This window comes from Kitasatospora sp. LaBMicrA B282, assembly GCF_050325825.1.
Classification (GTDB): Bacteria; Actinomycetota; Actinomycetes; order Streptomycetales; family Streptomycetaceae; genus Kitasatospora.
Map to the genome: position 1 here is coordinate 1 of NZ_JBNQTI010000041.1, position 54891 is coordinate 54891.

A 54891-nucleotide genomic window follows, 5' to 3' on the forward strand; every position below is an offset into this window, starting at 1 on the left:
GGGGGAGGGGGGTGTGGTCCCCTGCAGTCCGTGTGGCCCGCCGGGGCGGCCGGCAGCGCCCGGGACTCGCTCGCCGGCGCGGCCGCGGTGGCCGACCGGCTGCCGGCGGAGCTGGGGCGTGCGGTGCTGGTCGGCGCGCGGGAGGCGTTCACCGGCGGCCTGCACGGGGCGGCGATCGGCGCCTCGGTCCTGATGCTGCTCGGGGCGGTGCTCGCCCCGGTGCTGCTGCGCGGGGCCGGAACCCCCGGGGACCCGGGTGACGGCGGCGGCCCGGCCTGATCGGGGAGATCCTGCGGGGGTGCCGAAGTCGGCACCCCCGCAGGGCTGTTCAGCGGTGCGAGGGGAACTCCACGACCTGCTGGTAGGTCGGCCGGTTCTGCCAGCTGATCGAGTCGTCGGTGACGCCGCCCAGCGGCCGCTGGATGATGGTGTCCGCGCACCACTGGTCACCGGCCGAGCAGGAGCCGTCGCCCGGGTAGACCTGGGTGGCCGGCTCGGCGGCCGCCTGCTGCAGGGTGTTCAGCAGCACCGTGCGGCAGGCCGACAGGGTGCCGCCGCCGCAGTAGGGCTGGGCCAGGGGCCCGGCCACCGGCTCGCCGAGCACCGCCCGCAGGTCCTTGTCCAGGTAGCTCCACCAGCCGTACTGGAACGACGAACCCTTGTGCGGGATGGACTCGTTGGCGCTCACCGATCCGCTGGTGGCGCCGGTCTGGCCGCCGGAGGGCGACTCGTTGATCTGCAGCGCCCCGGTCAGCGCGGCGTAGAGCTGGTCGCCGAGCCCGGGGTGCATGACGCCGTCGGCGAGCAGCGGCCACCAGGCGTCCATCAGCTGGATCGCGGCCGCGTTCGCGTAACCGTGGCTGCCGGCCGTGGTCTCCACCCGCTTCGAGCCGGCCGCCTGCCAGGCCTGCAACTCGCTTACGAAGGAAGCGAGTTGCGGATCGGTGACCGGCTGACTGTCGATCACCTGGAGCAGCTCGGGCAGCACGTCCTCGCCGCGCAGGTCGGTGACCGCCGCGTCCTCCATCGCCCCGGTGAGCATCGCCCGGGTGACCCCGCCCTGGGCGACCAGCGCCTTGACCCGGGAGTCCAGCAGGTTGACCCGGTGCACCGAGCCGTCGCCGAAGCCGGCCGAACCGTAGTCCAGCGCCTGCTTGTTGTTCCAGGAGACGTAGTAGTCCTGGTCCACGCCCTGCGGGTGCTGGCTCGGCGGGGTGTACTGCGCCGTGTTGCCGCTCGGGTCGAAGCCCTGCCACTCGTAGGCGGGCTGGGCCAGCACCGGCAGTCCGGGGTCCACGCCCGGGGCGCGCACCGGGTTGTCCCCCGAGTTGTAGTAGGCGATGTGCTGGGAGTCGGCGTAGAACCAGTTGAAGGTGTAGTTGATGTTCTGCGCGGCCTGCTGGAAGCTCGCCGGGTCGTGCACCGAGCCCGGGTCGTTGAGCATCTGGAAGCCGATGATCGAGTCCACCTCGTGGTCGTAGCTGGAACGCAGCGAGGTGAACGCCACCGGGGTCCCGCCGACCGTGCCGCGGGCGGTCACCAGCCCGTAGTCGGAGCGGTACATCACCAGCGAGTAGGAGCCGGCCGGGGTGGAGTCGGCGGTGGTCGGCGACCAGGCGTCGTTCTGCACCAGCTTGTCGAAGGGGGTGCAGACCCCGTGGTACAGGTAGGACTCGGCGGCCAGGGTGACCGGCGAGCCGTCGGTGGTGCACAGCGGCACCGCGTAGGTGTCGGTGATGTCCTGCCCGGCCGAGGTGGCGCTCCAGGCGTAGTCCTGGCCGCGGCCGAGCTCCACGTAGAAGCTCAGGCCGGCGAAGGCGGCGCCGCGGGCGCTGATCCCCGGCCCCTGCAACTCCTCCAGCATCAGCAGCTGCGGGGCGAAGTAGCCGGTCTGCGGGCCGAACACCGCGACCGGGTGCCCGCTGGCGGTGTACTTGCCGGAGACCAGCAGCGCGTTGGACATGCCGTGCTTGGCGGTCAGCAGGTTGCCCGGCAGCACCCCGGCGGCCTTGGTGGTGGCGGAGGTGGCCGAGCCGGTGGCGTCGTAGACCAGCTGCTCGGGCACCACCGAACCCGGGTCGGGCATCGCCACGCCCTGCGGATCGCTCGGCGGCAGCGCGTACGGGAAGGACTGCCCGTCGTGCAGCGTGGTGACCGCCTCCGGGTCGTTGGCCTCGCGCAGCGACTGCCAGACCTGGTCGCCCAGCGCCTGTCCGTAGCGCGCCTCGGCGGCCTGCTTGACCTCGGCCGAGGCCAGCTGCCCGCCGCCGCCCGAGCCGAACAGCGCACCGATCACCGAGGCCAGGGCCACCAGGTCGGTCAGCTTGAAGGGCTCGATCGAGCCGGCGTTGGTGATCGCGTCGACGTGCCCGGTGAGGTCGTACTCGCCGGGGAAGGTGCGGTTGTCGTAGGCCTGGGTCAGGTAGGCGTTGATGCCGTCCACGTAGGCCTGCGCGTCGGCCAGGGCCTGCCGGCCGCGCGGGCCCTCGTTCGCCACCGTGTCGATCTGCGCCTGCAGTTCGTCCTCGGTGTACGGCGCGGCCTGCCAGAAGCTCTGCTCCAGCTGCCGGTTGGCCGCCGCCCCGCCCGCGAAGCCCGACAGCTCGCCGCGCCCGACGTGCCGGAACAGGTCCATCACCCAGAGGCGGTCCTGGGCGGCCGCGTAACCGGCGCCGTACTCGGTGCCGTAGCGGGTGGTGCCGGTGATGTGGGGGACACCGGTGGCCTTGTCCCGCACGATGGTCACGTCCGAGCGGGGGCTGATGCTGCTCTCCACCTGGTCGGCCGGCACGCCGAACGAGGCGTCGTCGAAGAACGAGTTCAGCTGGGCGTCGGTCAGCCCCGGGTAGCTGTCGGCGAGCGAGGCGTACGGGCCGAGCTGGTCCTCGGTGTGCGCCGGGCGGGTGCCGAAGACCTTGTTGGCCAGGATGTCGGCGAGGGTCGCGTTGCCGTTCTCGCCGGGCGGCAGGATGTCGTTGCACTGGCCCGCGCAGTAGTCGGGGGCGGCGGCGGGCAGCGCGTGGACGGCGGCGGAGGCGGGGGTGGTGGCGGCGCCGGGGGAGGCGGCCAGCAGGGCGCCGGCCAGCAGGGCGGCGAGCGCGGCGGCGGGGGCGGTGAAGCGGCGGGATCTGGACTGGCGGTGGGGGGATCGTAAGGTGCTGCGCGGCATGAGTCGGCTCCTCACGCAGGTGGGTGGGGAGTTGACGGTAAGTGGGTTACTGGTCGGTTGACTAGCCGCTGTGCGCGGAAATGTGGGGATTCTTTGTCATGGTGCGATCGAACCTGAGCCCTGGGGGTGCGGGCTCGGGAATGGGCCGGGTTCACCGCTCGGATCGGGGCCGGTCTCACCGCTCGGATCGGGGCTGGTCGCACCGCTCGGATCGGGGGCCGGTCTCACTGCGTGGAGTGGGCCCGTTACACCGCCCGGGCCTGACCAGCGCGAAAGAGCTGGCCGCAATTCGCCTGTACGACAGATCCCTTTGGCCCAGCGCACGTTCTGCCCGGCAACAACGATGGCATGCGAGTCGCGATCGTCACCGAGTCCTTCCCGCCCGAAGTCAACGGCGTCGCCCACAGCGTGCTCCGCACCGCCGAGCACCTGCTCCGGCGCGGCCACCAGCCGCTGGTGATCACCCCGGCGCCGGCCCGCGGTGCGCACAGCCCGGCGCACTCCTTCGGCCCGACCCCCCTCGAGGGTCCGGCCCCGCTCGATGGTTCGGCCCCGTTCGATGGTTCGGGCCGGGTCGATGGTTCGGGCCGGCTCGACCTGCCCGTCGTCCGGATCCCCTCCGTCCCGCTCCCCGGCTACCCCCAGGTCCGCCTCGCGCTGCCCAGCGCCCGGCTCGGTGCGGCGCTCGCCGCCCACCGCCCCGACCTGGTCCACCTGGCCAGCCCGTTCGTCCTCGGTGCCCGCGCGATGACCGAGGCGCGCCGGCTCGGCCTGCCCGCGATCGCCGTCTACCAGACCGACCTGGCCGGCTACGCCCAGGCCTACCGGGTCGGCGGCGGCCTCGGCGCGGCCACCGCCTGGCACCGGATCCGTTCGGTGCACCGGGCCGCCGCCCGCACCCTGGCCCCCTCCACCCCCGCCGCCCAGGACCTCACCGCGCACGGCGTGCCCCGGGTCCACCTGTGGCCGCGCGGCGTCGACTCGCTGCGCTTCCACCCGCGCCACCGCGACCAGGCGCTGCACCGCGCGCTGGCCCCGGGTGGCGAGGTGCTGGTCGGCTACGTCGGCCGGCTGGCCCCCGAGAAGCGGGTCGACCTGCTGGCCGGGGTCTGTGCGCTGCCCGGCGTGCGGCTGGTGGTGATCGGGGACGGGCCGAGCGCCGGCGCGCTCAAGGCGGCGCTGCCCGGCGCGGTCTTCCTCGGCCGCCGCACCGGCGAGGAACTCGCGCGCTGCTACGCCACCCTGGACCTGTTCGTGCACACAGGCCCGCTGGAGACCTTCTGCCAGACCATCCAGGAGGCGATGGCCAGCGGCGTCCCGGTGGTCGGCCCGGCCGCCGGCGGCCCGCTCGACCTGGTCGGCCACCGCCGCACCGGCCTGCTGGTCGCCCCGCGCGACACCCGCGCGGTCACCGAGGCGGTCGCCGAGCTGGCCGCCGACCCCGAGCGGCGGGCCGCCTACGGGCGGGCCGGCCGCGCCGACGTCACCGCGCGCACCTGGGAGGCGGTCGGGGACCTGCTGCTGCGGCACTACGCGGAGGTGCTGGCCGAGCACCGGGGCGAGGTGCTGGAGGTGGCGACGGGGGTGGCGCCGGTGTCCGTGCCGGTGCCGGTGCCGCTGCCGCTGCCGCGGTCGGGGCAGGCGGGGCGGGTGCCCGAGCAGCCGGGGGCTGCGGCGGCTGCGGTGGGTCAGGTGGGTCAGGTGGGGCAGGCGGCCTCGGTGGTCCCGGTGGTTCCCGCGGTGCCGGCGGCTGTGGTGCCCCCGGTGCCTCGGGCGGGTGCGGTCGCCCCGGTGCCTCGGGCGGGCGCGGCCGCGCCGGTCGTGCGGCCCGGTGCGGTCGAGGGGCGGCTGGCATGAGCCGGGGCCTGCGGATCGTCCGCCTCGCGAACTTCATCACCCCGGTCTCCGGCGGCCTGCGCACCGCCCTGCGCCACCTCGGCGCCGGCTACCTGGCCGCCGGGCACCAGCCCGTCCTGGTGCAGCCCGGCCCCGCCCGGCAGGACGAACTCACCGAGCAGGGACGGGTGGTGACCCTGCCCGGCCCGGTGCTGCCGGCCAGCGGCGGCTACCGGGTGCTCACCGACCGCCGTGCGGTGGCCCGGCTGCTCACCGAACTCGCCCCCGACCGCCTGGAGGTCTCCGACCGGACCACGCTGCGCTGGACCGGCCCTTGGGCCCGCCGGCACGGCATCCCGGCCGCGATGGTCTCGCACGAGAACGTCACCGGCCTGCTGCGCACCCGCGGCCTGCCCGACCCGGCCGCCCGGGCGCTCGCCGACCGGCTCAACTCCCGTACGGCGCACAGCTACCGGACGGTGATCTGCACCACCGCCTGGGCGGCCGCCGAGTTCGCCCGGATCGGTGTGCCCAACCTGGTCCGGGCCCCGCTCGGCGTCGACCTGGCCGGCCTGCACCCGAGCCGGTACGACGCCGCCCTGCGGGCCCGGTACGCCGGCCCCGACCGGGTACTGCTGGTGCTCTGCTCGCGGCTCTCCCCGGAGAAGCGGCCTGGTCTGGCGCTGGCGGCACTGGCCGAACTCCGGCGCGGGGGAGTGGACGCGGCGCTGGTGGTGGCGGGCACCGGGCCGCTGCGGGCCCGGCTGGCCGAGCAGGCCGACCGGGAGCGGCTGCCGGTCCGCTTCCTGGGCCACCTGGCCGACCGCGCGCAGCTCGCCGCGCTGCTCGCCTGCGCCGACGTGGTGCTGGCGCCCGGGCCGGTGGAGACCTTCGGACTGGCCGCCCTGGAGGCGCTCGCCTGCGGCACCCCGGTCGCGGTCAGCCGCTCCTCGGCGCTGCCCGACCTGGTCGGCCCGGCCGGTTGCGCGGCCGCCGACACCGGGCCCGGATTCGCCGCCGCGGTCCGCGCGTTGCTGGCCCGTCCGGCGGGGGAACGGCGGGCGGCGGCGCGGGCGCGGGCCGAGCGGTACGGGTGGCCGGCCGCGGTGGCGGCGTTCCTCGCGGTGCACGAGTCGGCGGGGGAGTCGGTGCACGAGTCGGTGACGGAGCCTGTGCGCGAGTCGGCGGGGGAGTTGGTGAGGGAGCCGGGCGGGGAGCCGATAGCGGGCTCGGCGGGATCGGCGGGCTCGGCGGGCGAAGGGGTCGGGGCCGCGGTGTCCGGTGTTGCGGTGTCCGGTGCGAGAGCTCCGGGGAGAGCCGGATGACCGCCCCCGCCCACCCACTCGCCGACCCCCGGCCCGCCCGGCTCACCGAGCTGCGCTTCGTCGCCCTCGGCGACTCCCTGACCGAGGGCGTCGGCAGTCCCGACGGCACCGGCTGGCGCGGCTGGACCGCGCTGCTCGCCCCCGCCCTGGCCGCCGACCCCGCCCGGGTCAGCCACCACAACCTCGCGGTCAGCGGCGCCCTGGCCGCCGACCTGACCCGCACCCAGCTACCGGCGGCCCTCGCCCTGCGGCCCGACCTCGCCGCCGTGGTGATCGGCGGCAACGACACCCTGCGGGCCGGCTTCGACATCGCCCGCACCGCCGCCGCACTCGACGCCACCCTGCGGGCGCTCGCCGGGCAGGGGGCGGTACTGCTCACCGCGTGCCTGCCCGACCCGGGCGTGTTGCTCGGCCTGCCCGGCCCGCTGGCCCGGCCGCTGGCCCGCCGGATGGTCGCCGTCAACGAGGTGGTGCACGCGCTGTCCGCCCGGCACGGCGCGGTCCACCTGCACCTGGCCGACCTCGACTGGCTGGCCGACCGCGCGCTGCTCAGCGCCGACCGGCTGCACCCGAGTCCGGCCGGCCACCTGCTGATCGCCCGTCGCTTCCATGCGCTGCTCGCCACGGCCGGCCACGAGCTCGGCCAGGCCCCGGCCGCGGTCTGCGCACCCCCGCCCCCGAGCCGGGCCGCCGACCTGTGGTGGCTCGCCACCCGCGGCACCGCCTGGCTGGCCCGGCGCAGTGTCGACCTGTTGCCCGGACTGCTCGGCCTGGCCGCCGCCGAACTGCGCCACCGGGGCAGGGGCACCGCCGCGACCCTGGATGCCCGCGCACATACGGCCACCGCAGCAGCGCTGGCGGCGCTGCCACCGCCGCCGTGACGTGTCGCGGTGTGGTGGTGGGGGGTGGCAGGTGGCGGATGGCAGCTGACCGATGGGCGATAACAGCTGACAGATAGTGAAATCTGTCAGCTGTTATCTCTGGTCTGATAGCTGCCAGCCGCCAGCCGCCGGCTGTCAGTCACCAGCCGGTCTACGGCCCCCGGCAGCAGGACGCTGGCAGGGCCACCCCGCCCGGCACCCGCCCACCCGCCCACCCGCCCACCCCGAGTGGACCGGCACCGCTGCCTCCGCCTTCAGGTGCGCCCGAGCCCGCCCACGCGTGTCCGTCGCCCGCCCACGCATGCCCCGGTCCTCGGTCGCCGGCCCGCCCACCGGTCGCCCCGCCCGCGGCACCCCTGCCCCACGCACTCGCCGCCCCCACCCGTCGGCGCTGCCCGCCCCCGTACACCCGTCGCCCGCTGGCCCCCCACCCGCCCGCCCGTCGGGGGTGCCGACCCCGGGTGATAGCGTCGATGGCTCGTTACCGCCCGTCCGACCGGGTGGCCGTCCGGCGGCGGGCAGAAGCGCAGAAGCTGAGGGAGAACGTTCCGAGTGCTGGGCCCATCGACCGCCGAGGCCACCGCGCCGGCCATGCCCCCCACCCCCGCCCTCCGCGCCACCCCGGCCCCGGCCCCGGCCCCGGCCCCGGCCCCGGCCCCGGCATCGGCCCCGGCATCGGCGATACCCGCGGCGCCGGCGGCGCCCCCGACCGACCCCGGGTCCCGGCTGCTGCCCTGGGGCCTGGCGGCGCTCTTCTTCGCCCTCTACGTGATCGTCGCCGTGCGCCGCCACCAGCGCCTGCTCTCTGGCGGCTACGACCTCGGCATCTTCGAACAGGCCGTCCGCAACTACGCCCACCTGCACCTGCCGGTCTCCGACCTCAAGGGCCCTGGCTACGACATCCTGGGCGACCACTTCCACCCGATCCTCGCGGTGCTCGCCCCGCTCTACCGGCTCTTCCCGACCCCGCTGACGCTGCTGCTGGCACAGGCCGCGCTGCTGGCGCTGGCCGTGGTGCCGATCACCCGCTGGGGCCAGCAGACCCGCGGCCGCTGGGTGGGCCTGGCGGCCGGCATCGGCACGGGCTGCGCCTGGGGGATCGTCCGGGTCGACGCGTTCGACTTCCACGAGGTCTGCTTCGCCGTGCCCCTGGTGGCCTTCGCCGTGGAGGCGGCGGGCCGCGAGCGGTGGCGGGCGGCCGCCTGCTGGGCGCTGCCACTGCTGCTGGTCAAGGAGGACCTGGGGCTGACCGTGGCGATGCTGGGCCTCTACATCGCCTGGCGCGGGCCGCGCCGGCTCGGTGTCTGGCTGGCCGTGCTGGGGGTCGTCGGCACCCTGGTCGAGATGTTCGTGCTGATCCCGGCGGCCAGTCCCGCGCACGTCTTCGACTACCTGCAGCAGCTCGAACCGAGCGCCGCCCCGCCCGCGCCGCACGGCGCGAGCGCCTGGTGGCCGCCGACCCGGCTGGACACCGTGCTGCTGCTGCTCGCGCCCACCGCCTTCCTGGCGCTGCGCTCGCCGCTGGCCGCGCTCGCGCTGCCCACCCTGGGGTGGCGCTTCGTCTCGCACAACTCCGCCTACTGGGGCACCGCCTACCACTACAACGGCGTGCTGGTGCCGATCCTGTTCGGTGCGATGGTGGACGTGCTGGCCCGGGAGCGGGTGCGTTACTCCGGGCGCCGACTGCGGGTGGTGCTGGCCGCGGGGCTGGCGGTGACGGCGGTGACGCTGCCGATGTTCCCGCTGGCGGAGGTGGTGGAGCCGGCCACCTGGCGGACCACGGCGCACCAGCGGGCGGGCCTCGCGGTGCTGCGGGAGATCCCGGACGGCGTGACGGTGGCGGCCACCAACCGGATGGCCGCGCAGCTGACCAGCCGGACCACGGTGAGCATGGCCTGCCCGTACCACGCGCCGCGCCGCCCGGTCGACTGGCTGGTGGTGGACACCAAGGACGACACCGCCGACACCACCAACTGCCCGGCCGGCCTGCCCGCGGTGATCGCGCACGCCGAGCAGGCGGGGTACGCGGTGGTGGACAGCCGCGACGGGATCACCCTGCTGCGGGCCGGCGCGGCACCGCCGGCGGGCTGACGCGAGCTCCCCGGGCTGACGGCAGGATCCACGGGTCCCGGCCTGACGCCTCCTCAAACGCCGGACAATCCCGGCCAAACCGCCCACAAACCATCAACGCAGCCACTCCCGATGAGTGGTTGCGTTGACTCTTGTGCGGTCCATCACAGTGAAATATCGTATGGCACATTGCATCGCCCCCGGCACTGGCCTCCCCCTCCACGGTCCCTCCCCCATGCCTCGCGACCGTGCCCCGCCCCGGCCACGCCGGCGTCCGCTGTACCCCTGCCCGCGGCCCCGCGGACAGGGCGCCCCCACGTGATCAGAAACGGACGCTGACCCGTGCTCAGAAACCGGACCGGCCTGCTCCAGCGCAGCCGGCGCACCGCCCTGATAGCGCTCTCCGCGGCGCTGCTCGGCGCCGGGCTCGCCAGCCCGCTCACCAACGCCATCGCCGACCCCGGCGGCGCCAAGCCCGTCACCGTCGAGGCCAAGCCCGGCACGCCCAAGACCGCGGCCACCCTCCCCGCCGGTGGCCCGCACCGCGCCGCGCTCGGCAGCCGCGGCGGCGCCCGGGTCGCCACCACCGCGCAGACCGCGGCCCAGCAGGCGACCACCAAGGGCGGCCGGACCACCCCGCAGCTCGCCGACGGCGCCGACCCGGGCACCGGCGACAACGGTGACGGCCAGGTCGCCAACCAGTACGACCTCCAGGTCACCTACAAGGGCGGCCAGGACTCGGCCGGCGTGGTCATCGGCCCGCCCAAGGTCTACCTGGTGGTGTGGGGCTCCCAGTGGGGCACCCCGTCCACCAACTCCACGGGTGACACCGTGCTGTCCGGCGACGCCGACGGTGCCGTCCCCTACCAGCAGGACTTCTTCAAGGGCCTGGGCAGCGCGGGCGACGGCTGGAGCGCGGTGCTGACCCAGTACTGCGAGGGCATCGCGTCCGGCAGCGTGCAGTGCCCGGCCGGCTCCGCGCACATCCCCTTCCCGCAGCAGGGCAGCGTGCTGGCCGGCGTCTGGGTGGACAACGGCACCGCGGCCCCGCAGGCGGCCACCGAGCCGCAGCTCGGCGCCGAGGCGCTGGCCGCGGCCCAGCACTTCGGCAACACCACCGAGGCGCAGAACCGCAACGTGCAGTACATCATCGACTCGCCGCAGGGCACCGACCCCGACAAGTGGCACGAGCTCGGCTACTGCGCCTGGCACGACTTCCAGCGCTCGTCGTACGGGCAGCTCGCGTACACCAACATGCCCTACCTGCCGGACGTCGCGGGCTGCGGCGCCAACTGGTTCGGTGAGAACACCGCGCGCGGCAAGCTGGACGGCTACGGCATCATCGGCGGTCACGAGTACGCCGAGACGGTCACCGACCCGAACACCCCGGGCGGTTGGACCGACGCCACCGGCCAGGAGGTCGGCGACAAGTGCGCCTGGATCCCCTACGGTTCGAACGGCGGGCTCTTCTTCGAGAACCTCGCCACCGGCTCCTTCCCGCTGCAGACCATCTGGTCCAACACCGACCACCTCTGCATGGCCTCGGACCCGATCTACACCAACCCGCCCGTGGTGGTCAGCACCATGTGCGACCGGACCGACCGTCCCGGCCCGGTGAACATCCCGGCGGTCGCCGAGGACAGCACCGGCGCGGCGGTCAGCTACAGCGCCACCGGCCTGCCCAACGGCCTGAGCATCGACCCGAACAGCGGCGTCATCTCCGGCAACGCCGCGGCCACCAACGGCTACCAGCGGATCACGGTCACCGCGACGGACGGCAACGGCAAGTCCGCGAACACCGGCTTCTGGGAGAACGTCAGTACCGGCGGCCAGGTCGGCTGCGGCGGCATCGAGCAGCTGATCGACCCCGGTTTCGAGAACGGCTCCGCGGACGTCGACCACACCGTGATGACCGACGCCTGGAGCCCCTCCGGCTACAACGTGATCACCCCGTCCAGCCTGCACGCCCCGCACTCCGGCAGCTGGTACGCCTGGCTCGGCCAGGACACCAACGCCGACTCGATCAGCGCCTCGCTGAACACCTACCCGGGCTACACCTCGGCCAACTTCTCCTTCTGGCTGAACGTCGACACCACCAACACCTCGACCAGCGCGCCCGACACCCTCTCCCTGGTGGCCTCCTCGCAGTACTCCGGCCAGCAGTTGGGCGTCGTCAAGACCTGGAGCAGCCAGAACCCGACCAACGGCTACCAGTACCAGTCGGTCGACCTGACCCCGTTCATCAACCAGGTGGGCTTCGGCACCACCATCGAACTCCAGCTGGTCTCCCACGAGGCCGGCGCCACCCCGACCACCGCCTTCCTGGTGGACGACGCCTCGGCGCACGAGAACTGACCCGACCTCGGTAGCACCAACCGCGCCCCCGCCCGGAACCCCGGCCGGGGGCGCGGCTCACGGCGCCCGCAGGGATGGTGCGCTACACCTGAACGACGTGGACGTCCTTGGCACCGAGCGCTTGGAGGTAGCTGCGGATGTCCGTCGGGTCGCTGGTGAAGACGACGGCGCTGCCGTGGCGCGCGGCCGTCAGGGCCACCAGGCCGTCCACGGCGTCCGGGCGCTTCTTCGGAGGAAGTGCGGCACTGCCGAGAGCGGCGCCGATCCGTTGCCAGTCGGCGAGATCCGGCCCGGTGGCACAGGCCATGCAGGCCAACTGTCCCGCCTGGGTGGGCCGAATGGCGGGCTCCGAGCTGCGGGCCTGCGGAATCGTGCACTCTTTCAGGACTCCGGCCAGCGCGTGCACCGTTGCCGGGCTCGGGCGCCACACCTGGGCCAGCACCGGGCCGAGGAGGAGCGGACGGTGGGGCGCGCTCCGCAGGCCTGCATGCAGTCGTACGGCCTTCGCCTTTCGATCGGCGAGAGCGATCAGCATGCCGGTGTCGTAGACCGGCACCCGGGCGTTCATGCAGCTGCTCCCGGGGCGGCCGCCGGGCCGTCGGTGCCGTAGACGAGTTCCATGGCCGCCATGACCTCCTGCCGCTCTTCCTCGGTGAGATCCGCGTCGGTGATGGCGGGTGGTTCGGGAAGTTCGGCGGCTTCGGCCTCGGCGGAAGCTATCACTGCATCGAGGTGCGAGAACTGCGCCTCGGCGGCGTCGGTCTCGGCCATCTGCCGGGTGGCCGCCAGGACCAGGTAGGCCGAGAGATCCAGTCCTGCGCGTTCCGCATGGGCCCGGATTCGCTCGGAGAGCTCGCTGTCCAGGCTGATGCTGATCCTCGTCTTTGCCATGGCTCAACTGTATGACGCGTATTACGCCTGGTCGAGCCGGCGCCGCGAGGGAGATTCGGCGGCGCCGGCCGACCGGTGGCCTCGAGTTCCCCTCACTCCCCCCGTGGTCCCGCCAGGGCTCGTAGGACGGTCAGGGTGGTGTCGCGGGGGACCGGGGCGAAGAAGGCCGCGTCCACGGCGTCCACGGCGGCGATGGCGCGGGGGGCCAGGGCGGCGCCGGCGTCGGTGATGCGCAGCAGCTTGGCGCGGGTGTCGGTGGGGTCGACCTCGCGTTGCAGCAGGCCCTTGGCCTCCAGGGCGCGCACGACCTGGGAGACCATCTTCACGTCGGTGCCGCTCTGGGTGGCCAGGGCGAGCTGGTTGGGGTGGGTGCCCTGGGAGTTGAGCCACCAGGTGCAGGCGAGCAGCACGAACTGCACGTGGGTGAGGTCGAGCGGGCCCAGCGCGGCAGCGATCTCGCGCTGCCAGCGCAGGGTGGCGTGCCAGAGCAGGAAGCCCGGGCTGTCGTCGGGGGTGGGGCCGGCCATCAGGCCCGGGCCTGTTCGGCGAGCTTCACCAGGTTGGCCATGGTCTCGGGCCAGTCGCCGCTGATCGCCGGGCCGATCTGCGGGCCCGCCTGCTCGACGCCGGGGCCGGTGATCTCCAGGCGGTAGAGCACCTGGGTGCGGCCGTCGGCGAGCGGGGTGAGCCGGTGGGTGGTGCGGAAGAGCAGGCCGGCGAACTCGGCCTCGTCGATGAAGTGCCGGTTCTCGGCCACGTCCCGCAGGCGGAGCTCGACCGGGTCCTGGCCGCCCGGGGTCATGGTGATCAGGCTGCCGTCGGCGAACGGGCCGTCGATCCGGATGGCCTCGATGTCGGTGTTCCAGTCACCCCAGCGCTCGACGTCGGCCCAGTGCTGCCAGACGGTCTCGGCGGTGGCGGTGGTCTCGATGGCGTTCTCGTACGTCCACATGGTGGGTCTCCCTCTACGCGTGGGGTCGTCGGTGTGGTGCTCGTTCGATCTCCGTGCCGTCCTTCTGTGAATAGATTATCTATGCGCAGACTATCTGTCCAGGGGTTGCCGAGGACCTTCGACGGCGGGTCGGACCCTGGTCGCCGCGCCGCCGGGCGTGGCAGAGTGCCGCGCATGAGCAGACCCTCGTACCCCCTGCCCGATGTGCTGCGCGTGCTGGCCGAGTTGGTCGCCTGGACGGCGCTGCCCTGGGCGCTCGGCCGCTACTCGCTCTGGCTCTCGCTGGCCGCTCTGGCGCTGCTGGTCGGGCTGCCGGCCGTGCTGGCCACGCCGGGCGACAACGGCAAGACGAACGTGCCGGTGCCGATCCCGGGGTGGGGCACGATCGGCCTGGTCCTGATGGAGCTCGGGGCCGCGGTGGCCGGCGCCTGGCTGCTCTGGCCCGCCTGGGCCGCGGTGCCGGTCACCCTGCTGGTCGGGGCCTGCCTGGTGACCGAACAGCCGCGGTGGCGCCGCCTGATGGGTCGGGGGTAGCGGGGTCGGCGGCCGACCTCAGAGCTGCTTGTCGGCGCCGGTCATGGAGGTGACGGCCTCCGCCACGCTGCTCCGGTAGTCGCCCAGCTTGGGCTTGAGGATCGGGGTGCCGGCGTCGATCGGGAAGTTGTGGGTGTCGGCGTTGGGCATGTGGTCGCCGTCGGCCAGCACGTCCACCTCGTCGATGCCGGGCGCGGTGCCGCTGGTCGCGCCGCTGGGGTCGAGGTCGAGCACCGCGTAGGCGCTGTGGCCGGCCTGCAGGGAGTAGGGCCCGACACCGCCGGGGACCAGCGGCTTGACGTTGTGGCTCTGGTCGGCGGCGGTGGCGTTGCCCAGGTCGACCCGCGGGTAGGCGCTCAGGGTGCAGGCGGCCGGGCCAGTGTTGTGCACCTCGATCACCCGCTGGCGGGCCGCGCCGGCGCGGGCCGACACCTGCACCGTGAGGTTCTGCGTGTCGCAGGGCTGCGCGGCGGCGCCGGACGGGCCGGTGCTGGACGGCGTGTGCGCCGCGGGCGCACTGCTGCGCGCGGATGCGCCGGGCGCCCCCGTCGGTGCCGTGCCCCCCGAGGTCGTGGCGCCCTTCGACGGCGCGGCCGACGCCGCGGGCGGCGCGGCGGCGGTCGTTCCGCCGGTCGAGCTGTCGTCGGGTCCGCAGGCGGTCAGGGCGAGACCGGCCCCGACCACCAGGACGGCGGAGACGAGCAGCGGGTGACGGCGGTGACGGCGGACGGACACGATGGCTCCCCGTGGTTGGTGCGTGCTGACGTGGACACAGCTCTAGACGGTCGGTCAGTCGCCTTTGGTGGCACGACCGGTGTCACAGTCATGAGGACATCCTGATGACGGGACTGTGACAATTCGTTTGCCGACCCACCCCACCGGTCGATCCACCGGTCGACCCGGAGCGGATCGCCGCCGCGGCCCGGGACACCCTGCCCCAGGTGACGACCGCGATCCTGCCCTTCCATAGCGCGGCCGAACTCGACGCCGCCCTGCTGGAGTTCCTCGACCGTTGAGCGTCGGGGCGGCCCTACACCCTCGCGGCCCGCCCCGCGACCGGCATCCAAAAACCGCTTCCCCGCCCACCCCCGGACCCCACAGACTCCCCCCATGACCGCCCTGCGCGCGATCCGCGCCGCCCACGACGCCGACACCATCACGCTCTACCAGGCCTACTCGCCCGCGATCGCCGGGCCCGCGCTCGCCGCCGGGCGGTTCGTGGCGCCGTTCTCGCGGGGGCGGATGACCTGGATCAAGCCGAGCTTCCGGTGGCTGATGCACCGCAGCAACTGGGCGCGCAAGCCGGGGCAGGAGCGGATCCTGGCGGTGCGGATCACCCGGGCGGGCTGGGAGCAGGCACTGGCGAACGCCGTGCTGACCACCGGGGACCCGGCGGCGCTGGCGACCGCGGCGGTGCACGTGCAGTGGGACCCGGAACGGTCGGCGGCCGGTGCCGCGCTCAACCACTACAGCATCCAGGTCGGCGTCGGCCGGGGGATGATCGACGCCCTGGTGGACGACTGGACGGTCGAACTCACCGACCTGACCCCGCAGGTGCGCCGGATCGCCGAGCTGGTCCGGGCCGGCCGCTCGGCCCAGGCGGTGCGGCTGCTGCCGCCCGAGCGGCCCTACCCCCTGGAGCCCGCGCTGGCAAGGAGGCTGGGGATGAGCTGAGTTCCGGCTGCCGCGGGCTCCTCCACCAACGGGTGGAGAATCCCGGCTCAACCCGCGCGCCGATCCCCGCGGCCCGCCCGATCGCCGAGGCTGGTCGGAGCTGAGGCTCCGTCAGGCCTCGGCATCGGCACGAGAGGGGAGTGCTCCGTGTTCCGCACGACCACCGGCTTCCGCACGTCCACCGGTTTCCGCAGGGTCAGCGGACTCCGCAGGACCACCGGCTTCCGCAGGACCAGCGGACTTCGCCGGACCACCGGCAGCGCGACGGGAGCGGTGGCGGCGACGCTCACCCTGCTCCTGGGCGGCCTGCTCGCCACGGCCGGCCCGGCCGCGGCCACCGCACCCGGGCGGGCGGTGGCCAGTGCCCGCGACTGCCGGGCCGCCACCACGCTCGGCCGGGTGCAGGGCCTGGACCGCGGCGCCACCTGCGCCTACCTCGGCGTCCCGTACGCGGCGCCGCCCACCGGTGACCGGCGGTTCCGCCCGCCCGCCCCGCCGGCGGCCTGGCCCGGCACGCTGCGGGCGACCACCGCCAAGCCCGGCTGCCCGCAGGACCTGAGCGGCTCCGGCGCGGGCGTCGAGGACTGCCTGTACACCCAGATCTGGCAGCCGCGTTCCGCCGGGGCGCACAAGCCGGTGCTGGTCTTCCTGCACGGCGGCGCCGACGAGCTCGGTGCGGCGAACGAGCCGGTCTTCGACGGCTCGGTGCTGGCCGCGCGCGGCGACGCGGTCGTGGTCAGCGTCGACTACCGGCTCGGCCTGCTGGGCTGGACCGAACTGGGCGCACTGGACCCGGCTTACGCCGGCTCCGGCAACAACGGGCTGCGCGACGAGATCGCGGCGCTGCGCTGGGTGCGGCAGCAGGTCGGTGCGTTCGGCGGGGACCCGGACGACGTGACCGTCTTCGGGCAGTCGGCCGGCGCGGTCTCGATCTCCGCCCTGCTCGCCGGCGACCACCCGGAGCGGCTCTTCCGGCGGGCGGTGGTGGAGAGCGGCCCGGGCTACCTGGTGCACACCGGGCAGTACGCGAAGGACGCCGCCGCGCACGTGCTGGCCGCCGGGGGGATCACCAGCGTGGCGCAGCTGGACGCGCTGAGCACGCAGCAGCTGCTCCAGCTCCAACTGAAGGCCCAGCAAGGGGTCGCCGGCACGGCCGACGCGCTCTTCTTCGGCCCGTACATCGACGGCAGCCTGATCCCCGGGCCGGTGCTGGACCGGATCGCGGCCGGCAGCGCGCGCCACGTCGAGCTGATGACCGGCAGCAACGAGAACGAGACCGACTACTGGGCGCTCTTCGCCCCCCAGGTGCTGGACCTCCCGCTCTCCGCCTACCGCAGCTTCCCGGCGGTGCTGGCCGACCGCAAGCAGCAGATGTACCAGGTGTACGCGGCCGACCGGCCGGGGCTGGCACCGGGCCGGGTGGTCAACGCGATGCTGACCGACCAGGTGTTCCGGGTGCCCACGCTGCGGATGGCCGCGGCCCAGGCCCGCTGGCGGCCCACCTACGTCTACCGGTTCGACTGGCACGTGCCGTACGTCCCGGGCCTGCCCGAGGCCCAGAACCTGGGCGCGATGCACACCGAGGAGGTCCCCTTCGTGCTCGGCAACGTCGACCTGGCCGACTACCCGCGCGGGTCCGCCACCCTGGCCGCCGAGCGCCCGCAGCTCACCGCGCTGTCGCAGCACATGGTCGACGCCTGGGCGGCCTTCGCCCGCACCGGCTCGCCGGGCTGGCCGAGCTACACCCCGGCGGTGCGGGCCACCAAGATCTGGGACGTGCCCGAGCGGGTGCAGGACGCGCCGCAGGAGAACGAGCGGGTGCTCTGGGACGCCTACGACTTCCCCAGTTGGAACCTGGAGCCCTGGCCCGCCCAGGGCTGAACCGCCCAGGGCTGATCCGCCCAGGGCTGAGCCGCCTACGGCTTGCGGCCGACCGCGCCCCAGATCCCGGTCACCGCGTCACCCTCCCGCTCCGGCAGCTCCGGCCGCCAGCGCGGGACGGTGACGATGCCCGGCTCGAGCAGCTCCAGACCGTCGAAGAACCGGGCCACCTGCTCCCTGCTGCGCAGCGTGAGCCGCTCGGTGGCGGCGCAGTACACGGCCGGGCCGCGCTGCGCCTGCTCGGGGGAGAGGAAGTCGGCGGTGCCGTGCGAGAGGGCGAGGTAGCTGCCGGAGGGCAGGGCGTCGACCAGCTTGCGGACGATGCCGTACGGGTCGCTGTCCTCGCCCACGAAGTGCAGGATCGCGAAGAGCAGCAGCGCGACCGGCTGCCCGAGGTCGAGCAGGTCGCGCACCTCGGGGGCGTCCAGGATCCCGGCGGGGTCGCGCAGGTCGGCCTGGACGACGGAGGCGGAGCCCTTGCTGGCGCCGGCCAGCAGGGCGCGGCTGTGCACCAGCACGATCGGGTCGTTGTCCACGTAGGCGACCCGGGCAGCGGGGTCCACCCGCTGGGCGACCTCGTGGGTGTTGCCCGCGGTCGGGATCCCGGTGCCGATGTCCAGGAACTGCCGCACCCCCTGCTCGGCCAGGTGCTTCACCGCCCGCTGCAGGAACCCCCGGTTGGCCTGGGCACTCAGCCGCACCCGCGGGCTGATCGCGATGATCTCCTCCGCGGCGGCCCGGTCGGCGGGGAAGTTGTCCTTGCCGCCCAGGTAGTAGTCGTACATCCGGGCGGGGTGCGGTATCTCGGGGCGGAGGTCGGTGGGCCGCCGCCCGTCGTCCTCCGCGGACATCCAGTCCAGGGTGATGTCCTGATCATCAGTCACGGCCTGAAGCATATAGGCGGACAGCGGGAATGGGCACGGCTAGCATCACCGCGTGACCTCGAACGATCTTTCGCCGGACCTGCCGGTCTGGCCGGGTTTGTCCCCGCAGCGGCGCACCGCGAGCTACCTCTGCGCCGCGCTGTTCGTGGTCGGCGGCCTGCTCGCCGGCCACGCGATCCACGCGGTGCCCGGCTGGTTGAGCTTCCTGGGCGGGGCCGTGCTCTGGGGCGGTGCGCTCTTCACCGTGAACCTGATCGTCGACAACGACTTCACCGACGGCTACGCCCCCTCGATCGAGCCGGGCGGGCTCTTCTGGGGAGCCGCCACCGGCGGGCTGCTGGGGCTGTCCGTCACGCACCTGCCGCAGAGCCTGTGGGCGCTCGTCCCGCTCTCGTTCACCGCGCTGTTCGCGTTCCTGCTCGGCCGGGGGACCTGGCGGGAGAGGCAGCGGCGGATCGCGGACCGGCGCCGGGCCGCCCGGCGGGCCCACCGGCTGGCCGAGGAGGGCGAGGTGGTGCGGGGCGTCATCACCGAGCTCACGAGTTCCGGCCCGAGCCGCGGCGGAGACGCCCGGGTGAAACTCACCATCCGCTACACCGCCTCCGACGGGGTCGAGTACACCGAGACGGTCGACAAGAGCGTCCCGCTCGTCGACCTGCCCCGGCGCGGCACCGGTGTGACCGTCCGTCACCTTCCGGAGGACCCGCGCGACAGCGAGGTCGAGGTGGACCGCGCCGGGGTGCCCGTGGACGGCGGACCCGCCGACCCCCCGACGCTGGTCGGGGAGCTGGAGCGCCTGGCGGCACTGCACGACGGCGGGCACCTGAGCGACGAGGAGTTCACCTGGGCGAAGGCCCGGCTGCTGGCCGGCAAGGGCTGACCCGTCGGTCAGCGCTCCTGGCCGACGGGGCGGACCACCACCGTGTTCACGTCCACGCCCTCGGGCTGGCCCCCAGACGATGGAGCCGGCGATGTGGTCGTCCGTCAGCATCGGGGCGTTCGGGCGGACGGCACCGCCGCTCTGCTCCCAGAAGTCGGTCGCCACCCGGCCCGGGGCGATCAGGGTGACGCCGATGCCGTGCTCGGTGGCCAGCAGCCGGGTGTTCTCCGCCAGGCCGGTGACCGCCCACTTGGTGGCGCTGTAGAGGTTGCCGGGGGAGTTGATGAACCCGGCGACGCTGCCGACCAGCACGATCCGGCCGCGCGACTCCTTCAACGCCGGGAGCGCCGCGTTGATCAGCAGCGCCGGGCCGAGCACGTTGGTCAGCACCATCGCGCGCCAGTGCTCGGGGTCGCCGTCGGCCACCGTGCCGGAGGTGCCGAAGCCCGCGTTGGCCACCGCGTTGTCGAGCCGGCCGAACCGCTCGAGCGTGGCGGCGACGGCCGCCTGCACGGCCGCGTGGTCGCTCGCGTCCCCCGCGATGGTGAGCAGCGCCTCCGGCTGCCCCACCTCCGCGGCGAACTGCCGCAGCCGCTCCTCACCGCGTGCGGTGACCGCGACCCGGTGGCCGAGCTTCAGCAGCTGCTTGGCCGCGGCGGCGCCGATGCCGCTGCTGCCGCCGGTGATCAGGGTGACCGGAGAGTCCGTCATCGTCAGCTCCTGCAATCCAGGTGAAGGGGTGTCAAGGTCGGTGGCAGTCCATCAGTTGGAGTGCGCTCCAAGTCAACTTCGTTGATCGGCCGTGCCTTGACCTCAAGTCCGCTTGATGAGTCAGGATGCGGGAGAAGACCGCGACGATCAAGGAGTGTCGGCATGCGCGCCGTCTGGCTGACGAAGTTCGGTGACCCGTCCGTCCTGGTGCCCGGCGAGGCGCCCGACCCGGTGCCGGGCCCCGGGCAGGTCCTGATCGAGGTCACCCACGCGAACATCACCTTCGTCGAGACCCAGTTCCGGGCCACCGGCGCGGGCCCGTTCCGGGCCGAGGCGCCGCTGATCCCCGGCAACGGCGTCGGCGGCACGGTCGCCGCGCTCGGCCCCGGGGCGGACCCGGGCCTGCTCGGCCGCCGGGTGGTCAGCGGCACCGGCGGCAGCGGCGGCTACGCCGAGCTGGCCGCGGTGCCGGCCGACGGGCTGTTCGCCGTGCCGGACGGCCTGCCGCTGGACCAGGCGGTCGCGCTGCTCGCCGACGGGCGCACGGCCGTCATGCAGCTGCGCGCCGCCGACCCGCGGCCCGGCGAGCGCGCGCTGGTGCTGGCGGCCGGCGGCGGCGTCGGCAGCCTGCTGGTGCAGCTGGCCGCGGCGGCCGGAGCCACGGTGGTCGCCGCCGCGGGCAGCGCGGAGAAGCTGGCGCTGGCCCGCGAGCTGGGCGCCGCCCACACCATCGACTACCGGGAAGTCGACTGGGCCGACCGTGCACGCGCCGAGCCCGGCGGGGTCGACGTGGTCTTCGACGGCGTCGGCGGCGCGATCGGCCGGGCCGCCTTCGACCTGCTGCGCCCCGGTGGGCGGCTGGACAGCTACGGCCTGGCCAGCGGCGAGTGGACGGCGATCACCGAGGAGACGGCCACCGCCCGCGGAGTACGTCTGGTCGGCGCCGACCGCAGCCCCCACGCCCTGCGCACCGCGACCGAGCACGCGCTGACCGAGGCCGCCGCCGGCCGGCTGCGCCCGGTGATCGGGCGCCGCTTCCCGCTGGCCGGGGCCGCCGCCGCGCACGCCGCCATCGAGGCCCGCGACACCCTGGGCAAGACGCTGCTGGAGACCGGACGCTGATGGCCGCCGCCCGCCTGTCGCCGATCAGTTGGGACCGGCTGACCACCGAACTGGCCGACCGGATCGAGCGCCTGGAGCCGGCCGACGGCGGCGCCTGGCCGCGGGTCGCGGTGGACGGCGCACCGGCGGCCCGGCCCGAACGGCTGGCCGACGCCCTGGCCGAGGAGCTGCGGCTGCGCGGCCGCCCGGTGCAGCGGGTCCGGTCGCGCTCCTTCCTGCGGTCCGCCTCGATCCGGCTGGAGTACGGCCACCAGGACGCCGACGCCTACTACGACCTCTGGCTGGACGACAACGCGCTCCTCCGCGAGGTCTTCACCCCGCTGGACCCGGGCGGCAGCGGCCGGGTGCTGCCCGACCTGCGCGACCCGGACACCGACCGCTCCACCCGCAGCGGCTACGTCGAACTCCCGCCGGGCGGGGTGCTGCTGCTCGACGGCCGGCTGCTGCTCGGCCGCTGGTTCCCGCTGGACCTGACCGTCCACCTGCGGCTCTCCCCGGCTGCGCTGCGCCGCCGCACCCCGGAGGCGGAGCAGTGGACGCTGCCCGCCTTCGCCCGCTACGCGGCGGAGGTGAACCCGGACGAGGCGGCCGACGTCCTGGTCCGGGCCGACGACCCGGAGCACCCGGCCTGGAACCAGGACTGACTGGGACCAGAACTGACTGGAACCCGGACTGACTGGCACCCGGACTGGGCGGAAGGCGGCCCACCGGCACGCCCGGAGGTCAGACCTGCCACTCCGGCGGGAAGCCGGTCCAGCACAGCTCGGTCGGCAGGTGGCGCTGGTCGTTCTGCACCAGGACGGCCGGCGGGCGCCCGGGGGCGTAGCGGATCACGGTCAGACCGGTGTTGGCGTGGTTGATGCCGAGCCAGCGCCAGTCGGGGGCGGCCATCGCGTCCCGCAGCAGCCAGCTGATCAGGAAGGCGTGGGTGACCACCAGTTCGTGCCGGTCCACCGAGCCCGGCACCGGGCCGGTGAACCGCAGGATCGCCTCGCGGGCCAGCGCCGCGCCCGCGGCGGCCTCGGCGGGCGGCACCTCGCCCAGGAAGTCGAGCAGGCCGTCGGCGCAGGCGGCGGGCAGTTCCTCGCGGTCCGGCAGGTGCGGCAGGTAGTCGCCGGCCGCCGCCTCCTCGTCGACCGGCACGCTGCCCAACTGCTCGCCGATCAGGCGCGCGGTCTGCGCCGCCCGGCGCAGCGGCCCGTGGTGCACCGCCGCCAGCGGCACCTCGCGCAGCCGCCGGCCGAGCAGGGTGGCCTGGCGGCGGCCGGTCTCGGACAACCCGCTCCCGTCGGGCAGCGCCTCGCCGTGCCGCGCGAGATAGAGGTAGCGGGTGGCGTGAGCCGTCATGGGGGGTTCCTCACCGTGGTTCTGACGCCGGGTCGCGGCGGGTGGTGCCTGGTGCTGCCGGGGTCGGTGCCGGTCGGGCGGGTTGACGCCCCATCGGTCCCGACAGGGACGCGCCGGTGGCCCGGCCGGTTCCGCCCGCCACGGCGCCGCAGGTCAGCCGGGCCCGGAAAGCCGTCCGGCCGGCCCTGAGCAGGGCCGGCCGGGAGGTGCGGGGTGAGCGTGCGGGGTGCGGGTGGGCGTGCGTCAGGCGTGCGTGGAGGAGCCCGGGCGGACCACCATCAGCACCGTCACCACGGCCCAGAGCAGCGAGAACATCCCGGTGCCCATGGTGAGCTGCTTCAGACTGCCGGCCGCCTTCACCGGGTCCGCGTCGGGCTCGCCGGCCAGCGCGGCGACCACGGCCTGCTGCTTGGGCAGCACCAGGAACATCAGCACCAGCGCGGCCAGCCCGGTGAGCACCAGCGAGGTGATCAGCCAGGGGCTGCCCATCACGCCCATCACCTGCGCGGTGCCGATCCCGAGCACCGGCACGGCGAGCCCGATGCCCGCGTAGACCTGGGTGATCCGGAACAGCACCCGCACCGAGGCCGCCGACTCGGCCGCCCCGGCGCCGCCGCCGTCGGCAGCGGCCAGGGCGGCCTGCGCCTTGCGCGGGAACATGCTCGCCGCGACCGTGACGGGGCCGATCGCGATGATCGCGGCCAGCAGGTGCAGGCTCAACAGGAGTTTGGCCATGAGGATCGACAGCCTTCGTACTACTCGGGAACGGGTGGGCGCCGCCGCAACGTCGCCCGGGGCCGCGGCGCGCCGTTCGCGGGGGCCCGGTCCAGCACGCTAACACCCGACCCCGCAGCCCCCGGCAGTCGGTCGGTCCTTAGCCCGTCCGGGGGAGATTCGGCTGATGATCCCTTCCGCTGCGGTGGTGCCTGCCCGGTGCGGCAGGTGCGGCTGCCTTGGATGACCGGGAGCGCCCCAGCGCGCCACGACCGGTGGGCAGCGGACATCCCGGGGCGAAGGAGGCGATCCTCTGTGAGACAGCAGCGCATGAGACTGCCGAGTCGGGCCGCCCTGCTGGTCGCGGTCACCGTGTCGGCCCTGGCGATCCCGCTGCCCCGGGGTGCGGCGGTCGGGTTCCCCCCGCCGCTGGGCCCGTGCGGCGGCCCCGGTTCGAGCTGCCCGGCGGACTACCCGCCGCCGCACAACGGCGACTTCGTCGGCCGTGATGCCAACATCAACGTCTTCACCGGCGGGGACTACACGGTGGCCGGCCGGGCCGCCGAGGTCGAGGGCCGGGTGGTCACCCTCGGCGACCTGACCGTCAACAAGAACGGCGGCGGCGTCTTCAACATGGCCGTGGTCGGGGTCGGGTCCCGGGTGGTGCCGCCCAACGGCACCGACTTCGTCTCGGTCGGCGGCAACGTCACCGCCCAGCCGACCAACGAGGTCCTGATCGGCGGCTCGGACTCCAGGACCACCGCCTACGGCGACCTGCGCTACGGCGGCACGCTCACCGGCCGGGTCACCCTGGCCGCCCCCGGCAAGCCGGTGCACGACACCAACGTGCGCGCCACCTACGCGCCGCTGCGCACCACCATCGAGGACTTCTCCGCCTGCGCCGCCCAGGCCACCGCCACCGGCACGGTCACCGTGACCAACAGCGAGGCCACCTTCACCGGCGACGGCAGCAGCGCCCGCCAGGTCTTCAACGTCAACCAGAGCCTGGGCGCGGTCGGCCGGCAGATCGGGCTGGTCTTCAAGAACATCCCGGCGGGCGCGACGGTGATCGTCAACATGCTCCCGGACGACGCGGTGATCAGCACCTACAGCGGCACCGGCCTGGCCGGCGACCAGCTCACCCAGCTGCGGTCCAAGCTGCTGTGGAACTTCCCGACCTCCTCGCTGGCCCGGATCACCGGCGGGGCCCAGTTCCAGGGCTCGATCCTGGCCGGCAACCCGAACGGCACCACCACGGTGGAGACGCCCGGTCTCAACGGCCGGGTCTACCTGGCCGGCAACCTGGTGCAGACCGGCAGCGGGGGCTACGAGATCCACAACTACCCGTTCGACGGGGACCTGCCGGACTGCTCCTCACCGAGCCCGAGCCCGTCGCCCTCGCCATCGCCGAGCCCGTCACCCAGCCCGTCACCCAGCCCATCGCCGAGCCCGTCCCCCTCCCCGTCACCGTCCCCCAGCCCGTCCCCGTCCCCCTCACCGAGCCCGAGCCCGACCCCCTCGCCCTCCCCCTCACCGACCGAGAGCGAGTCCGAGTCCCCGTCCCCCACCGCCCCCACGGTGCCCCCGACCAGCAGCACCAGCACCCACCCCATGCCCTCGCCCACCGCCAGCCGCACCGGCTCGCTGCCCGACACCGGCCAGGGCAGCACCGCCCCGCTGCTCGCGGCGGTGGGAGTGCTGCTGATCAGCGGTGCCGGCGTCCTGCTGATCGGCTACCGCCGCCGCGGCCGGCACGGCTGATCCCGGCCCCGCCCGCACGCACGCCGACCGACGACCACGGCGGGTCCCGCCCGAAGAGGGCCGGACCCGCCGTGGTCGTCCGTGGTCACCGCGCTCAGGCCACCGCGCTCAGGTCACCGCGCCGCGCACGTTGAACCGCTCGGCCCGCCACTCACCGCTCGCCAGCACCTCGCCCAGCGCCTGCGCGGCGTCCCAGACCTCGGTGTACGAGAGGTAGAGCGGGGTGAAGCCGAACCGCATCAGGTCCGGCGCCCGGAAGTCGCCGATCACCCCGCGCTCGATCAGCGCCTGCACCACCGGGTAGCCGTCGGGGTGCCGGACCGCCACCTGGCTGCCGCGCCGCTCGGGCTCGGCGGGCGTCACCACGTCCAGCCCGAGGGCCCGGCAGCGCTCGATGAACAGCTCGGTCATGGCCAGGCTCTTCGCCCGCACCAGCTCCAGGTCGACCTTCTCCCAGACCTCCAGGGTGGCCCGCAGCCCGGCCAGCGCCAGCAGCGGCGGGAAGCTGGTGAGGAAGCGCCCGATCCCGCTCGCCGGCCGGTAGCCGCTCTCGAAGGCGAACGGCTCGGCGTGCCCGAACCAGCCGGTCAGCGGCTGTTCGGCGACCTCCTGGTGGCGCGGCGCGACGTACAGGAAGCCCGGCGCGCACGGGCCGGCGTTCAGGTACTTGTAGGTGCAGCCGACCGCGAAGTCCACGTCGCAGGCGGTCAGGTCGATCGGCAGCGCGCCGGCCGAGTGGCAGAGGTCCCAGATCATCAGTGCGCCGGCCCGGTGCACCCGCGCGGTGATCTCCGCCATGTCCAGCAGCCGGCCGGTGCGGTAGTCCACCTGGGAGAGCACCACCACGGCCACGCTGTCGTCCAGGTGGGCGTCCAGGTCGTCGACCGAGGGCAGCAGCACACTGCGCCCGCCCTCGAACAGCCCGGTGACGCCCTCGGCGATGTAGAGGTCGGTGGGGAAGGAGTCCCGCTCGCCGAGCACCGTGCGCCGGCCGGGGCGCAGCCGCAGCGCGGCGGTGAGCAGCTTGAACAGGTTGACCGAGACGCTGTCGCAGACCACCACCTCGCCGGGGCCGGCGCCGACCAGCGGCGCGATCCGGTCGCCCAGGGTGTACGGGAACTCGGTCCAGCCGTGCTTGTTCCAGCTGGTGATCAGGTCCTGGCCCCACTCCTGCTCGACGGTGCGGCGCACCGTCTCGGGGGTGCGGGCGGGCAGCACGCCGAGCGAGTTGCCGTCCAGGTAGACGGCGCCCTCGGGCAGCAGGTACTCGGCCCGGAAGGCCGCCAGCGGATCGGTCGCGTCCAGCGCCAGGCACTGCTCGCGGGAGCTCGGCACCTGCACTCGGGGCTCGCTCACAACACTCCTCGCACGGTCCACAGTTCGGGGAAGACGTCCTGGTCGGCCGCGGCCTTCAGCCAGCTCAGGCCGCTGGAGCCCGCGGTGCCGGGCTTGGCGCCCATCGAGCGCTTCACCGCAGCGTAGTGCCGCTGGCGCCAGCGCGAGACCCGTTCGGCGGTGTCCAGCAACGCCTCGGCCAGCAGCACCAGTTCGGTGTGCCGCGGGTCGGTGTAGACGGTGTGCCAGGCGGCCTCGACGGCCTCGCTCGGCTGGTACCGGGAGGTGGCGACCTCGGCGGCGACCGGGAAGCCGCGGCGCGCCAGCAGGGCCACCACCTCGTCGTACAGGCTCGGCTCGGCCAGCGCCCGGGCCAGCTCCTGCTGGGTGGCCGGCACCTCCTGGTACATCCCCAGCAGCCGCTCGGACTTGTTGCCGAGCAGGAACTCCAGCTTCAGGTACGCGGAGGACTGGAAGCCGGAGGCCTCGCCGAGCACCGGGCGGAAGGCGCTGAACTCCACCGGGGTCAGCGTGGCCAGCAGGTCCCAGGAGTTGTTCAGCACGTCCTGGACGTTGGCGCCGCGGCGCAGCGCGGCCACCGCGGCCGGCAGGTCGTCGGCCCGCAGCGCGCCCCGGGCCAGCTGCCACTCGTGCCGCAGCAGGTCGAAGAGCAGCTCCATCACCTGGGTGGCGACGATGAAGGACAGCTCGGCCTCCACCGAGCTGCGCGGTTGCTGCAGGGTGTGCAGCACGTCGAGGCGGGCGTACCGCTCGTACGGCGTGGCACCGGTGGTCGCCGGGTCGGCGAGGTCACGGGTGCGGTCGAACGCCAGGTTAGGCGTCTGGACACTGGGCCGGGCCATTGGTCTCGTTCCCCCTCGGTGGCAGGTGGGGACTATTGTGCGGCGGGCGACCGCGCTCTTGAATGGGCATTGACGCCCTGATCAGCGCCCTGGCCTTGCGTTCGCAAGGAGTTTCCCCGTTCCCGCCTGCCGCCCGGAAAGGAGCCGTCCTGCCATGGCCCTCGATGCCCTGGACCGCCGCCTGCTGGCCGAGCTGCAGGCCGATGCGCGGCTCTCCTACAACGAGCTCTCCCGCCGGGTCAGCCTCTCCGCGCCGGCCGTCGCCGAGCGGGTGCGCCGGCTGGAGGCGGACGGCGTGCTGCGCGGCTACCACGCGCACGTCGACCTGGCCCGCGCCGGGTTGCCGATCACGGCGCTGGTGCAGGTGCAGTGCTACGGGCCGCGCTGCGTGCTGCGCGACCCCACGGTGGCCGAGTGGCCCGAGGTGCTGCAGTTGCACCGGGTGACCGGCGGGGCCTGCTGCGTGCTGCTGGTCGCGGTGCCGGAGATGGTGCAGTTCGAGGCGCTGATCGACCGGCTGGCGGCCTACGGACAGCCGAGCAGCTCGATGATCCTCTCCAGCCCGGTGCCGTGGCGGGCGGTCACCCCGCCCTGAGCCCAGGTCGCCGGCCGGGCTAGTACCCGCCCGACTTGGTCAGCGGCACCCCCAGCCCCGCCAGCCCCTGCAGGAACAGCTCCACGCCGACCGCCGCCAGCAGCAGCCCGAGCAGTCGGGAGAGCACCTCCAGCGAGGTCTGGTGGGTGCGCATCAGCAGCGGGGCCAGCACCAGCACGCTGACCAGGTTGATCGCCACCACCGCCAGGTACGCGCCGGACACCGTGAACCGCCAGCCCCAGCCCTCCTTGGTCAGCGACTCCACCAGCACCGCGGTCATCGCCAGCGGGCTCGCCACGTACGGCAGCAGCAGCTCGCGCACCCCCTCGGCCAGCGGGTTGGTCAGCGCCTGCTCGTCGTCGTCGCCCCCACCGCCCAGGTGCAGGCCGAGCACCAGCCCGACGGCGTAGATGAAGAAGATCACCCCGCCGGCCAGCTGCAGCGACTCGTCGCTGACGTGGAAGAAGTTGGTCACCGCATCGGCCAGGAACGCCATCAGCACCCCGACGAACGCGGCCAGCAGCGAGCTGACCCCGACCAGCCGGCGCATCTCCGGCAGGCTGCGGGTGCGGCTCAGCTGGGCGTAGGCCAGCAGCACCTTGGGCGGGCCGACCACGGCGAAGAAGGTGACGAAGGTGCTGCTCAGGTTCAGGACCGACATGCCCCCAGCATGGGCGAGACCACCCGTCCCGGCTCCGCGGGCGTCCCCCGGATGGCCCGTCCCCGGTCGAGGAGCGCCGGAGGGTCGGCTGGGATGGGAGGCAGCGACAGAGGAGATGAGGACGACATGGGCTGCTGCGTGAACCGCACCGACCTCGGGCTGCTCGCCCTGCGCACCGCCGTCGGCGGCGTGCTCTTCGCTCACGGGACCCAGAAGCTCTTCGGCTGGTTCGGCGGCGGTGGCCTGGAGGGCACCGCGCAGGGCATGGAGGCGATGGGGTTCAAGCCCGGCGGGCAGAGCGCGCTGGCGGCCGGCCTCGGCGAGGCGGGCGGCGGCGCACTGCTGATCGCCGGGCTGGCGACCCCGGTGGCCGGGCCGGTGGTGGCCGGCACCATGGTGGGCGCCGCCGCGGTGCACTTCCCGCACGGTTTCTTCGTCACCAAGGGCGGCTACGAGTACCCGGCGCTGCTCGGCGTCTGCGGCCTCTCGCTGGGCATCGCCGGGCCGGGACGGCTCTCGCTGGACCAGCTGACCGGCCACCGGCTGAACCGCCCCTGGCTCGGCGTGCTGGCCTTCGGGGCGGCGGCGTTCGGCGCCTTCTCGGTGGTCTGCAAGCGCGAGCGCGGGCTGCGCGACGCGGCCGCCCGGGCGATGGAGGGGGAGCCCGAGTAGCGGCCGGGGACGAGCCCGGGTGACGGCCCGGGAACCGGCTGGTGAATTCCGGCCCCGACCCGCTTGGCGTCTACAGATGTGTAGTACGTTCTCGCGGGGAGGGGCCTGAGGTCGTGTCCGCACGCCTCGGTACGCTGGCGCTCTCCGAGACCCCCGTACCAGTGCTGAAGGTGTGCGATGTCCCTGACCTACCCGGAATCCATCGGCGTGGGCCTGCTGCAAGGCGTCACCGAGCTCTTCCCCGTCTCCAGCCTGGGTCACAGCATCCTGATCCCGGCGCTGATCGGGGGGAGCGTCAAGAACGACCTCAACCTCACCACGCCCAACTCGCCGTACCTGTCGGTGCTGGTCGCCCTGCACATGGCCACCGCGCTGGCCCTGGTGGTGTTCTTCCGCAAGGACTGGGTCCGGGTGGTGCGGGGGCTGTTCAGCTCCATACGCGAGCGCCGGATCCAGACCAGCGAGCAGCGGCTGGCCTGGCTGCTGATCTGCGGCACCATCCCGGTCGGCCTGGTGGGCCTGGTCGCCGAGAAGGCGCTGCGCAACGCGCTCGGCAACCCGGTGGTCGCGGCCTGCTTCCTGGCGCTGAACGGCTTCGTGCTGCTCGGCGCCGACCGGCTGCGCCGCGGCGGCGGTGGCCGCCGCCGCGCCGGCCAGCAGCTCGCGCACACCCCGGGCGTGGACCCGGCGGTCGAGTCGGACCGCCGGCTGGCGAAGATGGGCATGCGCCAGGGCACCTGGATCGGCGCCGCCCAGATCCTCGCCCTGCTGCCGGGCATCAGCCGCTCCGGCGTCACCATCAGCACCGGCATCCTGCGCGGCCTCAACCACGAGGACTCCGCCCGCTTCGCCTTCCTGCTGGCCACCCCGGTGATCGGCGCGGCCGCCATCCTCAAGATGCCCGAGCTGCTCAAGCCGGAGAACGCCGGGCTGCGCGGCCCGATGCTGGTCGGCTCGCTCTGCGCCTTCGTGGCCGGCTACATCTCGGTCCGCTTCCTCACCAAGTACTTCGAGAACCGCAGCATGACCCCGTTCGCGGTCTACTGCATGCTGGCCGGCGCCGGCAGCGCGATCTACCTGGGCCTCGGCCTCTGACCGAGGCCGGTTGACGCCCCCTCACCCGGCTGCGCCGCCCCGCTGGCGGGGGCGACCGCACGCACCCAGGGTGAGGCCATGGACCTCCACCGCACGACCGCCGCCCCGCTCGCCCTCGCGATCGGGGCGGTGCTGTCGGTGGCCGGCTGCTCTTCCGGCGCCAAGGGCGGCGCCGCGGCCTCCGTGGCGAGCGGCGCGGCCGGCTCGGCCGCCTCCGCGCTGCAGTCCGGCGCCGCCTCCGCCATCTCCCAGGCCGCCTCCGCGGCGAACAGCCTCTCCTCCTCCGCCGCCTCGGCCCTGGCCTCCGCCCAGTCGGCCGCCGCCTCCGCCGTGGCCGGCGCCACCAGCGGGCTGGACGCCACCGCCGACGTCACCCTGGGCGCGGTCGCCCCGGCCTCGGACCACCGGGTCCAGGTCCCGCTCACCGTGACCAACCACCAGTCCGGCGCCGAGCGCTACACGATCCAGGTGGACTTCAAGGACAGCGGCGGCAAGCTCCTGGACGTCACGGTCGTCCAGGTCCCACCCGTCCAACCGGGCAGCACGGCCACCGCCACGGCCACCAGCAACCTCCCGCTCACCGGCACCGTCACGGCCGGCGTCGACAACGCCCTGCGGTACTGAGCGGGGGACTCACCCGGAAGGGTGGCCCGGGTGGCGTTCCCGCCCGCTAGCCTGGCGGTGTCGGTGAGGATCGCCCCATGGGAGGAACCATGACTGCCGTACCCGACTGGCTGCGCCCGCCGGTGGACGGGTTCACCGCTGACGACCTCGACCGCCTGCCCGACCTCCCGCCGCACACGGAGTTGCTCGACGGGAGCCTGATTTTCGTGAGTCCGCAGAAGTACTTCCACTCTCTGGCAATGTCCCTGTTGGAGACGAGTCTGCGGGCCAGCGCACCGGACGACGCCAGGGTGACTCGTGAAATGACGGTCACCCTGGGGGAGCGTGACCGCCCTGAGCCTGACATCGTGGTCATCCGGGCCACCGCCGCCCGGGCCGGCCGGAAACAGACCGGATTCCAGGCCGCCGACGTGCTGCTCGCCGTCGAGGTGGTCTCTCCGGACTCGCGGATCCGTGACCGTGAGGTCAAGCCGCGCAAGTACGCCCGGGCCGGGATCCCGCACTTCTGGCGGGTGGAAGAGGACGAGAACGAGTATCCCGTCGTCTACGTCTACGAGTTGGACCCGGCCGCCGAAGGCTACTCGCTGACGGGCATCTTCCACGACCGCTTGGAGACCACCGTCCCCTACCCCGTGGACATCGACCTCACCGCCATCGACCGGCTCTGAGCGCCAGTCCTCAGGTCGGCCGCACCAGTCGGTTCTCGTAGGCGAAGACCACGGCCTGGACCCGGTCGCGCAGGCCGAGCTTCAGCAGGATGCGGCTGACGTGGGTCTTCACCGTGGCCTCGGCGAGGAAGAGTTCGGCGGCGACCTCGGCGTTGGACAGGCCGCGGGCGACCTGGACCAGGACGCTGCGTTCGCGGGTGGTGAGCACCTCGACGGCGCTCTCGGCGCGGTCCGGGGCGCCGCCGTCGGCGGGCAGCTGGGAGGCGAAGGTGTCCAGCAGTCGGCGGGTGATCCGCGGGGCCACCACCGCGTCGCCGGCCGCCACGCTGCGGATGGCGCTGAGCAGTTCGGCCGGCTGGGCGTTCTTCAGCAGGAAGCCGGAGGCGCCGGCCCGCAGCCCGGCGAAGGCGTACTCGTCCAGGTCGAAGGTGGTCATGATGAGCACCTTGGTGTCGGGGAACTCCTCGACGATCCGGCGGGTGGCCTCGATGCCGTCCATGCCGGGCATCCGGACGTCCATCAGCACCACGTCGGGCCGGTGCTCGCCGACCATCCGCACCGCCCCGGCGCCGTCCTCGGCCTCGCCCGCCACCGCCAGGTCCGGCTGGGAGTCCAGCACCAGGGTGAAGGCGACCCGGAGCAGCGGCTGGTCGTCGACCAGCAGGACGCGGATGGTCATCGGGGGCTCTCCTCGGACTCGGGAAGCGCGGCGGGCTCGGCGGCCGGGGCGGGGGCTGGGGCCGGTTCGGGGCCGGGGTCCTCGGGGCCGAGGTCGAGGGTGGCGGTGACCCGCCAGCCGCCCTGCGGCAGCGGGCCGGCGCTGAGCCCGCCGCCGTAGGCGGCGACCCGCTCGCGCATCCCGGACAGGCCGTGGCCGGGTTCGCCGAGCGGGTCGCCGGCGGGGCGGCGCAGCGCCCGGCCGTCGTCGCGGACCTCGATCGAGACGCTGCCCGGCGAGCAGACCACGGTGACCTCGGCCCGGGCCCCGGGGGCGGTGTGCTTGAGGGTGTTGGTGAGCGACTCCTGGACCAGCCGGTAGACGGTCAGCTGGGCGCCGGGGGAGACGGCGCCGGCCGGGCCGGTGAGCCGCAGCTCGGTGGGCAGCCCGGCGGCCCGCACCTGGGCGGTCAGCGCCGCCAACTGGCCCAGGCCCGGCTGCGGGTGGCGCAGCGCGTCCGGTTCGTCGGCGCGCAGCACGCCGAGGAAGCGGCGCATGTCGGTGATCGCCTGCCGGCCGGTCTCGGCGGACTGGCGCATCGCCGCGGTGGCCTTCTCCGGGGAGATCGGGTTGACGTACACGGCGCCGTCGGCGAGCGCGACCATCACCGAGAGGTTGTGGGTGACGATGTCGTGCATCTCGCGGGCGATCCGGGAGCGCTCCTCGGCGACCGCGAGCGCGGCCTGCTGGTCGCGCTGGTGCTCCAGTTCGCGGGCCCGCTCGCGCAGCGCCCGCAGCTGGGCCCGGCGGGCCCGGACGTTGAGGCCGAGCACGGCGGCGGCGGTGGTGGCGCCGGAGAGCATGAAGGCGGCCCGGATCCAGATCTCCACCGGGTCCACCGGGGTGACCACGTGCCGCAGGTTCGAGACCAGCAGGACCACGCCGAGCTCGGCGACCAGGTAGGAGAGCAGGGTCATCCGGCGCGAGCTGTGCGCGGCCACCGTGTAGAGGGCGAGCAGCACCGCGATGTCGGCGGGCATCGCCTGGTAGGTCAGCCACTGCACGAAGGCGACGCCGGCGATCACGCCGAAGACGGTCAGCGGGGCCCGGCGGCGGAAGGTGAGCGGGCCGGTCAGCGCGATCTCGATCACCAGCGCCCAGGGGTGCCCGTGCAGGTCGCGCCCGTGCGCCACGCTGGTGAGGGCCAGCACGGCCAGCGCGAAGACCAGGTCGACGGCGACCGGGTAGCGCTCGTCCAGCAGCCACCCGCGCAACGCCGCCAGCCCCCAGGCGACGCGGGGAAAGCGTCGCCCGAGGGCCGTCGGGAGCCGGTCGAGCGTGGTCATCGCGCCATTGTGCACCGGGAACATGAGCACCGGATGACCGCCGACCCGCCGGGCGGGATCAGGCGTCCCGTCGCTTGAGCACCGCGGCCGCGCCGATCAGGGCGGCGACCACGTAGATCCACAGCACGCCGTAGCCGGTCCACGGGGCGAGCGTGCCGGGGTCCGGGTTGAGGGTGGCGACCGCCTGGCCGGCCGCGCCGGGCAGGTAGGGGCCGATGTGGCTGCTCCAGTTGGCCGGGAGCACCTCGACCAGGGTGGGCAGCACCAGCAGCAGGCCGAAGACCGCGGCGATGCCGCCGGCGGTGTTGCGGATCAGCGCGCCGATGGCGACCGCGAGGATGCCGATCGCGGTCAGGTAGAGCGCGGTGCCGAGCACCGTGCGGGTCACCCCGGTGGCCGAGAGCGTGGTCTGCACGTGGTTGCCGGAGAGCACGGCCTGGCCGCCGAAGAAGGCGACGAACGCGGTGGCCGTGGTGACCACCAGGGTCACCGCGCCGAAGACCGCAGCCTTGGCCCAGAGCACCGGCAGCCGGCGCGGCACCGCGGAGAGCGAGGCGCGGATCATGCCGGTGCTGTACTCGCCGCTGACCACCAGCACGCCGAGCACGCCGACGGCCAACTGGGCGGCCAGGTAGCCGCGCAGGCTGCGGTCGGCCGCGTTGATCTGGAAGGCGCGGTCGCGCACGTCGGGGTGGTTCAGGTGGTCGATCGCGCCGTAGCAGGCGAGCAGGCCGAAGCCGATCATGAAGATCACGGCGGCGATCAGCGTGTAGTAGGTCGAGCGGAGCGTGCGGAACTTGATCCACTCGGCGTGGACCACCCGGGGCAGGGTGACCGAGCCGCCCACCGCGGACCGGGACGCGGCCGGGCTGGTGGGGGCGGGCGTGGCGGTGGCGGTGCTCATGCGGCGGGCTCCTGGACCAGCGTGCGGGGGGCGACGTGGGCGTCGTACTCGACGGCGTCCTTGGTCATTTCCATGAAGGCCTCCTCCAGCGAGGCCTTCTGCGGGGTCAGCTCGAAGAGCGTCAGGCCGTGCTCGGCCGCCAGCTTTCCGATCCGCTCGCTGTCGGTGCCGTCCACGTGCAGCACCCGGGCGTCCTCGCCCTCGGTGACGGACAGGCCGGGCAGCTCGCGCAGCAGCTCGCCGAGCCGGACCGAGTCCGGGGTGCGGACCAGCACGCCGCCGCGCGAGGCCTGCTCGGTGAAGTCGGCCACCGAGGTGTCGGCGATCAGCCGGCCGCGGCCGATCACGATCAGGTGCTCGGCGGTCAGCGCCATCTCGCTCATCAGGTGCGAGGAGACCAGCACCGTGCGGCCCTCCGCGGCCAGCGACTTGAGCAGGTTGCGGATCCACAGGATGCCCTCGGGGTCGAGGCCGTTGACCGGCTCGTCGAGGATCAGCGTGGCGGGGTCGCCGAGCAGCGCGGAGGCGATGCCCAGGCGCTGGCCCATGCCGAGCGAGAAGCCGCCGGCCCGCTTGCGGGCCACCTGGCGCAGCCCGACCAGGTCGATCACCTCGTCCACCCGGGAGCGCGGGATGCCGTGGGTGGCGGCCAGCGCGAGCAGGTGGTTGAAGGCGCTGCGGCCGGTGTGGATGGCACGCGCCTCCAGCATCGCGCCGACCTCGCGCAGCGGGGCGGCGTGGTCGGCGTAGCGGCGGCCGTTGATGGTGGCGTGGCCGGCGCTGGGGGTGTCCAGGCCGAGCAGCATCCGCATGGTGGTGGACTTGCCGGCGCCGTTCGGGCCGAGGAAGCCGGTCACGATGCCGGGGCGGACGCTGAAACTCAGGTCGTGGACTGCGGTTTTGGGGCCGTAGCGCTTGGTCAGGCCGACGGCTTCGATCATTTCCGATCCTCGGGCGAGGGGGGACAGGCGACGCCTCCACGCTAGGGGGCGCCCTGCGCCGTCACGAGCCGCGTGAGGAGGAGCCGTGCGGGGCCGGACTGCGACGCCAGATGCAGTGGGACTACATCCTGAGGCGGACTTTGGTTGATATGCGAAGTTGTGAACCTTAACGGGGCCTCAAACGTGCCGGTGGCCCTTGACCCCGGGGTTGGTCTAGGCCATTTTTGATGATCAGGTGCAGGGAGCCCCTGAGTCACCGTCAGAGCCCTGACTCTGACGGTGGCCCAGGGGCTCGCGCTGCGCGGCGGGACGTGCGGACCCGCGGTGCCGCGGGCCGCCCGGCTCAGCCCTGCGGCGGCTTGGGGGCGATGATCGAGAACGGCGCGCCCTGCGGGTCCCGCAGGGCGGCGATCCGGCCGACCGGGGTGTCCGTCGCGGGGAGGAGCACCGAGGCGCGGGCCTTCACCGCGGCGTCGACCGTGCTGTCCACGTCGTCCACCGCGAAGTAGGTGCCCCAGTGCGAGGGTGTGCCCGGCGGGTGGTTGTCGAGCCCCTGGGCGCCGCCGACGTCCTTGCCGCCGACCTTGAGCATGCTGTACCCGGGCATCTCGGGGGCGGGGGAGATGTCGATGTCGAGGGCCGGCTTGTAGAAGGCGGTGGCGGCCGTCACGTCCGAGGTGTTGAGCTCGTTCCAGATCACCGCGCCGGACTCGTTGACGATCTCCGCGCCGCCGAAGTCCACGGCCTGCCAGACGCCGAAGGCCGCGCCGGTCGGGTCGAGCGCGACGAACATCCGGCCCACCGTGCCGACGTCCATCACCGGGAAGAGCAGGGTGCCGCCGTGCTCGGCGACCTTGGTCGCGGTGGCGTCGGCGTCGGCGCTGGCCAGGTAGGTGGTCCAGACGGTGGGCGGCGGCGGGTTGTCGCCCATCGCCATCGCCGGCCCGATGCCGGCGACCGGCTTGCCGTTCAGGGTGCACACCGCGTAGCCGCCGAACTCGTCGGGGCCGCGCTCGCCCTGCCAGCCGAACAGGTCCTTGTAGAAGTCGATGGCCGCCTGCGGGTCGGGGGCCATCAGGTCGACCCAGCACGGGGTGCCGGGCGGGTAGGGAGTGCTGACCACGGGCATGGGTTGTCGCCTCCAGGCGTGCGGAGTGTGGTCCGGACAGCGGGTTTCGCGTCCCCTCCCACACCCTGCCGCCGCCCGGGGTGCCCCGCCACCCGGCCACGCCGGCTGGGGGTGGCCACCGGGCGTGGGCCGGCCCGGCGGGCTCACCGGACCGCGCGGCGGGCTCAGCCGGTGCCGGTCTCCAGGCGGGTGAGCATCCGCCCGAGCAGCCCGCAGAGCGCCGAGCGTTCCTCGGCGGCGACGTCCTGGAGCAACTCCTCCTCGAAGACGGCGGCCATCCGCATCGACTCCAGCCACTTGTCGCGGCCGTTCTCGGTCAGTCCGATGATCACGCGGACCCGGTTGGTCTCGTCGCGCTCCCGGGTGACCAGGTCCTCGGTGACCATCCGGTCGATCCGGTGGGTCATCGCCGCCGGGGTCAGGCCGAGCCGCTTGGCCAGCTCGCCGGGGCCCAGCCGGTAGGGGCTGCCGGCCACCACCAGGGCCTTGAGCACCTCCCACTCGGCGGCCGTGATCCCGAGCACAGTCAGTTGCCGGTCGTAGGCCACCCCCATCCGCCGGGAGACCCGCGACAGGCTGGAGACGATGGTCTCCACCTGGGGGTCAACGGTGGGGAATTCCCGTTGGTAGATGGCCACTTGCTCGGCGATGTCCAGCTCTGTGCCGGTCTCCGGAGCGGGCCTGGGTGCGGTCATGGGCCTTAGTGTCCCACGCTCCGCTGCAGCCGTTAAGCCTTTGACACGACACTCTTCCAGTCCATAGACTTTAGCTCTGAAATCTTGCGGGTCTAAAGATCCGCTGCCTAGACCTTCGAAGGGGTGTCTCCATGAAGCAGCAGAAGCAGCAGCAGATGCAGAAGCAGGGCGCGGGGGGCACCCTGCGCCGGGTCCAGCTGGGCAACGCGCTCAGCGCCTTCGGCAGCGGCTTCACGATGCCGTACATGTTCGTCTACGTGGACCAGGTGCGCGGGCTCGGTTCGCTGGCCGCCGGTGCGGTCTTCACCGTCTTCGCGCTGGCCGCCCTCGTGGTGCTGCCGTTCGCCGGTCGCGGCATCGACCGGTACGGGCCGCGCCCGGTGCTGCTGGCCGGCTGCGCGCTGGCCGCCACCGGCGCCTTCTCCTTCGGGCAGGCGAGCACCACCACCGGGCTGCTGATCGCCTCCTTCCTGTTCGGCGGCGGGGTCACCACCTGCCAGCCGGCACTGGCCACCATGGTCGTGCGGTGCTCCACGGCCAAGACCCGCTCGCACGCCTTCGCACTGCAGTTCACCCTGGTCAACCTGGGGATGGGGATCGGCGCCCTGGTCGGCGGGCAGATCGTGGACCCCAGCGACCCGGCCACCCTGACCCGACTGTTCACCATCGAGGCGCTGACCTTCCTCGGCCTGGCCGCCGTCACCGGCACCGCCAGGATCCCCCGTCCGGCCCCGGTGCTGGTCACCGAGGCGGGCGCCGGGCAGCGCAGCGGGCTGCGCGCGCTGGCCGCGGACAAGGCGATGCTGCGGCTCTGCCTGCTTGCCGGCCTGATCTTCTTCACCTGCTACGGCCAGTTCGAGTCGGGCGTGGCGGCCTTCGCCACCGACACGGTGAAGACCGCCCCGGCCACCCTCGGGATGGCGATCGGCGCCAACGCGCTGACCATCGTGGTGCTCCAGATGATCATGGTGCGGGTCACCGCCCGGCGCCGCCGCACCACCGCGATGGCCGCCACCGGCGTGATCTGGCTCGGCGCCTGGGCCGCCGCGCTGCTGGCCGGCCTGATCCGCGACCAGGCCGGTGCGGCCACCGTGGCGATCGTCTCGATCTACGTGCTGTTCGGCGCCGGCGAGTCGCTGCTGGCCCCGACCCTGGGCCCGATCGTCGCCGACCTGGCCCCGGCCCGCCTGCTCGGCACCTACAACTCGGCCTTCGCCCTGGTCAAGCAGACCGCGATCGCGGTCGGCCCGGCGGTCGGCGTGCTGCTGGTCGGCTCCGGCACCTGGCCGCTCTACCTGGCGGCGATGACCGGCTGCACGCTGCTGATCATCGTGCTGGCGGTGCGGCTGCGCCACCACCTCACCCCGGCGCAGGACAACGCCGCGGCGCCCGCCCCGGTGGTCGTGCCGGTCCGTGAGCTGCAGACCGCGGCATGAGAGGGTGACGGGGGAGTTCGCCGCCGCCTAGAGTCGACGGCGATCCGATCATCCAGTCGACAGCGGTGGGGACATGGCAGAGACAGCGGTCACCGAGCGGCCGGCGGTAGCGGAAGCGCCGCCGGCCCGCCCGTCCCTGCTGCCGGCACTGAACGCGCGGGTGCCCTGGTTGGTCCGGCACGCCGGCTGGCTCGGCCCGATCGCGGTCGCGCTCTTCGCCGGCGTGCTGCGGTTCTGGAACCTCGGCTACCCGCGGGCCTTCGTCTTCGACGAGACCTACTACCCCAAGGACGCCTGGTCGCTGCTGCACCAGGGCTACGAGGGCGTCTGGCCGTCCACCGCCAACGACCAGATCCTGGGCCACCCGCAGAGCATCCCGCTCGAGTCGGCCGGTGCCTTCATCGCCCACCCGCCGCTCGGCAAGTGGGTGATCGCGATCGGCGAGGCCGCCTTCGGGCTCGACCCGTTCGGTTGGCGGTTCATGGTCTGCCTGCTCGGCACCCTGTCGGTGCTGATGCTGGCCCGGATCGGCCGCCGGCTCTTCGGCTCCACCCTGATCGGCTGCACCGCCGCGCTGCTGCTGTCGGTGGACGGCCTGCAGTTCGTGATGAGCCGCACCGGGCTGCTCGACGGCGTGCTGGGCTTCTTCGTGCTGGCCGCCTTCGGCTGCCTGCTGATCGACCGCGACCGGGTGCGGGCCAGGCTCGCCGAACCGGGCGTGGACGGCAACACGGTCCGGCTCGGCCTGCGCCCCTGGCGGCTGGCGGCCGGGCTGCTGCTCGGCATGGCCTGCTCGGTGAAGTGGAACGGTGCCTACGTGCTGGCCGCCTTCGGCCTGCTCACCGTGCTCTGGGACCAGGCCGGGCGACGGGCCGCCGGTGCCCGCTTCCCGGTCCGGTCGATGCTGCGGCACGACGCGCTGCCCGCCTTCGGCTCGACCGTGCTGCTCGGCGCCGCCACCTACCTGGCCTCCTGGACCGGCTGGTTCGCCAGCAGCGGCGGCTACGACCGGCACTGGGCCGACGGCCGTTCCGGGCTGGTGCCCGCCGCGCTGCGCAGCTGGTGGCACTACCAGTCGGAGATGTGGCGGTTCAACACCACCCTCACCACCCCGCACACCTACCAGTCCAACCCGTTCAGCTGGCTGGTCCAGGGCCGCCCGGTGAGCATGTACTGGCAGCCGGTCTCGGTCGGCCAGCGCGGCTGCACCGACACCGGCGGCTGCACCACCCAGATCCTGGCGATCGGCACCCCGCTGCTCTGGTGGACCGCCTGCTTCGCGCTGCTCTACCTGCTGTACCGCTGGTTCTTCCGGCGGGACTGGCGCTCCGGCGCGGTGCTCTGCGGCGTGGCCGCCACCTACCTGCCCTGGTTCCAGTTCCAGCAGCGCACCATCTTCTCGTTCTACATGGTCATCCTGGTGCCCTTCCTCTGCCTGGCGATCGCCCAGATGCTCGGGGCGATGATCGGCCCGCCCGGCGTCACTGCGCGGCGGCGGGCGATCGGCAGCGTGGCGGCCGGCGCGATCGTGCTGGCGATCATGGGGTGCTTCCTCTACTTCCTGCCGCTCTACACCGCCGAGGTGATCCCGATGACCGGCTGGTCGGACCGGATGTGGTTCACCACGTGGATCTGAGCCCGGCGGTGCCGATACCCGGGCCGGCGGTGCCGGGCCTGGTGGTGCGGCTCGCCGGCTCCGGGTCGGGGCAGCTGCTGCCGGCCACCCCGATGCTCGGGGCGGCGATGGCGGTGCTGCTGGTGGCGGCGGTCCTGGTGGCCGGCCGCGGGATGCTCGGGTACGGCCGCGACGTGGCGCGGGCCGGGGCGCGGGCGGTGGTGCAGCTCGCCGCGGTCGCCCTGGTGATCACCTGGGTGGTGCACGCGCTCTGGTCGACCGCGCTCTTCGTGCTGGTGATGTTCACCGTGGCGGTGCGCACCGCCGGCCGGCGGATCACCGACGAGCCCGGCTGGAGCTGGGCCTGGGCGGCGGCCCCGATCGCCGGCGGCGTGCTGCCGGTGCTGGTGCTGCTGCTCGGCAGCGGGCTGCTGCCGGCCAAGGGGCTCTCCGTCGTGCCGGTGGCCGGCATCCTGATCGGCGGCGCGCTCAGCGCCACCTCGCTGGCCGGCCGCCGGGCACTGGACGAGCTGACCCAGCGGCACGGCGAGGTGGAGGCCGCCCTCGCGCTCGGCTTCGAGGACCGCGAGGCCCGGCTGGAGATCTGCCGGACCGCCGCCGCCACCTCGCTGGTGCCGGCCCTGGACCAGACCCGCACGGTGGGCCTGGTCACGCTGCCGGGAGCCTTCGTCGGCATGCTGCTGGGCGGCTCCTCCCCGGTGGCCGCGGGCGCGGTGCAGCTGTTCGTGCTGGTCGCGCTGCTCGCGGTGGAGGCGGTGGCGATCGTGGTGGTGCTGGAACTGGTCGGGCGGGGGCTGGTGCGCCGTCCGGTACAGTGGAGGCGTTGAAGGGGAGTAGCCCTCCACCGGACCGTCGACATACTGGCCAGCCCGCTCGCGGGAGGCCCGGCGCCCGGGACATCCGCTCACCGGGTGTCGGCGAGACCTTCGGCCGCAGTGCTGTGATCATCTGCCAGCGCTGCTCGGTCGAGGTCTCCTTTTTCGTTTCGGGGCCGGACACCGGGCAGCCCGACCGTAGGGACTCCGATGGACCTGACCGTGTTCGCCGTGACGTTCGGCATCATCTTCCTCGCCGAACTGCCGGACAAGACCGCGCTGGCCGCGCTGATGCTCGGTACCCGCTACCGCGCGGCCTACGTCTTCGCCGGCGTGGCGGCGGCCATGGCCGTGCAGGTCGGACTCGCGCTCGCCGCCGGCAGCCTGCTGTCGCTGCTCCCGCACCGCTGGGTCGAGGGCGTCAGCGGGCTGCTCTTCCTGGGCGGCGCGGTGATGCTGTTGCTGCACAAGGAGGACGAGGAGGGCCACGAGGCGAAGGCGCCCGCCTCCACCGGCTTCTGGAAGGTGGCCGGGGCCAGCTTCCTGGTGGTGGCGGTGGCCGAGTTCGGTGACCTGACCCAGATCATGACCGCCAACCTGGCCGCCAAGTACGCCGACCCGCTCGCGGTCGGCCTGGGTGCCTGGCTGGCGCTCTGCGCGGTCGGCGGGCTGGCGATCCTGGGCGGGCAGAAGCTGCTCCAGGTGGTGCCGATGAAGGTGATCATCCGGGTCGCGGCCGCGGCGATGCTGGTGCTGGCGGGGGTCAGCGTGGTCGGGGCGATCACCGGCTGACCGGGCGCCGAGGGCGGGGTCACCGTTTCAGCAGGTGCTGCCGTTCCGCAGGTGTCCCCGTTTCCGCAGGTGTCACCGTTCCGCACGCGTCACCGTTTCAGCAGGTGTCCCCGTTGGCCAGGGCGGCCTGGGTCTGCGGGCCGGCGCCGTCCTCCGAGATCCCGTTGGACCACTGGAACTGCTGCACCGCCTGGCTGGTGCGGTTGTCGTAGACGCCCTGGTGGAACCGGCCGCCGCAGCCCGCCTGGTACAGCTGCTGCTGGAGCTGGGTCACCGCCGGACCGGTGCTGCCCGGGCCCAGTGCGGTCGGGGTCGGCGACGGTGCCGGGGCACTGGTGCTCGGCGCGGCGGTGGTCGGGGGCGCCTGGGTGGGCGGCGGGGCGGCCGCGGTGGTGACGGGTGCGGGGGCGGGGGCGGTGGTCCGGGCGGGCGTGGGGGAGGCCGGCTTCGGGACGGGCTTCGCGGTGGTGGGCCGCGGCGCGGGGGCGGCGGTGGTCGCGGGGGCGGTGCTCGGGGCGTCGGTGCTGGGGGCCGGGGTGTCGGTCGGCGAGGGGCTCGGGTCGGCGGCGCCGGTCGGTAGCACCGGCACGGCCACGTGCTGCGTCTGCTGGCCGGGGGAGAGCGCGAAGGCCAGGCCCACGCCCAGCACGACCGCGCCGGCGCCGGCCGCCGCGAAGACTCCACGTCTGCTGCGGCCCCTGGCTCTTCGGGCGGCGGCCCGGCGGCCGGGGGCCGCTGCGGGTCCGGCGGGCTCGGCGGCGATCGGGAAGAGTCCCAGCTCGCGGGGCGGGGCGGCCGGCGGCGCCGGGGGCACCGGCGGGAGCAGGGTGGTGGCGGCCGGGTCGTGGAACGGGGGCCGGGGCTCGCCCGGCGGCTGGTGGGGCTCGCCCAGTGGCTGGTGGGGGTAGCCGGGGGGCTGCTGGTGCGGGTAGCCGGGCGGCGGGAAGGCCGGCGGGGCGAAGGGCGCGGCGAACGGCGGCTGCGCCGGCGGACCGGCCAGGGGCGGCGCCGACGGCGGCACCGGGGGCAGCACGGTGGTGGCGAACGGGTCCTCGGGCGCGGCGCCCGCCGGCGGCGCCTCGGGGAAGGCGGCCGCCGGCGCGTACGGGCGGACCAGCGGCGGCCCCTCCACGTGCGGCAGCGGCAGCACGGCGGTCTCGGTCACGTCGGGGTCCGGGAGCGGACTCTGGCCGGGGCCTGGGTGGGCGAATCCCGGCATGGGTCGGTCCTCCTGGAGCGTGGACGGCGGTGGAATGCGCCCGATTATGCAGGACCCGTCCACGGGCCAACAGGGGCGGCCGGCTTACGAATGGCGCAATCACCCCCGGCAAACCCGGACAAATCTGACACGATGATGGCGAGAACCCGGACTGATCATCAGCTGACCCGCAGAAGCTCACCGAGGAGGGCCTGCCATGGCGGAACCGGCCGTCGAGACCGAACCGCCGCGGTCACCGGAGGCGGAGGTCCACAACCTCTGGGTCCCGATCGGCGCCCTGCTGCTGGCGCTGCTGCTCGCGGCGCTCGACCAGACCATCGTCTCCACCGCGCTGCCCACCATCGTCAGCGACCTGGGCGGCCTGGAGCACCTGTCCTGGGTGGTCACCGCCTACCTGCTGGCCTCCACCGCGGCCACCCCGCTCTGGGGCAAGCTCGGCGACATGTACGGCCGGAAGCGGTTCTTCCAGGCCTCCATCGTGATCTTCCTGGTCGGCTCGGCGCTCTGCGGCGTGGCGCAGAACATGGGCGAGCTGATCGGCTTCCGCGCCCTGCAGGGCCTGGGCGGCGGCGGCCTGATCGTGCTGACCCAGGCGATCGTCGGCGACCTGGTGCCGCCCCGCGACCGCGGCAAGTACCAGGGCCTGTTCGGCGCGGTCTTCGGCGCCACCAGCGTGCTCGGCCCGCTGCTCGGCGGCTTCTTCGTGGACCAGCTCTCCTGGCGCTGGGTCTTCTACATCAACCTGCCGATCGGCGTGGTCGCCCTGGTGGTGATCGCCGCGGTGCTGCACAGCGTGGAGAGCAAGCGCAAGCACAGCATCGACTACCTCGGCATCGTGCTGATCGCCGCGGTGGCCACCTGCCTGGTGCTGATGACCTCGCTCGGCGGCGTCAGCTACCCGTGGGGCTCCTGGCGGATCATCGGCCTGGGCGTGCTCGGCCTGGTGCTGCTGGTCTTCTTCGTCCAGGTCGAGCGGAGCGCGCCGGAGGCCGTGCTGCCGCCGCGGCTCTTCGCCTCCCGGACCTTCAGCCTGGTCGCGGTGATCTCCTTCGTGGTCGGCTTCGCGATGTTCGGTGCGCTCACCTACCTGCCGACCTTCCTCCAGGTGGTGCAGGGCGTCTCGCCCACCATGTCCGGCGTGCACATGCTGCCGATGGTGCTCGGCATGCTGGTCACCTCGATCGGCTCCGGCCAGATCGTCGCCCGCACCGGCCGCTACCGGGTCTTCCCGATCGCCGGTACCGCCGTGGTGACGGTGGGTCTGATCCTGCTCTCCCGGCTCACCGAGTCCACCTCGACCCTGGTGATGAGCCTCTTCTTCCTGGTCTTCGGCCTGGGCCTCGGACTGGTGCTCCAGGTGCTGGTGCTGATCGTGCAGAACTCGGTGGGCTACCAGGACCTGGGCGCGGCCACCGCCGCGGCGACCTTCTTCCGCTCGATCGGCGCCTCCTTCGGCGTCTCGATCTTCGGCACCATCTTCACCACCGGGCTGACCCACAAGCTGACCGACGCGCTGCGCGGCGCCACCCTGCCGCCCGGCTTCCACGTCGCCGAGATCACCGCCGACCCGCGGGTGATCAAGACCCTGCCGCCGCTGGTCGGGCACCACGTGCTGCACGCCTACGCCAGCTCGATCGCCGAGGTCTTCCTCTACGCCGCGCCGGTGGCCTTCATCGCCTTCCTGCTCTCGCTCTTCGTCCAGGAACAGCCGCTGCGCGCCTCGGTCACCGCCCCCGACCTCGGCGAGTCGATCGGCATGAACCCGGTCGAGCGCTCCTCGGTGGACGAGATCGCCCGCGCCCTGGCGGTGCTCAACACCCGCGAGGCGCGCCGCGACCTCTACCGCCGGATCACCGCCGAGGCCCAGGTGGACCTGCAACCGGCCGCCAGCTGGCTGGTGCTCCAGATGCACCGCCAGGGCTCGGTGGAGCCGGCCGAACTGGCCGAGCGCAAGATCGTCCCACCGAGCGTGGTGGAGGCCGCGGCCCGCGAGGTCGAGGGCAAGGGCCTGGCCCTGCGCAACGGCCTGCCACTGCGGCTGACCGAGGCCGGCGAGGCGGTCGCCGTGAAGCTGGTCGCCGCCCGCCGCTCCCAGCTCTCCCAACTCCTCGGCGACTGGGACGAGAAGCAGTTCGCCGACCTCGCCGACCTGCTCACCCGGCTCAGCTCCGCCCTCTGCGGCGACGAACGCGACCGCCCCGACCGCGCCGACCGCGACCTCGGCGAACACGTCCCGCACAGCGAGGGGCGCTCGTTCTGAGCGCCGCGGCGATGGGGCGGGCGCCAAGGGCGGCGCGGGCTCAACCATGGTTGGCATCTCCACCCCTGGGCGCCGGGCACGTCGGCGCGTGATGCTCCCTCATGATCCGGATGTCCGTCAGGGCCGACTCGTCCCGGTACCAGCCACCAGGGATGGTGACGCGTTGGGCCTGCCTCGCCATGGCGTCCAGGCGGGCGCATTCGGCACAGTCCTGCTGTGCCCCGGGCTTGGTGACCGTCTCAGGCGGCATCGGTCAGCCCCGGCAAGACCGATTGGCCGAGGGCCGGGCCCAGCGCGCTGCCGTCGGCCTTGCCCTTGTCCGGACAGAAGTCCCTGTCGCACTCGCAGAACGGCCAATCCGTAGGCGTGCCACGCAGCCCATTGGTGGACTTCTCGAAGAACAGCGGGTCATAGTCCGCCTGAATGGCCGCCAGCTCCGCCGGACTGACCGTCCTCCGACGCCGGGTCGGAGGACCGGGTTGCGTTGCTGCGGGCATGTTGGCTCCCGGTGGCTCACGGATCTCTCTGGGTGAGAGAACAACGTAAGACCCGCCGGAACGGGAAACCAGGCCCTTTCCTGTTACTGCAAGAACTCGTCCCGGATTCCCTCGATCAGGGTTCGCATGTCATCCTCATATATGGCCGCCGACGCGAACTGTTCGAAGATGGAGACGTACGTCTCCATGTCTTTCGGGTCTCTGGTGGTGATCTCCGAGTGGAAGGTCTCCACGATCACCATCCGGTCGTCGTAGAGGCTGAAACATGTCATGGGAAACTCCGGCATCCTGCGATTCAGTGGCAAAATGCCAATCCTGACATTGGGTAGCCGTGACAGCGACACGAGGCGGTCGAGCTGCATGGCCATGACCAGCCGGTCGCAGATGATCCAGCGCAACACGTGCTCGCAGATCAGGAAGCAAAATTCTCTATCCGGGTCGTACAGCGTGGACTGCCGCTCAATTCGGGCAGTGACGGCCTTGGCCTTGGATTCGGCCGACTGGCCCGGAATGAGGGAGAAGACGGCCGTAACGTATTCCGGTGTTTGCAGCAGGCCAGGAATGAGCTGCCCCTGGAACAGTCTGAGTGTGATCGTCTGGGCTTCAATGCCCTTGATGGCTTGTTGGTGCTTCCAAGGCCCCATGCGCCTGAGCACGCGCCATGCCGTGGCCTCGGTGGCTGCCGACCTAGCCTGAGCCAGGAACTCGGCCTTGGCCTCCTCGGACACTTCAAGGGCAGTCAGGATCAGGTCTACGTCCTGCACTGTCGGCAGGGTCTTGCCATTCTCGATTTTGCTGAGCTTCCCGGGAGACATGGAAGCCCTACGGGCGACGGTTCCACCGGTTAGTCCCGATGCTGTCCGAAGCGCCCGCAGGGCTTGTCCCAGACCCCAGCTTTTGTTCTCGATCAAGCGTGCCAGTATTCGCTGTAGGGCGTCGCGTTCTCCCATGACGTGTCACGATAGGCGCGGTACTTCTCCAGGGAGTCCTGGCTCAGCGGCTCGGCACCCAGGAACTCGTCATCATCGCCATAATGCATTCGGTAGACCTTTGCATCGTCGAACAGCCAGAAGTCGTGATCCGGCAGTCCGGCAATATTCCGATCGGCGAGGTCGATGATGCGGATGTCTTCGCCGGCTCGAAGGTTGCCGACGTAACCCCAGCCGAGTTCGAACCGCAGGTAGTCCGTGAGAGGGGAACGCAGGATATGGACCCGTTGCAGGGTCTTGCCTGCCTCGATCATGGACCGGACCCAGGGGCTGTCTTCCCAGTCTTCCGGCATTTCCTTTCCGTCGAGGAAGGCCCTGAACTCGTCACGCTCGCCGTCAACGTTGTAGCGATCCCGAGTCTCCATCTTGAAGGCCGACGACTCGAATTGCTGAAACAACCGGTTGAACTCGTCACCCGCGAGCAGCACCGAAGAACCCTTCCAGCAGCTCGGCCGTGACCTCTACGGCCGTCTCGTTCTCCGGCAGCCCGAGCTGTGCCAGGCGCTCAGGGTCGAGCACCTTGTAACCCTGAACGATGTACCTGCCTTCCTCGGTGCGCCACAGGGTCGGGCAAGGACCTTCCCGGCAGTCGCTCAGCAGCTTCTCAAGTGCCAACGTCTTCCCCCTCTACGGGCGGTGACTCCGCTGTCTCGTCTGATGCTCCCGACTCATCGGGCGCACGGTCAAGAACCCTGCCTTTCCAGAACAGGAAAGGCAGCTGCGTCGCGCTTCTTGGACTGTCGTATGTAGGAGACTGCTCGCACGTGGTCAAGATGAGGTGCCCAGGTCGGGCCCCTTTAACGAGAGGTGTCATGTGCCCAGCGTCGTGAAGATCAATGTGCTGACCGTGCCCGCCGAGCAGCGGGAGGTGCTGGAGCAGCGGTTCGCCTCGCGGGCCGGGGCGGTGGAGGGCTCGGACGGGTTCGAGTGGTTCGAGCTGCTGCGGCCGGTGGAGGGGACCGACCAGTACCTGGTGTACACCCGGTGGCGGGACGAGGAGTCGTTCCAGGCGTGGATGAGCGGGACGATGCAGGCCGCGCACCGGCCGGCCGGGGAGGCGGGCCGGCGGCCGGCGGCCTCCGGGTCGACGCTCTGGTCGTTCGAGGTGGTCCAGCAGGCGGCGCCCAAGCAGGGCTGACCGGAGCGCGGTCGACCGGTGTGCGGGCTCAGGCCGGCGGTGCGATCGGGACGGTGAAGCGGACCTCGTAGCCGCCGGTCGGGCGCGGGCCGGCGGTCAGCTCGCCGCCGTAGAGGTTGATCCGCTCGCGCATGCCGATCAGGCCGTGGCCGCCGGAGACCGGGGCGACGGCGAGCCGGCCGCTGCCGCCGTCGTCGCTGGTGCGGGCGGTCAGGGCCTGCTCGCCGTAGTGCAGGTGGACCTCGGCGCGGGCGGCGGGGCCGGCGTGCTTGAGGGTGTTGGTGAGCGACTCCTGGAGCACCCGGAAGGCGGCCAGGTCCAGCCCGGGCGGCAGCTCGCGGTGCTCGCCGGTGCGGGTCAGCTCGACGGTCAGGCCGGCGCCGCGCAGCCGGTCGAGCACCTCGGGCAGCATCCGCAGGCCGGGGGCGGGCAGGTAGTCGCCGGGTTCGGCCGCGGCACGGTCGGGTGCCACCCGCAGCAGGTGCAGCAGGCTGCGCATCTCGTCCAGGGCCTGCCGGGTGGTGTCCGCGACGGTGTCCAGCGCGCTGCTCGCGGTGGCCTGGTCCGCGGCCAGCACGAAGCGGGCCACGCCGGCCTGCATGGCGACCACCGAGAGATGGTGGGCCAGCACGTCGTGCAGCTCGCGGGCGATCCGCAGCCGCTCCTCGGTCACCGCGTGCACCGCCCTGGCGGCCTGCTCCTCGCGCAACTCGGCGGTCAGGTCGGCGAGTTCCACGTTGCGCAGGCCCAGGTTGCGCATCCCGTCGGCGAAGTACCAGACGATGCCGATGGCCACCGTGGCCTGTCCCACCGCGAACAGCAGCGAGACGTGCACCTCCAGCGCGTTCCAGCTCCACAGGCCCCAGGTCAGGGCGGCCGCGCTCTTCACGGCGCGCCGCTGCCGGGCACGGGCCACGGTGTAGAAGATCAGCAGCGGTGCCCAGAGGTTCTCCGAGGACTCGTTGCCGGCGGCGGTGTAGGCGGCCAGCCCCAGGCAGGAGGCCAGCAGGGCCGGCCAGGGCCACCGGCGGCGGACCGCGATCGGCAGGTTGACCAGCAGGGTCAGGGCGATCGCCGAGGCTCCGTACGGCGGGAAGTGGTACGTGGCGTGCAGGTCCTGGCTGGTCTGCCAGGCGAAGGTGACGGTGAGGCCGCCGACGACCGCCGCGAGCACGGCGTCGACCGTGACGGGGTGCCGGCGGACCAGGTCCCGGAGCCGCGCCATGCCGCTGTGCATTGCGGCAGCCTAGGGCCTGCCTGCAAACCCCCGGTGGGTCTCAGCCGGTGCGCTTGCGGTTCATGCTGATGAAGAGGCCGCCGCCGATCCCGGCCACCAGGCCGACGCCGATCACCCAGGGGGTGCCGAAGTCGCTGCCGGCCTTCTTCGCCGGGGCGGGCTGCGCGGTGGCCGGCGTGGTCGGGCCGGCGTCGGCCAGGGCGGGACCGGCGCCGAGGCCGGCCAGCAGCGCGGCACAGAGGAGGGCGGCAGCGGTACGGGCGGGCGAGAACATGGCGGGGCGGCGGCCTTTCGCGCGGGGTCGGGCGGTACGCACCCCGCACCGGCCTCGCGGTCGGCGTCGAGTGCGGCCCGTACGACTCTAACCGGCACCGCAGGGCCTGCCGACCGGCACTGGAGTGACCGCCGAGCGGCCCGCCCGCGGGGCCCTTCGCACACCGCGGCGGGCACGTGGCGTGAATCACCTTCCCCGCCTCCGATGCCGAAGCTACGGGCCGGTATCTTCGAGGTTCCTCACTGTTCACATGTTTCAAGGGGCCGACCATGACGGGCCAGCCACCCTCCACGGCCGACCGGCGCCCGCTGCGGATCGCGCTGCTCTCCTACCGCGGTGACCCGTTCTGCGGCGGCCAGGGCGTCTACGTCCGGCACCTGTCGCGCGAGCTGGCCCGGCTCGGCCACCACGTCGACGTGATCGGCGCCCAGCCCTACCCGGTGCTGGACGAGGTCGAGGGCCCCGGCTCGGTGCGCCTGGTGGAGCTGCCCAGCCTGGACCTGTACCGGGCCGAGGACCCCTTCCGCACCCCCGCCTTCGCCGAACTGCGCGGCGTGGTGGACGCGCTGGAGGTGGCCACCATGTGGACCGGCGGCTTCCCCGAGCCGCTCACCTTCTCGCTGCGGGCCCGCCAGTACCTGGCCCGGCACCGCGGGCGCTACGACGTGGTGCACGACAACCAGACCCTCGGCTACGGCCTGCTCGGCCTGGCCCGGCACGGCTTCCCGCTGGTCACCACCATCCACCACCCGATCACCGTGGACCGGCAGCTGGAGCTGGACGCGGCCACCACCCGGGCCCAGCGCCTCTCCAAGCGCCGCTGGTACGCCTTCACCCGGATGCAGCGCCGGGTGACCGCGCGGCTGGACCGGATCATCACGGTCTCGGGCAGCTCCAAGGCGGAGATCATCCGCGACCTGGGCGCCGCCGCGGGCAGCGTCTCGGTCGTCCCGATCGGTGCCGACACCCGGCTCTGGTCGCCGGACGAGCGGGTGCCGGTGGTGCCGGGCCGGATCGTCGCCACCTCCAGCGCGGACGTGCCGCTCAAGGGCCTGGTCCACCTGGTGGAGGCGCTGGCCAAGGTGCGCACCGAGCGGGAGGCGCACCTGGTGGTGGTCTGCAAGAAGCAGGGTGAGGGGCCGGTGGCGGACGCCGTGCGCCGGTTCGGCCTGGAGCCGCACATCGAGTTCCGCACCGGGCTGACCGACGCGGAGCTGGTCGACCTCTACCGCTCGGCCGAGGTGGCCTGCGTGCCCTCGCTCTACGAGGGCTTCTCGCTGCCGGCCGCCGAGGCGATGGCCACCGCGACCCCGCTGGTGGCCACCACCGGCGGGGCGATCCCCGAGGTGGCGGGTCCGGACGGCGAGAGCTGCCTGGCGGTGCCGCCCGGCGACGCGGGTGCGCTGGCCGGCGCGCTCGGCCGGCTGCTGGACGATGCCGGGCTGCGGGCCCGCCTCGGCGCGGCCGGGCGGGAGCGGGTGCTGGCCCACTTCACCTGGGAGCGCGCGGCCGAACTGACCGCCGAGCGCTACCGTGCGGCGATCGCCAGTGGCGCCGGGCGGCGGGCCCGCTCCGGCCCCGGCTGGCGCTACACCACCGATCCCAGCTGACCCACCGTCGGCTGGCACGACGCCACCCGCCTTCCGCAGTAGTCGCTCTGACGCCCACGAATGGGAGCTCCACACCGTGCTGACCGTCGATTTCGCCCGATTCCCGCTCGCCCCCGGCGACCGGGTGCTCGACCTGGGGTGCGGCGGCGGCCGACACGCGTTCGAGTGCTACCGGCGCGGTGCCAACGTGGTGGCGCTGGACCAGAACGGCGAGGAGATCGCCGAGGTCAAGCGCTGGTTCGACGCGATGGCGGCGGCCGGCGAGGCGCCGGCCGGGGCGAGCGCGGTGGCCATGGAGGGCAACGCGCTGGCCCTGCCGTTCGAGGACGAGTCCTTCGACAAGATCATCATCTCCGAGGTGATGGAGCACATCCCCGACGACAAGGGCGTGCTCGCCGAGATGTTCCGGGTGCTCAAGCCCGGCGGGCTGCTCGCGGTGACCGTGCCGCGCTGGCTGCCGGAGAAGATCTGCTGGGCGCTCTCCGACGAGTACCACGAGGTCGAGGGCGGCCACATCCGGATCTACCGCGGCGACGAGCTGCTGGACAAGATGCGCGAGGCCGGCCTCACCCCCTACGGCACCCACCACGCGCACGCGCTGCACTCGCCGTACTGGTGGATCAAGTGCGCGGTCGGCGTGAACAACGACAAGGCGCTGCCGGTCAAGGCCTACCACCAGCTGCTGGTCTGGGACATCGTCGGCACCCCGGTGATCAGCAAGCTGACCCGGGCCGCCGAGGCCGCGCTCAACCCGGTGATCGGCAAGAGCTTCGTCGCCTACGCCAGCAAGCCCAACCGGGCCGGCGCGTGACGGCCCCCGAGGGCGTGGCCGGCCCCCGGACCCTGCTGCTGCCGGGCGTGCTGGACGCGGCGCAGGCCGCCGCCACGGTCCGCACCATCCTGGCCGAGCAGCGGCCGGACGGCGCCATCCCGTGGTTCACCGGTGGCCACCTGGACCCCTGGGACCACACCGAGGCGGCGATGGCGCTGGACGCGGCCGGCGAGCACGCCGCCGCCGAGCGCGCCTACCACTGGCTGGCCGCGCACCAGAACCCGGACGGCTCCTGGTACGCGGGCTACTTCGGCGACGGTGCCGCGGGCGTGAGCAACCGCTCGGTGGAGACCAACTTCTGCGCCTACCTCGCGGTCGGCGTCTGGCACCACCACCTGTCCACCGGCGACCGCACCTTCCTGGAACGGCTGTGGCCCGCGGTGCGCCGCGCGCTGGACTTCACCGTCGGGCTGCAGCTGCCCGGCGGCCCGATCGCCTGGCGGGTCGACGAGGACGGCACCCCCGTCCAGGAGGCGCTGCTCACCGGCTCCGCCAGCATCCTGCACGCGCTGCGCTGCGGGCTGGCCATCGCCGAGCTGCTCGACGAACCGCAGCCCGACTGGGAGCTGGCCACCGGCCGGCTGCGCCACGCGGTGGCCGAGCACCCCGAGCGCTTCCTCGACAAGAACCGCTACTCGATGGACTGGTACTACCCGGTGCTCGGCAGCGCGCTGCGCGGCGCGCCGGCCGAGCAGCGGATCAAGGCCGACTGGGACCGCTTCGTGGTGCCCGGGCTCGGCGTCCGCTGCGTCAGCGACCGGCCCTGGGTGACGGGCGGCGAGAGCGCCGAGCTCGCGCTCGCGCTCTGGGCGTCGGGCGACACCGAACGGGCCGTCGAGATCCTCCGGTGGATCCAGCGGCTGCGCCACGAGGACGGGTCCTACTGGACCGGCTACGTCTTCGAGGACGACGCCATCTGGCCCGAGGAGCGCACCACCTGGACCGCCGGCGCACTGCTGCTCGCGGTCGCCGCGCTCGGCGGGGACCCGGCCACGGTGGCCGTCTTCGGCGCGGCCGACCTGCCGAACGGGCTGGCCGTGCAGGGGTGGTGCTGACCCTGGCCGTACAGGGGTGTTGCTGACCCGGGCCGGGCAGGGGTGCTGCTGACCCCGGCCGTGCAGGGGTGTTGCTGCCCCGGGCCGGGCGCAGCACGCCGAAGGGCCGGCGGGAGGAATCCCGCCGGCCCTTCGGCGTCTGCTCTTCGGGCCACCGGCCCGGTGCGGGTCAGCCGCGCTGGATGCCCGCGGTGTCGTTCAGCAGGCCCTGGGTGCCGTCCTGGAGCTGCGCCACCAGGGCGGCGCCGCGCTGCTCCACCGCCAGGTACCAGGTGCCCGGCTGCAGCTCGCCGACCGGCGGACCGGCCGGGCCGTCCTTGGGGGCCAGCTGGCGGGCCTCCGGCACGGCGAACCAGTACGGCGCGAAGTCGGCGGCCGGCGCCTGGGCGGCCGGGGCCGGCTCCGCGGCGGCCAGCGCGCTCTGCGCCGGGGCGGGAGCCGCGGCGGCCGGCTGGAAGGCGGCGTCCTGCGGCTGGCCCGCGACGGCGCCGGGGACCGGCTGGGCACCCTGGCCGAAGCCGTAGTCAGCGGCGGGCTGGCCGGCGGCCGGCTGTGCGGCGCCCGGGGCCGGGAAGCCGTAGCCGCCCTGCTGCGGCTGGCCGGCGAACGGCTGGCCGGGCTGTGCGGCGCCCGGAGCGGGGAAGCCGTAGCCGCCCTGCTGCGGCTGGCCGCCGAAGGGCTGGCCGGGCTGGCCGGCGCCCGGGTAGCCGCCGGGCACCTGCTGGTAGCCCTGCGGCATGGCCGGCTTGTCGGTGACCAGCGGCGCCTGCAGCGCCGGCACCAGCGGCCCGGCGACCGCGACGCCGGCGAGCACCAGCACCGAGATCAGACCGAGGTAGGCGCCCCAGGAGTGGTCCGAACCGGCGCCCAGCGACCAGAGCGCGGTCCACAGCGCGACCACGGCGAAGGAGATCCCCCACTGGTCCAGCCGCAGGCCCAGGATCTGCCGGTTCTTGGCCGCCTCACCCTGCAGGTGCTGCAGCAGGATCAGGGCGCCGGCCGCGATGCCGAGCAGGTAGACCGAGGGCAGGATCGGGAACAGGTTGCTGGTCCAGACGCTGGACGAGCAGTTCAGGTTCGCCGCATAGGCCGGGCAGTCGACCGACCAGTACGGGAGGAACGACGAGATGAGCAGGAGCACGGCCGCGCCTGCGATGGCGGCGTCTCCCCTGCTGAGAGCACGCAAGTTCACTGATCGGTCCCCTCGTGGTGTGTCTTTGTCGGCGTAACGGGGGGTGATTCTACTGACCCCGCCCGCGCCGGGTCAGCGGGTGGGCATCAGCTGGTTGTCGTGCCGGTCGGCGCACTGCTCGAAGGGGCGCCCGAACTGCCGCTCGGCGCACCGCCGGAGGCGCCGTTCGGCGAGGTCAGGAAGCGGACGAAAGCGTCGGCGATCCCCTGGGCGGCGAGCTGGCGCCACTGCGGGTCGACGAGGTGCTGGGCGTCGCCCGCGTTGCGCATGTTGCCGCACTCGATGAAGACCTTCGGCACGGTCGACAGGTTCAGCCCGCCGAGGTCACTGCGGGTGTCCAGGCCCTGGTCGGCGACGTAGTCGGCGTACGGCTCGCCGGTGGCGGCGTGGAAGCCGTCCCGGACCAGCAGGCCGAGCCGGTGCGAGGGGTCGACGATCGCGCTGGTGTCCGCCTTCCCCGCCACCACCTTGGCGGGCATGATCACGTGGAAGCCGCTGCCGGAGGCCGGCCCGCCGTCCGCGTGCACCGAGATCGCCGCGTCCGCGTGCGCGGCGTTGCCGATCGCGGCCCGCTCGTCGACGCACGGGCCCCAGGGGCGGTCGCCGTCCTGGGTCAGGATCACCTTGGCGCCCAGGGTCTGCAGCAGGTCGCGCAGCCGGTGCGAGAAGTCCAGGGTGTAGGCCGCCTCGGTGAAGCCGGCGTCGGTCTCGGTGCCGGTGGTGTCGCACTCCTTGT

General features: G+C 73.5%; 53 protein-coding genes and 2 pseudogenes (1 of these 55 only partly in view). 27 read left to right on the forward strand and 28 right to left on the reverse strand.

The features are described 5' to 3' along the window. Window positions 1–30 precede the first annotated feature (30 nt). Entirely contained in the window at window positions 31–279 is a 249-nt protein-coding gene (locus ACQRUO_RS14195; protein WP_428316233.1) for a hypothetical protein, read from the forward strand. Between the two features lie 49 nt (window positions 280–328). Here ACQRUO_RS14195 and ACQRUO_RS14200 read toward each other — a convergent pair whose 3' ends face one another. Next, complete coding sequence (locus ACQRUO_RS14200) at window positions 329–3169, reverse strand: penicillin acylase family protein (protein ID WP_428316234.1); 2841 nt, start codon at window positions 3167–3169, stop codon at window positions 329–331. Between the two features lie 348 nt (window positions 3170–3517). Here ACQRUO_RS14200 and ACQRUO_RS14205 point away from each other — a divergent pair. The 5 genes and pseudogenes from ACQRUO_RS14205 to ACQRUO_RS14225 form a co-directional block, all read left to right on the forward strand. After that, window positions 3518–4738: pseudogene (locus ACQRUO_RS14205) on the forward strand (glycosyltransferase family 4 protein); the annotation flags it as partial. Between the two features lie 284 nt (window positions 4739–5022). Beyond that, window positions 5023–6330 carry a glycosyltransferase gene (locus ACQRUO_RS14210; protein WP_428316235.1) on the forward strand — a complete coding sequence of 436 codons (1308 nt, stop codon included), beginning with the start codon at window positions 5023–5025 and terminating at the stop codon, window positions 6328–6330. Next, window positions 6327–7211: an SGNH/GDSL hydrolase family protein gene (locus ACQRUO_RS14215; protein WP_428316236.1), complete on the forward strand. Its 885-nt coding sequence runs from the start codon at window positions 6327–6329 to the stop codon at window positions 7209–7211. Before ACQRUO_RS14210 ends, ACQRUO_RS14215 begins: the two co-directional genes overlap by 4 nt. Before the next feature lie 552 nt (window positions 7212–7763). After that, entirely contained in the window at window positions 7764–9302 is a 1539-nt protein-coding gene (locus tag ACQRUO_RS14220) for a DUF2079 domain-containing protein (RefSeq protein WP_428316237.1), read from the forward strand. A gap of 321 nt (window positions 9303–9623) precedes the next feature. Continuing rightward, window positions 9624–11636: an Ig domain-containing protein gene (locus ACQRUO_RS14225; protein ID WP_428316238.1), complete on the forward strand. Its 2013-nt coding sequence runs from the start codon at window positions 9624–9626 to the stop codon at window positions 11634–11636. A gap of 82 nt (window positions 11637–11718) precedes the next feature. Here the strand turns inward: ACQRUO_RS14225 and ACQRUO_RS14230 are convergent, their stop codons facing one another. The 4 genes from ACQRUO_RS14230 to ACQRUO_RS14245 all read right to left on the reverse strand — a co-directional run bounded on the left by ACQRUO_RS14230 (window position 11719) and on the right by ACQRUO_RS14245 (window position 13479). Next, window positions 11719–12204: a hypothetical protein gene (locus ACQRUO_RS14230; RefSeq protein WP_428316239.1), complete on the reverse strand. Its 486-nt coding sequence runs from the start codon at window positions 12202–12204 to the stop codon at window positions 11719–11721. Then, window positions 12201–12527 carry a hypothetical protein gene (locus ACQRUO_RS14235; protein WP_428316240.1) on the reverse strand — a complete coding sequence of 109 codons (327 nt, stop codon included), beginning with the start codon at window positions 12525–12527 and terminating at the stop codon, window positions 12201–12203. Before ACQRUO_RS14235 ends, ACQRUO_RS14230 begins: the two co-directional genes overlap by 4 nt. 92 nt (window positions 12528–12619) lie before the next feature. Then, window positions 12620–13054: a MarR family winged helix-turn-helix transcriptional regulator gene (locus tag ACQRUO_RS14240; protein WP_428316241.1), complete on the reverse strand. Its 435-nt coding sequence runs from the start codon at window positions 13052–13054 to the stop codon at window positions 12620–12622. Further along, a complete protein-coding gene (locus tag ACQRUO_RS14245; RefSeq protein WP_428316242.1) occupies window positions 13054–13479 on the reverse strand; it encodes an SRPBCC family protein in 426 nt (141 codons plus the stop codon). The genes ACQRUO_RS14240 and ACQRUO_RS14245 overlap by 1 nt, the downstream gene beginning before the upstream one ends. 174 nt (window positions 13480–13653) lie before the next feature. Between ACQRUO_RS14245 and ACQRUO_RS14250 the strand changes: the two genes are divergently transcribed. Beyond that, complete coding sequence (locus ACQRUO_RS14250; RefSeq protein ID WP_428316243.1) at window positions 13654–14013, forward strand: hypothetical protein; 360 nt, start codon at window positions 13654–13656, stop codon at window positions 14011–14013. 18 nt (window positions 14014–14031) lie between these two features. Here the strand turns inward: ACQRUO_RS14250 and ACQRUO_RS14255 are convergent, their stop codons facing one another. Then, the gene (locus ACQRUO_RS14255) at window positions 14032–14748 is read right to left on the reverse strand and encodes a DUF4232 domain-containing protein (protein WP_428316244.1); all 717 of its coding nucleotides are present in this window, start codon (window positions 14746–14748) and stop codon (window positions 14032–14034) included. A 375-nt stretch (window positions 14749–15123) separates the two neighbouring features. On the opposite strand from ACQRUO_RS14255, the gene ACQRUO_RS14260 reads away from it, so the two are divergent. Together ACQRUO_RS14260 and ACQRUO_RS14265 are read left to right on the forward strand one after the other, a co-directional pair. Beyond that, entirely contained in the window at window positions 15124–15687 is a 564-nt protein-coding gene (locus ACQRUO_RS14260) for a DUF4291 domain-containing protein (RefSeq protein ID WP_428316245.1), read from the forward strand. A 147-nt stretch (window positions 15688–15834) separates the two neighbouring features. After that, window positions 15835–17568, forward strand: a complete 1734-nt coding sequence (locus ACQRUO_RS14265; protein ID WP_428316246.1) for a carboxylesterase/lipase family protein — start codon at window positions 15835–15837, stop codon at window positions 17566–17568. Window positions 17569–17603: 35 nt separating this feature from the next. Here ACQRUO_RS14265 and ACQRUO_RS14270 read toward each other — a convergent pair whose 3' ends face one another. Continuing rightward, window positions 17604–18452, reverse strand: coding sequence for an SAM-dependent methyltransferase (locus ACQRUO_RS14270; protein WP_428316247.1), 849 nt, complete (start codon window positions 18450–18452; stop codon window positions 17604–17606). 52 nt (window positions 18453–18504) lie between these two features. On the opposite strand from ACQRUO_RS14270, the gene ACQRUO_RS14275 reads away from it, so the two are divergent. Next, window positions 18505–19332, forward strand: a complete 828-nt coding sequence (locus ACQRUO_RS14275) for a hypothetical protein (protein ID WP_428316248.1) — start codon at window positions 18505–18507, stop codon at window positions 19330–19332. Window positions 19333–19340: 8 nt separating this feature from the next. Here ACQRUO_RS14275 and ACQRUO_RS14280 read toward each other — a convergent pair. Then, a pseudogene (locus ACQRUO_RS14280) lies at window positions 19341–20043 on the reverse strand (SDR family oxidoreductase). Window positions 20044–20205: 162 nt separating this feature from the next. Between ACQRUO_RS14280 and ACQRUO_RS14285 the strand changes: the two are divergent. Both ACQRUO_RS14285 and ACQRUO_RS14290 read left to right on the forward strand, forming a co-directional pair. Further along, window positions 20206–21165 carry a zinc-binding dehydrogenase gene (locus ACQRUO_RS14285; RefSeq protein ID WP_428316249.1) on the forward strand — a complete coding sequence of 320 codons (960 nt, stop codon included), beginning with the start codon at window positions 20206–20208 and terminating at the stop codon, window positions 21163–21165. Beyond that, window positions 21165–21809: a uridine kinase gene (locus ACQRUO_RS14290; RefSeq protein ID WP_428316250.1), complete on the forward strand. Its 645-nt coding sequence runs from the start codon at window positions 21165–21167 to the stop codon at window positions 21807–21809. Before ACQRUO_RS14285 ends, ACQRUO_RS14290 begins: the two co-directional genes overlap by 1 nt. Before the next feature lie 79 nt (window positions 21810–21888). On the opposite strand, the gene ACQRUO_RS14295 is transcribed toward ACQRUO_RS14290, so the two are convergent. Then, window positions 21889–22512 carry a histidine phosphatase family protein gene (locus ACQRUO_RS14295; RefSeq protein WP_428316251.1) on the reverse strand — a complete coding sequence of 208 codons (624 nt, stop codon included), beginning with the start codon at window positions 22510–22512 and terminating at the stop codon, window positions 21889–21891. A gap of 243 nt (window positions 22513–22755) precedes the next feature. Continuing rightward, complete coding sequence (locus ACQRUO_RS14300) at window positions 22756–23247, reverse strand: hypothetical protein (protein ID WP_428316252.1); 492 nt, start codon at window positions 23245–23247, stop codon at window positions 22756–22758. Between the two features lie 309 nt (window positions 23248–23556). Here ACQRUO_RS14300 and ACQRUO_RS14305 point away from each other — a divergent pair, with 309 nt between their 5' ends. Beyond that, window positions 23557–24987, forward strand: a complete 1431-nt coding sequence (locus tag ACQRUO_RS14305) for a choice-of-anchor A family protein (protein WP_428316253.1) — start codon at window positions 23557–23559, stop codon at window positions 24985–24987. 108 nt (window positions 24988–25095) lie between these two features. Here the strand turns inward: ACQRUO_RS14305 and kynU are convergent, their stop codons facing one another. Next, window positions 25096–26343 (reverse strand): kynureninase, encoded by a 1248-nt coding sequence (gene kynU / locus ACQRUO_RS14310; protein ID WP_428316254.1) that lies wholly within the window; start codon window positions 26341–26343, stop codon window positions 25096–25098. Beyond that, window positions 26340–27185 carry a tryptophan 2,3-dioxygenase gene (locus tag ACQRUO_RS14315; protein WP_428316255.1) on the reverse strand — a complete coding sequence of 282 codons (846 nt, stop codon included), beginning with the start codon at window positions 27183–27185 and terminating at the stop codon, window positions 26340–26342. The genes kynU and ACQRUO_RS14315 overlap by 4 nt, the downstream gene beginning before the upstream one ends. Window positions 27186–27339: 154 nt before the next feature. On the opposite strand from ACQRUO_RS14315, the gene ACQRUO_RS14320 reads away from it, so the two are divergent. Next, on the forward strand, window positions 27340–27780 hold the full coding sequence (locus tag ACQRUO_RS14320) for an Lrp/AsnC family transcriptional regulator (protein WP_428316256.1): 441 nt from the start codon (window positions 27340–27342) through the stop codon (window positions 27778–27780). Between the two features lie 19 nt (window positions 27781–27799). Here the strand turns inward: ACQRUO_RS14320 and ACQRUO_RS14325 are convergent, their stop codons facing one another. Continuing rightward, window positions 27800–28441 (reverse strand): MarC family protein, encoded by a 642-nt coding sequence (locus ACQRUO_RS14325; protein WP_428316257.1) that lies wholly within the window; start codon window positions 28439–28441, stop codon window positions 27800–27802. A gap of 126 nt (window positions 28442–28567) precedes the next feature. Here ACQRUO_RS14325 and ACQRUO_RS14330 point away from each other — a divergent pair, with 126 nt between their 5' ends. The 4 genes from ACQRUO_RS14330 (at window position 28568) to ACQRUO_RS14345 (ending at window position 31500) form a co-directional block, all read left to right on the forward strand. Further along, window positions 28568–29113: a DoxX family protein gene (locus ACQRUO_RS14330; RefSeq protein ID WP_428316258.1), complete on the forward strand. Its 546-nt coding sequence runs from the start codon at window positions 28568–28570 to the stop codon at window positions 29111–29113. Between the two features lie 177 nt (window positions 29114–29290). Next, window positions 29291–30208 carry an undecaprenyl-diphosphate phosphatase gene (locus ACQRUO_RS14335; RefSeq protein ID WP_428316259.1) on the forward strand — a complete coding sequence of 306 codons (918 nt, stop codon included), beginning with the start codon at window positions 29291–29293 and terminating at the stop codon, window positions 30206–30208. Between the two features lie 78 nt (window positions 30209–30286). Further along, a complete protein-coding gene (locus ACQRUO_RS14340; protein WP_428316260.1) occupies window positions 30287–30832 on the forward strand; it encodes a hypothetical protein in 546 nt (181 codons plus the stop codon). 89 nt (window positions 30833–30921) lie between these two features. After that, the gene (locus ACQRUO_RS14345) at window positions 30922–31500 is read left to right on the forward strand and encodes a Uma2 family endonuclease (protein WP_428316261.1); all 579 of its coding nucleotides are present in this window, start codon (window positions 30922–30924) and stop codon (window positions 31498–31500) included. Between the two features lie 10 nt (window positions 31501–31510). Here ACQRUO_RS14345 and ACQRUO_RS14350 read toward each other — a convergent pair whose 3' ends face one another. The 6 genes from ACQRUO_RS14350 to ACQRUO_RS14375 all read right to left on the reverse strand — a co-directional run bounded on the left by ACQRUO_RS14350 (window position 31511) and on the right by ACQRUO_RS14375 (window position 37173). After that, the gene (locus ACQRUO_RS14350) at window positions 31511–32179 is read right to left on the reverse strand and encodes a response regulator (RefSeq protein ID WP_428316262.1); all 669 of its coding nucleotides are present in this window, start codon (window positions 32177–32179) and stop codon (window positions 31511–31513) included. Further along, complete coding sequence (locus ACQRUO_RS14355) at window positions 32176–33504, reverse strand: sensor histidine kinase (RefSeq protein WP_428316263.1); 1329 nt, start codon at window positions 33502–33504, stop codon at window positions 32176–32178. The genes ACQRUO_RS14350 and ACQRUO_RS14355 overlap by 4 nt, the downstream gene beginning before the upstream one ends. 58 nt (window positions 33505–33562) lie before the next feature. After that, entirely contained in the window at window positions 33563–34408 is an 846-nt protein-coding gene (locus ACQRUO_RS14360; RefSeq protein WP_428316264.1) for an ABC transporter permease, read from the reverse strand. Continuing rightward, the gene (locus ACQRUO_RS14365) at window positions 34405–35349 is read right to left on the reverse strand and encodes an ATP-binding cassette domain-containing protein (protein ID WP_428316265.1); all 945 of its coding nucleotides are present in this window, start codon (window positions 35347–35349) and stop codon (window positions 34405–34407) included. Before ACQRUO_RS14365 ends, ACQRUO_RS14360 begins: the two co-directional genes overlap by 4 nt. A 343-nt stretch (window positions 35350–35692) precedes the next feature. Then, the gene (locus tag ACQRUO_RS14370) at window positions 35693–36478 is read right to left on the reverse strand and encodes a VOC family protein (RefSeq protein ID WP_428316266.1); all 786 of its coding nucleotides are present in this window, start codon (window positions 36476–36478) and stop codon (window positions 35693–35695) included. Between the two features lie 164 nt (window positions 36479–36642). Next, window positions 36643–37173, reverse strand: coding sequence for a MarR family winged helix-turn-helix transcriptional regulator (locus tag ACQRUO_RS14375; protein ID WP_428316267.1), 531 nt, complete (start codon window positions 37171–37173; stop codon window positions 36643–36645). 131 nt (window positions 37174–37304) lie between these two features. On the opposite strand from ACQRUO_RS14375, the gene ACQRUO_RS14380 reads away from it, so the two are divergent. From ACQRUO_RS14380 to ACQRUO_RS14395, 4 genes are all read left to right on the forward strand, one after another. Then, window positions 37305–38609: an MFS transporter gene (locus ACQRUO_RS14380; protein ID WP_428316268.1), complete on the forward strand. Its 1305-nt coding sequence runs from the start codon at window positions 37305–37307 to the stop codon at window positions 38607–38609. 73 nt (window positions 38610–38682) lie between these two features. Further along, window positions 38683–40245 carry a dolichyl-phosphate-mannose--protein mannosyltransferase gene (locus ACQRUO_RS14385; protein WP_428316269.1) on the forward strand — a complete coding sequence of 521 codons (1563 nt, stop codon included), beginning with the start codon at window positions 38683–38685 and terminating at the stop codon, window positions 40243–40245. Window positions 40246–40337: 92 nt separating this feature from the next. After that, a complete protein-coding gene (locus ACQRUO_RS14390; RefSeq protein ID WP_428316284.1) occupies window positions 40338–41072 on the forward strand; it encodes an ABC transporter permease in 735 nt (244 codons plus the stop codon). A 198-nt stretch (window positions 41073–41270) separates the two neighbouring features. Next, window positions 41271–41852, forward strand: a complete 582-nt coding sequence (locus ACQRUO_RS14395) for a TMEM165/GDT1 family protein (RefSeq protein ID WP_428316270.1) — start codon at window positions 41271–41273, stop codon at window positions 41850–41852. Between the two features lie 97 nt (window positions 41853–41949). Here the strand turns inward: ACQRUO_RS14395 and ACQRUO_RS14400 are convergent, their stop codons facing one another. Beyond that, window positions 41950–43017, reverse strand: a complete 1068-nt coding sequence (locus ACQRUO_RS14400; protein ID WP_428316271.1) for a peptidoglycan-binding domain-containing protein — start codon at window positions 43015–43017, stop codon at window positions 41950–41952. 250 nt (window positions 43018–43267) lie between these two features. Here ACQRUO_RS14400 and ACQRUO_RS14405 point away from each other — a divergent pair, with 250 nt between their 5' ends. Continuing rightward, a complete protein-coding gene (locus ACQRUO_RS14405; RefSeq protein WP_428316272.1) occupies window positions 43268–45331 on the forward strand; it encodes an MFS transporter in 2064 nt (687 codons plus the stop codon). 239 nt (window positions 45332–45570) lie between these two features. On the opposite strand, the gene ACQRUO_RS14410 is transcribed toward ACQRUO_RS14405, so the two are convergent. From ACQRUO_RS14410 to ACQRUO_RS14425, 4 genes are all read right to left on the reverse strand, one after another. Next, the gene (locus tag ACQRUO_RS14410; protein ID WP_428316273.1) at window positions 45571–45828 is read right to left on the reverse strand and encodes a hypothetical protein; all 258 of its coding nucleotides are present in this window, start codon (window positions 45826–45828) and stop codon (window positions 45571–45573) included. Between the two features lie 83 nt (window positions 45829–45911). Continuing rightward, window positions 45912–46739, reverse strand: a complete 828-nt coding sequence (locus ACQRUO_RS14415; protein WP_428316274.1) for a helix-turn-helix domain-containing protein — start codon at window positions 46737–46739, stop codon at window positions 45912–45914. Then, window positions 46736–47245 (reverse strand): DUF6879 family protein, encoded by a 510-nt coding sequence (locus ACQRUO_RS14420; protein WP_428316275.1) that lies wholly within the window; start codon window positions 47243–47245, stop codon window positions 46736–46738. Before ACQRUO_RS14420 ends, ACQRUO_RS14415 begins: the two co-directional genes overlap by 4 nt. Then, window positions 47229–47432 carry a hypothetical protein gene (locus ACQRUO_RS14425; protein WP_428316276.1) on the reverse strand — a complete coding sequence of 68 codons (204 nt, stop codon included), beginning with the start codon at window positions 47430–47432 and terminating at the stop codon, window positions 47229–47231. Before ACQRUO_RS14425 ends, ACQRUO_RS14420 begins: the two co-directional genes overlap by 17 nt. Window positions 47433–47631: 199 nt before the next feature. Between ACQRUO_RS14425 and ACQRUO_RS14430 the strand changes: the two genes are divergently transcribed. Then, window positions 47632–47955, forward strand: a complete 324-nt coding sequence (locus tag ACQRUO_RS14430) for an antibiotic biosynthesis monooxygenase family protein (protein WP_428316277.1) — start codon at window positions 47632–47634, stop codon at window positions 47953–47955. 28 nt (window positions 47956–47983) lie between these two features. Here the strand turns inward: ACQRUO_RS14430 and ACQRUO_RS14435 are convergent, their stop codons facing one another. Next, entirely contained in the window at window positions 47984–49192 is a 1209-nt protein-coding gene (locus ACQRUO_RS14435) for a sensor histidine kinase (protein WP_428316278.1), read from the reverse strand. Between the two features lie 40 nt (window positions 49193–49232). After that, window positions 49233–49466 carry an LPXTG cell wall anchor domain-containing protein gene (locus tag ACQRUO_RS14440; protein ID WP_428316279.1) on the reverse strand — a complete coding sequence of 78 codons (234 nt, stop codon included), beginning with the start codon at window positions 49464–49466 and terminating at the stop codon, window positions 49233–49235. A gap of 269 nt (window positions 49467–49735) precedes the next feature. On the opposite strand from ACQRUO_RS14440, the gene ACQRUO_RS14445 reads away from it, so the two are divergent. From ACQRUO_RS14445 to ACQRUO_RS14455, 3 genes are all read left to right on the forward strand, one after another. Then, complete coding sequence (locus ACQRUO_RS14445; protein ID WP_428316280.1) at window positions 49736–51076, forward strand: glycosyltransferase family 4 protein; 1341 nt, start codon at window positions 49736–49738, stop codon at window positions 51074–51076. Between the two features lie 76 nt (window positions 51077–51152). Beyond that, window positions 51153–51887, forward strand: coding sequence for a class I SAM-dependent methyltransferase (locus ACQRUO_RS14450; protein WP_428316281.1), 735 nt, complete (start codon window positions 51153–51155; stop codon window positions 51885–51887). A gap of 14 nt (window positions 51888–51901) precedes the next feature. Beyond that, the gene (locus ACQRUO_RS14455) at window positions 51902–52963 is read left to right on the forward strand and encodes a prenyltransferase (protein WP_428316285.1); all 1062 of its coding nucleotides are present in this window, start codon (window positions 51902–51904) and stop codon (window positions 52961–52963) included. A gap of 169 nt (window positions 52964–53132) precedes the next feature. On the opposite strand, the gene ACQRUO_RS14460 is transcribed toward ACQRUO_RS14455, so the two are convergent. Beyond that, window positions 53133–54104, reverse strand: coding sequence for a hypothetical protein (locus ACQRUO_RS14460; protein WP_428316282.1), 972 nt, complete (start codon window positions 54102–54104; stop codon window positions 53133–53135). 137 nt (window positions 54105–54241) lie between these two features. Beyond that, window positions 54242–54891 carry part of the coding region annotated (locus ACQRUO_RS14465; protein WP_428316283.1) for an N-acetylmuramoyl-L-alanine amidase on the reverse strand (this coding region is incomplete at its 5' end). Its footprint extends 209 nt past the window's final position, so 650 of the 859 annotated nt are shown.

What these genes read in the sequence shown, in the direction of transcription:
- ACQRUO_RS14210 (WP_428316235.1), top strand. Translation starts at nt 5,023, where the DNA reads ATGAGCCGGGGCCTGCGGATCGTCCGCCTCGCGAACTTCATCACCCCG.
- ACQRUO_RS14395 (WP_428316270.1), top strand. Translation starts at nt 41,271, where the DNA reads ATGGACCTGACCGTGTTCGCCGTGACGTTCGGCATCATCTTCCTCGCC.
- ACQRUO_RS14300 (WP_428316252.1), bottom strand. Translation starts at nt 23,247, where the DNA reads ATGGCCAAACTCCTGTTGAGCCTGCACCTGCTGGCCGCGATCATCGCG.
- ACQRUO_RS14375 (WP_428316267.1), bottom strand. Translation starts at nt 37,173, where the DNA reads ATGACCGCACCCAGGCCCGCTCCGGAGACCGGCACAGAGCTGGACATC.
- ACQRUO_RS14355 (WP_428316263.1), bottom strand. Translation starts at nt 33,504, where the DNA reads ATGACCACGCTCGACCGGCTCCCGACGGCCCTCGGGCGACGCTTTCCC.
- ACQRUO_RS14235 (WP_428316240.1), bottom strand. Translation starts at nt 12,527, where the DNA reads ATGGCAAAGACGAGGATCAGCATCAGCCTGGACAGCGAGCTCTCCGAG.
- ACQRUO_RS14410 (WP_428316273.1), bottom strand. Translation starts at nt 45,828, where the DNA reads ATGCCCGCAGCAACGCAACCCGGTCCTCCGACCCGGCGTCGGAGGACG.
- ACQRUO_RS14295 (WP_428316251.1), bottom strand. Translation starts at nt 22,512, where the DNA reads ATGACGGCTCACGCCACCCGCTACCTCTATCTCGCGCGGCACGGCGAG.
- ACQRUO_RS14290 (WP_428316250.1), top strand. Translation starts at nt 21,165, where the DNA reads ATGGCCGCCGCCCGCCTGTCGCCGATCAGTTGGGACCGGCTGACCACC.
- ACQRUO_RS14315 (WP_428316255.1), bottom strand. Translation starts at nt 27,185, where the DNA reads ATGGCCCGGCCCAGTGTCCAGACGCCTAACCTGGCGTTCGACCGCACC.
- ACQRUO_RS14250 (WP_428316243.1), top strand. Translation starts at nt 13,654, where the DNA reads ATGAGCAGACCCTCGTACCCCCTGCCCGATGTGCTGCGCGTGCTGGCC.
- ACQRUO_RS14360 (WP_428316264.1), bottom strand. Translation starts at nt 34,408, where the DNA reads ATGAGCACCGCCACCGCCACGCCCGCCCCCACCAGCCCGGCCGCGTCC.
- ACQRUO_RS14340 (WP_428316260.1), top strand. Translation starts at nt 30,287, where the DNA reads ATGGACCTCCACCGCACGACCGCCGCCCCGCTCGCCCTCGCGATCGGG.
- ACQRUO_RS14240 (WP_428316241.1), bottom strand. Translation starts at nt 13,054, where the DNA reads ATGGCCGGCCCCACCCCCGACGACAGCCCGGGCTTCCTGCTCTGGCAC.
- ACQRUO_RS14445 (WP_428316280.1), top strand. Translation starts at nt 49,736, where the DNA reads ATGACGGGCCAGCCACCCTCCACGGCCGACCGGCGCCCGCTGCGGATC.
- ACQRUO_RS14215 (WP_428316236.1), top strand. Translation starts at nt 6,327, where the DNA reads ATGACCGCCCCCGCCCACCCACTCGCCGACCCCCGGCCCGCCCGGCTC.
- ACQRUO_RS14200 (WP_428316234.1), bottom strand. Translation starts at nt 3,169, where the DNA reads ATGCCGCGCAGCACCTTACGATCCCCCCACCGCCAGTCCAGATCCCGC.
- ACQRUO_RS14325 (WP_428316257.1), bottom strand. Translation starts at nt 28,441, where the DNA reads ATGTCGGTCCTGAACCTGAGCAGCACCTTCGTCACCTTCTTCGCCGTG.
- ACQRUO_RS14435 (WP_428316278.1), bottom strand. Translation starts at nt 49,192, where the DNA reads ATGCACAGCGGCATGGCGCGGCTCCGGGACCTGGTCCGCCGGCACCCC.
- ACQRUO_RS14330 (WP_428316258.1), top strand. Translation starts at nt 28,568, where the DNA reads ATGGGCTGCTGCGTGAACCGCACCGACCTCGGGCTGCTCGCCCTGCGC.
- ACQRUO_RS14370 (WP_428316266.1), bottom strand. Translation starts at nt 36,478, where the DNA reads ATGCCCGTGGTCAGCACTCCCTACCCGCCCGGCACCCCGTGCTGGGTC.
- ACQRUO_RS14335 (WP_428316259.1), top strand. Translation starts at nt 29,291, where the DNA reads ATGTCCCTGACCTACCCGGAATCCATCGGCGTGGGCCTGCTGCAAGGC.
- ACQRUO_RS14380 (WP_428316268.1), top strand. Translation starts at nt 37,305, where the DNA reads ATGAAGCAGCAGAAGCAGCAGCAGATGCAGAAGCAGGGCGCGGGGGGC.
- ACQRUO_RS14320 (WP_428316256.1), top strand. Translation starts at nt 27,340, where the DNA reads ATGGCCCTCGATGCCCTGGACCGCCGCCTGCTGGCCGAGCTGCAGGCC.
- ACQRUO_RS14260 (WP_428316245.1), top strand. Translation starts at nt 15,124, where the DNA reads ATGACCGCCCTGCGCGCGATCCGCGCCGCCCACGACGCCGACACCATC.
- ACQRUO_RS14285 (WP_428316249.1), top strand. Translation starts at nt 20,206, where the DNA reads ATGCGCGCCGTCTGGCTGACGAAGTTCGGTGACCCGTCCGTCCTGGTG.
- ACQRUO_RS14345 (WP_428316261.1), top strand. Translation starts at nt 30,922, where the DNA reads ATGACTGCCGTACCCGACTGGCTGCGCCCGCCGGTGGACGGGTTCACC.
- ACQRUO_RS14390 (WP_428316284.1), top strand. Translation starts at nt 40,338, where the DNA reads ATGCTCGGGGCGGCGATGGCGGTGCTGCTGGTGGCGGCGGTCCTGGTG.
- ACQRUO_RS14305 (WP_428316253.1), top strand. Translation starts at nt 23,557, where the DNA reads ATGAGACTGCCGAGTCGGGCCGCCCTGCTGGTCGCGGTCACCGTGTCG.
- ACQRUO_RS14230 (WP_428316239.1), bottom strand. Translation starts at nt 12,204, where the DNA reads ATGAACGCCCGGGTGCCGGTCTACGACACCGGCATGCTGATCGCTCTC.
- ACQRUO_RS14405 (WP_428316272.1), top strand. Translation starts at nt 43,268, where the DNA reads ATGGCGGAACCGGCCGTCGAGACCGAACCGCCGCGGTCACCGGAGGCG.
- ACQRUO_RS14365 (WP_428316265.1), bottom strand. Translation starts at nt 35,349, where the DNA reads ATGATCGAAGCCGTCGGCCTGACCAAGCGCTACGGCCCCAAAACCGCA.
- ACQRUO_RS14385 (WP_428316269.1), top strand. Translation starts at nt 38,683, where the DNA reads ATGGCAGAGACAGCGGTCACCGAGCGGCCGGCGGTAGCGGAAGCGCCG.
- ACQRUO_RS14350 (WP_428316262.1), bottom strand. Translation starts at nt 32,179, where the DNA reads ATGACCATCCGCGTCCTGCTGGTCGACGACCAGCCGCTGCTCCGGGTC.
- ACQRUO_RS14440 (WP_428316279.1), bottom strand. Translation starts at nt 49,466, where the DNA reads ATGTTCTCGCCCGCCCGTACCGCTGCCGCCCTCCTCTGTGCCGCGCTG.
- ACQRUO_RS14245 (WP_428316242.1), bottom strand. Translation starts at nt 13,479, where the DNA reads ATGTGGACGTACGAGAACGCCATCGAGACCACCGCCACCGCCGAGACC.